The 57,671-nt window shown below is 56.2% G+C and carries 53 protein-coding genes (1 of these 53 running past the window's edge); 28 read left to right on the top strand and 25 right to left on the bottom strand.

The window, feature by feature from the left end; genetic code table 11:
* Window positions 1–254: 254 nt before the first annotated feature.
* From trxB to IFU29_RS07125, 7 genes are all read left to right on the top strand, one after another.
* Entirely contained in the window at window positions 255–1,220 is a 966-nt protein-coding gene (gene trxB / locus IFU29_RS07095) for a thioredoxin-disulfide reductase (protein WP_191933303.1), read from the top strand.
* A gap of 147 nt (window positions 1,221–1,367) precedes the next feature.
* Window positions 1,368–3,137: a heme ABC transporter permease/ATP-binding protein CydD gene (cydD, locus tag IFU29_RS07100; protein WP_191933304.1), complete on the top strand. Its 1,770-nt coding sequence runs from the start codon at window positions 1,368–1,370 to the stop codon at window positions 3,135–3,137.
* Window positions 3,134–4,867, top strand: coding sequence for a heme ABC transporter ATP-binding protein/permease CydC (gene cydC, locus IFU29_RS07105; protein ID WP_191933305.1), 1,734 nt, complete (start codon window positions 3,134–3,136; stop codon window positions 4,865–4,867). The genes cydD and cydC overlap by 4 nt, the downstream gene beginning before the upstream one ends.
* Window positions 4,868–4,898: 31 nt before the next feature.
* Window positions 4,899–5,591 carry a leucyl/phenylalanyl-tRNA--protein transferase gene (aat, locus tag IFU29_RS07110; RefSeq protein WP_191933306.1) on the top strand — a complete coding sequence of 231 codons (693 nt, stop codon included), beginning with the start codon at window positions 4,899–4,901 and terminating at the stop codon, window positions 5,589–5,591.
* 360 nt (window positions 5,592–5,951) lie between these two features.
* Entirely contained in the window at window positions 5,952–6,170 is a 219-nt protein-coding gene (gene infA, locus IFU29_RS07115) for a translation initiation factor IF-1 (RefSeq protein ID WP_002211347.1), read from the top strand.
* A 191-nt stretch (window positions 6,171–6,361) separates the two neighbouring features.
* Entirely contained in the window at window positions 6,362–9,136 is a 2,775-nt protein-coding gene (locus IFU29_RS07120) for an autotransporter family protein (RefSeq protein ID WP_191933307.1), read from the top strand.
* Window positions 9,137–9,143: 7 nt separating this feature from the next.
* Window positions 9,144–9,971: an alpha/beta fold hydrolase gene (locus tag IFU29_RS07125; RefSeq protein ID WP_191933308.1), complete on the top strand. Its 828-nt coding sequence runs from the start codon at window positions 9,144–9,146 to the stop codon at window positions 9,969–9,971.
* Between the two features lie 57 nt (window positions 9,972–10,028).
* On the opposite strand, the gene clpA is transcribed toward IFU29_RS07125, so the two are convergent.
* Together clpA and clpS are read right to left on the bottom strand one after the other, a co-directional pair.
* Complete coding sequence (clpA, locus tag IFU29_RS07130; RefSeq protein ID WP_191933309.1) at window positions 10,029–12,305, bottom strand: ATP-dependent Clp protease ATP-binding subunit ClpA; 2,277 nt, start codon at window positions 12,303–12,305, stop codon at window positions 10,029–10,031.
* A 28-nt stretch (window positions 12,306–12,333) separates the two neighbouring features.
* Window positions 12,334–12,654, bottom strand: coding sequence for an ATP-dependent Clp protease adapter ClpS (gene clpS, locus IFU29_RS07135; RefSeq protein WP_062746725.1), 321 nt, complete (start codon window positions 12,652–12,654; stop codon window positions 12,334–12,336).
* 321 nt (window positions 12,655–12,975) lie between these two features.
* Between clpS and cspD the strand changes: the two genes are divergently transcribed.
* On the top strand, window positions 12,976–13,203 hold the full coding sequence (gene cspD / locus IFU29_RS07140; RefSeq protein WP_133841057.1) for a cold shock-like protein CspD: 228 nt from the start codon (window positions 12,976–12,978) through the stop codon (window positions 13,201–13,203).
* A 154-nt stretch (window positions 13,204–13,357) separates the two neighbouring features.
* Here cspD and IFU29_RS07145 read toward each other — a convergent pair whose 3' ends face one another.
* Window positions 13,358–15,025 carry an ATP-dependent nuclease gene (locus IFU29_RS07145; protein WP_191933310.1) on the bottom strand — a complete coding sequence of 556 codons (1,668 nt, stop codon included), beginning with the start codon at window positions 15,023–15,025 and terminating at the stop codon, window positions 13,358–13,360.
* 200 nt (window positions 15,026–15,225) lie between these two features.
* On the opposite strand from IFU29_RS07145, the gene hcp reads away from it, so the two are divergent.
* The 4 genes from hcp (at window position 15,226) to ltaE (ending at window position 20,782) form a co-directional block, all read left to right on the top strand.
* On the top strand, window positions 15,226–16,878 hold the full coding sequence (hcp, locus tag IFU29_RS07150) for a hydroxylamine reductase (protein ID WP_191933311.1): 1,653 nt from the start codon (window positions 15,226–15,228) through the stop codon (window positions 16,876–16,878).
* 3 nt (window positions 16,879–16,881) lie between these two features.
* A complete protein-coding gene (gene hcr, locus IFU29_RS07155; RefSeq protein WP_244633651.1) occupies window positions 16,882–17,862 on the top strand; it encodes an NADH oxidoreductase in 981 nt (326 codons plus the stop codon).
* 128 nt (window positions 17,863–17,990) lie between these two features.
* A complete protein-coding gene (gene poxB / locus IFU29_RS07160) occupies window positions 17,991–19,712 on the top strand; it encodes a ubiquinone-dependent pyruvate dehydrogenase (protein ID WP_191933312.1) in 1,722 nt (573 codons plus the stop codon).
* A gap of 65 nt (window positions 19,713–19,777) precedes the next feature.
* Complete coding sequence (gene ltaE / locus IFU29_RS07165) at window positions 19,778–20,782, top strand: low-specificity L-threonine aldolase (protein WP_191933313.1); 1,005 nt, start codon at window positions 19,778–19,780, stop codon at window positions 20,780–20,782.
* A 1-nt stretch (window position 20,783) separates the two neighbouring features.
* Here ltaE and IFU29_RS07170 read toward each other — a convergent pair whose 3' ends face one another.
* Window positions 20,784–21,626, bottom strand: coding sequence for an N-acetylmuramoyl-L-alanine amidase (locus tag IFU29_RS07170; protein ID WP_191933314.1), 843 nt, complete (start codon window positions 21,624–21,626; stop codon window positions 20,784–20,786).
* Entirely contained in the window at window positions 21,626–21,949 is a 324-nt protein-coding gene (locus IFU29_RS07175) for a heavy metal-binding domain-containing protein (protein WP_191933315.1), read from the bottom strand. Before IFU29_RS07175 ends, IFU29_RS07170 begins: the two co-directional genes overlap by 1 nt.
* 100 nt (window positions 21,950–22,049) lie before the next feature.
* Here IFU29_RS07175 and IFU29_RS07180 point away from each other — a divergent pair, with 100 nt between their 5' ends.
* The 6 genes from IFU29_RS07180 (at window position 22,050) to IFU29_RS07205 (ending at window position 26,528) form a co-directional block, all read left to right on the top strand.
* Window positions 22,050–22,580, top strand: coding sequence for a lipoprotein (locus tag IFU29_RS07180; protein WP_191933316.1), 531 nt, complete (start codon window positions 22,050–22,052; stop codon window positions 22,578–22,580).
* A gap of 213 nt (window positions 22,581–22,793) precedes the next feature.
* A complete protein-coding gene (gene artP, locus IFU29_RS07185; RefSeq protein WP_191933317.1) occupies window positions 22,794–23,522 on the top strand; it encodes an arginine ABC transporter ATP-binding protein ArtP in 729 nt (242 codons plus the stop codon).
* A gap of 15 nt (window positions 23,523–23,537) precedes the next feature.
* The gene (artJ, locus tag IFU29_RS07190; RefSeq protein WP_191933318.1) at window positions 23,538–24,269 is read left to right on the top strand and encodes an arginine ABC transporter substrate-binding protein; all 732 of its coding nucleotides are present in this window, start codon (window positions 23,538–23,540) and stop codon (window positions 24,267–24,269) included.
* A gap of 3 nt (window positions 24,270–24,272) precedes the next feature.
* Window positions 24,273–24,989 carry an arginine ABC transporter permease ArtQ gene (gene artQ, locus IFU29_RS07195; RefSeq protein WP_191933319.1) on the top strand — a complete coding sequence of 239 codons (717 nt, stop codon included), beginning with the start codon at window positions 24,273–24,275 and terminating at the stop codon, window positions 24,987–24,989.
* Window positions 24,989–25,657 (top strand): arginine ABC transporter permease ArtM, encoded by a 669-nt coding sequence (gene artM, locus IFU29_RS07200; protein ID WP_191933320.1) that lies wholly within the window; start codon window positions 24,989–24,991, stop codon window positions 25,655–25,657. Before artQ ends, artM begins: the two co-directional genes overlap by 1 nt.
* A gap of 139 nt (window positions 25,658–25,796) precedes the next feature.
* Window positions 25,797–26,528, top strand: a complete 732-nt coding sequence (locus IFU29_RS07205; RefSeq protein ID WP_191933321.1) for an arginine ABC transporter substrate-binding protein — start codon at window positions 25,797–25,799, stop codon at window positions 26,526–26,528.
* A gap of 131 nt (window positions 26,529–26,659) precedes the next feature.
* Here the strand turns inward: IFU29_RS07205 and rlmC are convergent, their stop codons facing one another.
* Both rlmC and IFU29_RS07215 read right to left on the bottom strand, forming a co-directional pair.
* Window positions 26,660–27,787 (bottom strand): 23S rRNA (uracil(747)-C(5))-methyltransferase RlmC, encoded by a 1,128-nt coding sequence (gene rlmC, locus IFU29_RS07210; protein WP_191933322.1) that lies wholly within the window; start codon window positions 27,785–27,787, stop codon window positions 26,660–26,662.
* A gap of 55 nt (window positions 27,788–27,842) precedes the next feature.
* Window positions 27,843–28,304: a YbjO family protein gene (locus IFU29_RS07215; RefSeq protein ID WP_191933323.1), complete on the bottom strand. Its 462-nt coding sequence runs from the start codon at window positions 28,302–28,304 to the stop codon at window positions 27,843–27,845.
* Window positions 28,305–29,072: 768 nt separating this feature from the next.
* Here IFU29_RS07215 and IFU29_RS07220 point away from each other — a divergent pair.
* Window positions 29,073–30,176, top strand: coding sequence for an amidohydrolase (locus IFU29_RS07220; protein WP_191933324.1), 1,104 nt, complete (start codon window positions 29,073–29,075; stop codon window positions 30,174–30,176).
* A 168-nt stretch (window positions 30,177–30,344) separates the two neighbouring features.
* Here IFU29_RS07220 and potI read toward each other — a convergent pair whose 3' ends face one another.
* From potI to IFU29_RS07265, 9 genes are all read right to left on the bottom strand, one after another.
* Entirely contained in the window at window positions 30,345–31,190 is an 846-nt protein-coding gene (gene potI, locus IFU29_RS07225; protein WP_191933325.1) for a putrescine ABC transporter permease PotI, read from the bottom strand.
* On the bottom strand, window positions 31,187–32,149 hold the full coding sequence (potH, locus tag IFU29_RS07230) for a putrescine ABC transporter permease PotH (protein WP_118664369.1): 963 nt from the start codon (window positions 32,147–32,149) through the stop codon (window positions 31,187–31,189). Before potH ends, potI begins: the two co-directional genes overlap by 4 nt.
* A gap of 3 nt (window positions 32,150–32,152) precedes the next feature.
* Window positions 32,153–33,286, bottom strand: coding sequence for a putrescine ABC transporter ATP-binding subunit PotG (gene potG / locus IFU29_RS07235; RefSeq protein WP_191933656.1), 1,134 nt, complete (start codon window positions 33,284–33,286; stop codon window positions 32,153–32,155).
* Window positions 33,287–33,405: 119 nt separating this feature from the next.
* Window positions 33,406–34,512: a spermidine/putrescine ABC transporter substrate-binding protein PotF gene (potF, locus tag IFU29_RS07240; RefSeq protein ID WP_191933326.1), complete on the bottom strand. Its 1,107-nt coding sequence runs from the start codon at window positions 34,510–34,512 to the stop codon at window positions 33,406–33,408.
* Window positions 34,513–34,969: 457 nt separating this feature from the next.
* On the bottom strand, window positions 34,970–35,449 hold the full coding sequence (locus IFU29_RS07245; protein WP_191933327.1) for a YbjN domain-containing protein: 480 nt from the start codon (window positions 35,447–35,449) through the stop codon (window positions 34,970–34,972).
* Window positions 35,450–35,590: 141 nt separating this feature from the next.
* A complete protein-coding gene (locus IFU29_RS07250) occupies window positions 35,591–36,166 on the bottom strand; it encodes a YceI family protein (RefSeq protein ID WP_191933328.1) in 576 nt (191 codons plus the stop codon).
* A gap of 113 nt (window positions 36,167–36,279) precedes the next feature.
* Window positions 36,280–37,182: a 30S ribosomal protein S6--L-glutamate ligase gene (rimK, locus tag IFU29_RS07255; RefSeq protein WP_191933329.1), complete on the bottom strand. Its 903-nt coding sequence runs from the start codon at window positions 37,180–37,182 to the stop codon at window positions 36,280–36,282.
* A gap of 23 nt (window positions 37,183–37,205) precedes the next feature.
* Window positions 37,206–37,928, bottom strand: coding sequence for an oxygen-insensitive NADPH nitroreductase (nfsA, locus tag IFU29_RS07260; protein WP_191933330.1), 723 nt, complete (start codon window positions 37,926–37,928; stop codon window positions 37,206–37,208).
* The gene (locus IFU29_RS07265) at window positions 37,912–38,199 is read right to left on the bottom strand and encodes a YbjC family protein (RefSeq protein ID WP_191933331.1); all 288 of its coding nucleotides are present in this window, start codon (window positions 38,197–38,199) and stop codon (window positions 37,912–37,914) included. Before IFU29_RS07265 ends, nfsA begins: the two co-directional genes overlap by 17 nt.
* 203 nt (window positions 38,200–38,402) lie before the next feature.
* Here IFU29_RS07265 and IFU29_RS07270 point away from each other — a divergent pair, with 203 nt between their 5' ends.
* Entirely contained in the window at window positions 38,403–38,666 is a 264-nt protein-coding gene (locus IFU29_RS07270; protein ID WP_191933332.1) for a GrxA family glutaredoxin, read from the top strand.
* A 186-nt stretch (window positions 38,667–38,852) separates the two neighbouring features.
* Here the strand turns inward: IFU29_RS07270 and ybjM are convergent, their stop codons facing one another.
* Window positions 38,853–39,233: an inner membrane protein YbjM gene (ybjM, locus tag IFU29_RS07275; protein ID WP_191933333.1), complete on the bottom strand. Its 381-nt coding sequence runs from the start codon at window positions 39,231–39,233 to the stop codon at window positions 38,853–38,855.
* Between the two features lie 309 nt (window positions 39,234–39,542).
* Between ybjM and IFU29_RS07280 the strand changes: the two genes are divergently transcribed.
* From IFU29_RS07280 to IFU29_RS07295, 4 genes are all read left to right on the top strand, one after another.
* Window positions 39,543–41,231, top strand: a complete 1,689-nt coding sequence (locus tag IFU29_RS07280; RefSeq protein WP_191933334.1) for an aspartate:alanine antiporter — start codon at window positions 39,543–39,545, stop codon at window positions 41,229–41,231.
* Window positions 41,232–41,453: 222 nt separating this feature from the next.
* Entirely contained in the window at window positions 41,454–42,191 is a 738-nt protein-coding gene (locus IFU29_RS07285; RefSeq protein ID WP_191933335.1) for a phosphatase PAP2 family protein, read from the top strand.
* 2 nt (window positions 42,192–42,193) lie between these two features.
* Window positions 42,194–42,799, top strand: coding sequence for an undecaprenyl-diphosphate phosphatase (ybjG, locus tag IFU29_RS07290; protein ID WP_191933657.1), 606 nt, complete (start codon window positions 42,194–42,196; stop codon window positions 42,797–42,799).
* Window positions 42,800–43,361: 562 nt separating this feature from the next.
* A complete protein-coding gene (locus IFU29_RS07295; RefSeq protein WP_191933336.1) occupies window positions 43,362–44,645 on the top strand; it encodes an HAAAP family serine/threonine permease in 1,284 nt (427 codons plus the stop codon).
* 40 nt (window positions 44,646–44,685) lie between these two features.
* Here IFU29_RS07295 and IFU29_RS07300 read toward each other — a convergent pair whose 3' ends face one another.
* Window positions 44,686–45,891, bottom strand: a complete 1,206-nt coding sequence (locus IFU29_RS07300) for a serine hydrolase (protein WP_191933337.1) — start codon at window positions 45,889–45,891, stop codon at window positions 44,686–44,688.
* A gap of 273 nt (window positions 45,892–46,164) precedes the next feature.
* Between IFU29_RS07300 and IFU29_RS07305 the strand changes: the two genes are divergently transcribed.
* Window positions 46,165–46,821, top strand: a complete 657-nt coding sequence (locus IFU29_RS07305; protein WP_191933658.1) for an HAD family hydrolase — start codon at window positions 46,165–46,167, stop codon at window positions 46,819–46,821.
* Between the two features lie 38 nt (window positions 46,822–46,859).
* Here IFU29_RS07305 and IFU29_RS07310 read toward each other — a convergent pair whose 3' ends face one another.
* On the bottom strand, window positions 46,860–47,972 hold the full coding sequence (locus IFU29_RS07310; protein WP_191933338.1) for a PQQ-dependent sugar dehydrogenase: 1,113 nt from the start codon (window positions 47,970–47,972) through the stop codon (window positions 46,860–46,862).
* A gap of 136 nt (window positions 47,973–48,108) precedes the next feature.
* Here IFU29_RS07310 and IFU29_RS07315 point away from each other — a divergent pair, with 136 nt between their 5' ends.
* Window positions 48,109–48,837, top strand: a complete 729-nt coding sequence (locus IFU29_RS07315; protein ID WP_191933339.1) for a DUF3053 domain-containing protein — start codon at window positions 48,109–48,111, stop codon at window positions 48,835–48,837.
* A 48-nt stretch (window positions 48,838–48,885) separates the two neighbouring features.
* On the opposite strand, the gene IFU29_RS07320 is transcribed toward IFU29_RS07315, so the two are convergent.
* The 6 genes from IFU29_RS07320 to IFU29_RS07345 all read right to left on the bottom strand — a co-directional run bounded on the left by IFU29_RS07320 (window position 48,886) and on the right by IFU29_RS07345 (window position 55,890).
* Window positions 48,886–49,551 (bottom strand): DUF3313 domain-containing protein, encoded by a 666-nt coding sequence (locus IFU29_RS07320; RefSeq protein ID WP_191933340.1) that lies wholly within the window; start codon window positions 49,549–49,551, stop codon window positions 48,886–48,888.
* A 97-nt stretch (window positions 49,552–49,648) separates the two neighbouring features.
* Window positions 49,649–50,554 (bottom strand): glutathione ABC transporter permease GsiD, encoded by a 906-nt coding sequence (gene gsiD / locus IFU29_RS07325; protein ID WP_191933341.1) that lies wholly within the window; start codon window positions 50,552–50,554, stop codon window positions 49,649–49,651.
* Between the two features lie 9 nt (window positions 50,555–50,563).
* The gene (gene gsiC, locus IFU29_RS07330) at window positions 50,564–51,484 is read right to left on the bottom strand and encodes a glutathione ABC transporter permease GsiC (RefSeq protein WP_191933342.1); all 921 of its coding nucleotides are present in this window, start codon (window positions 51,482–51,484) and stop codon (window positions 50,564–50,566) included.
* Between the two features lie 42 nt (window positions 51,485–51,526).
* Complete coding sequence (gene gsiB, locus IFU29_RS07335) at window positions 51,527–53,065, bottom strand: glutathione ABC transporter substrate-binding protein GsiB (RefSeq protein WP_191933343.1); 1,539 nt, start codon at window positions 53,063–53,065, stop codon at window positions 51,527–51,529.
* Between the two features lie 33 nt (window positions 53,066–53,098).
* Window positions 53,099–54,949: a glutathione ABC transporter ATP-binding protein GsiA gene (gene gsiA / locus IFU29_RS07340; RefSeq protein ID WP_191933344.1), complete on the bottom strand. Its 1,851-nt coding sequence runs from the start codon at window positions 54,947–54,949 to the stop codon at window positions 53,099–53,101.
* Complete coding sequence (locus IFU29_RS07345; RefSeq protein ID WP_191933345.1) at window positions 54,949–55,890, bottom strand: isoaspartyl peptidase/L-asparaginase family protein; 942 nt, start codon at window positions 55,888–55,890, stop codon at window positions 54,949–54,951. Before IFU29_RS07345 ends, gsiA begins: the two co-directional genes overlap by 1 nt.
* 262 nt (window positions 55,891–56,152) lie before the next feature.
* Between IFU29_RS07345 and moeA the strand changes: the two genes are divergently transcribed.
* Together moeA and moeB are read left to right on the top strand one after the other, a co-directional pair.
* The gene (gene moeA, locus IFU29_RS07350; RefSeq protein WP_191933346.1) at window positions 56,153–57,388 is read left to right on the top strand and encodes a molybdopterin molybdotransferase MoeA; all 1,236 of its coding nucleotides are present in this window, start codon (window positions 56,153–56,155) and stop codon (window positions 57,386–57,388) included.
* A gap of 1 nt (window position 57,389) precedes the next feature.
* A protein-coding gene (moeB, locus tag IFU29_RS07355) for a molybdopterin-synthase adenylyltransferase MoeB (protein ID WP_191933347.1) crosses the window boundary here: on the top strand, window positions 57,390–57,671 show its beginning. It continues 489 nt past the right edge of the window; the window shows 282 of its 771 coding nt (coding positions 1–282); the start codon lies at window positions 57,390–57,392; the stop codon falls past the right edge of the window.

A 57,671-nucleotide genomic window follows, 5' to 3' on the forward strand; every position in this document is an offset into this window, starting at 1 on the left:
AAAGCAAAACAAACAAAATCAGTACAACATGCCAAACCAGAGCCTGTCTCTCTGTTTTTCAATGACAAATTTACCGTTAAAAAGGCCAATACATAGCAAGAAGTGCTTTTTTAAGTACGCCAGCCCCCCATGCAGCCAGACGATTGGTAAAACCTTTTTCATTAATTGTTAACAAAATCGCAGAATGCTTTTTTTGCCCCGCCAAATTCCCTACAATCCGGGTATAGGTTTCCCAGTTAATTAATGAGGGTTTCATGGGTATGGCTAAACACAGTAAATTACTGATTCTGGGCTCGGGTCCGGCAGGCTATACCGCTGCCGTCTACGCAGCCCGCGCTAACCTGAACCCGGTGTTGATCACCGGCCTGGAGAAAGGGGGTCAGCTGACCACCACCACCGACGTCGAAAACTGGCCTGGCGATGCCAATGAGCTGACCGGCCCGCTGCTGATGGAACGCATGCACGAACATGCGGTGAAATTTAATACTGAGATCATCTTTGATCATATCCACAGCGTTGATTTACAAAATCGTCCATTCCGTCTGACCGGCGACGAAGGTGAATACACGGCTGATGCACTGATCATTGCGACCGGGGCATCGGCCCGCTATCTGGGCCTGCCTTCTGAAGAGGCATTTAAAGGTCGCGGCGTGTCAGCCTGTGCAACCTGTGATGGTTTCTTCTATCGCAATCAGAAAGTTGCGGTAATTGGTGGCGGTAATACCGCGGTGGAAGAAGCGCTTTATCTGGCGAATATCGCCGCTGAAGTCCATCTTATTCACCGCCGTGACAGCTTCCGTGCGGAAAAAATTCTGATTGACCGCCTGAACGAAAAGGTCAGAAACGGCAACATTGTCCTGCACACTGACCATACCCTGGATGAAGTGCTGGGCGATCAGATGGGGGTCAGTTCCCTGCGTCTGCGCTCGACGAAAGACGATGCAACGAAAACGCTGGAGGTGGCGGGTCTGTTTGTCGCCATCGGCCACAGTCCGAATACCGCTATCTTTAACGGTCAGCTGGCACTGGAAAATGGCTATATCAAAGTCCAGTCCGGTATTCAGGGCAATGCAACGCAAACCAGTATCCCTGGCGTATTCGCGGCGGGTGACGTTATGGATCATATTTACCGCCAGGCAATCACTTCTGCCGGGACGGGCTGTATGGCCGCGCTGGACGCTGAACGTTATCTGGATGGTTTAGTTAAAAACAATCAGTAAGTTGTTAAAATTCTGAGCTAATCTTGCCTTAGGCGACGAGCAATTGTCGCCTTTTTACCCTTCTCATTGTACCATTGCCACGCTTAACACCTATCTTCCTGAGGGCTTTGCCTCACTACTGTTTACGTCAGGGCAATACGGCAACAGATGAATAAAACACGACAACAACACCTCACCCGCTGGCTGAAAAGTCAGAGTGTGCATGGCCATCGCTGGCTGCGCCTCTCCTTCATGTTGGGTACATTAAGCGCCCTGCTCATCCTGGCCCAGGCCTGGTTCCTTGCCTCGTTACTGCAGGCGTTGCTGGTGGACCACCAGCCCAGGGAAACGCTGCTGACCTCTTTTGCCCTGCTGCTGGCCTGTTTCGCTGGCCGTGCTTTGCTGGCATGGCTACGCGAAAAAGTCGGCTTTAAAACCGGACAGGTGATTCGCCAGACGTTAAGGAGCCAGGTACTGGATCGCTTATCTGATCTGGGCCCGGCATGGATACAGGGTAAACCGGCCGGAAGCTGGGCCACGCTGCTGCTGGAGCAGATTGAAGAGATGCAGGATTACTACGCCCGCTATCTGCCACAGATGATGCTGGCTGGTGTGATCCCATTACTGGTGCTCATTATGCTGTTCCCGGTAAACTGGGCGGCCTCCCTTATCCTGCTGGCTACTGCGCCCCTTATTCCCCTGTTTATGGCGATGGTCGGCATGGGTGCGGCAGATGCAAACCGCCGAAATTTCCAGGCACTGGCACGTCTCAGCGGCCAGTTTCTCGACCGCCTGCGCGGGCTGGAGACCCTGCGTCTGTTCCACCGTGCCCGGGCTGAAACGGAAACCATTGCAGAAGCTTCCGATCAGTTTCGTCAGCGCACGATGGAAGTGCTGCGCATGGCGTTTCTTTCTTCCGCCGTGCTGGAATTCTTCGCCTCGATCTCTATAGCTCTGATCGCAGTCTACTTTGGTTTCTCTTATCTCGGCGTCTTCGACTTTGGCCATTACAGTGCTCCGGTCACGCTATTTGCCGGATTCCTCGTCCTGATCCTCGCCCCTGAATTTTATCAGCCGCTGCGTGACCTCGGGACTTACTATCATGCCAAAGCGCAGGCCATTGGTGCCGCAGACGCTCTGCAAACGTTCCTTGAAGAGAGTGAAGCGGCCTCCGTGGAACGGGGCACACTGACTCCTGACCTGAGCCACGGCTTCAGTCTGGTGGCACAGGACCTGGTAATAATGACGGCCGATGGCACCCCGCTGGCCGGGCCACTGAATTTCACACTGCACCCCGGACAGCGTATCGCGCTGGTTGGACAAAGCGGTGCAGGCAAAACCTCACTGATGAATGTCTTGCTGGGCTATCTGCCCTATCGCGGATCTCTGAAGGTGAATGACGTTGAGGTGCGCGATATCGATCTGCCGCACTGGCAGCAGCAGATTGCCTGGGTAGGGCAAAACCCCCACCTCCCTGCCAGCACCTTACGGCAGAATATTTTGCTGAGTGGTCACCACGATGACGCCCGCCTGCAAGAGGTGCTGGCCCTGGCTGGGGTCAGTGAATTCCTGCCCGCCCTGCCCGCGGGCCTGGATCATGAAACCGGTGATCGCTCCGCACGCCTTTCCGTCGGCCAGGCGCAGCGTGTGGCCGTTGCACGCGCCCTGATGAAACCCTGCCAGCTGCTGCTGCTCGATGAACCGGATGCCAGCCTGGATGCGCAAAGTGAACAGCATGTGAACCACGCGCTGCTTCAGGCATCGCACACTCAGAGCACACTGCTGATCACCCACCAGCTGGACCGTCTGGATCAGTGGGATGAAATCTGGCTGATGCGTGATGGCGAAATTGTCCAGACCGGAAGCCACGAGATCCTGGCCCATGAGCCGGGCCCCTTTGCCGACCTGTTGGCCCAGCGAGGAGGATCGCTCGAATGAAAACCCTGCTGCCGTTTTTAAAACTGTATCGCCGTCATATTATCCGGCTGCTGGCCGGTATCGTGCTGGCGGTACTGACGCTACTGGCCAGCATTGGCCTGCTCACGCTCTCCGGCTGGTTCCTTGCCGCTACCTCCCTAGCTGGTGTGGCAGGCATTTACAGCTTCAATTATATGCTTCCTGCCGCAGGCGTGCGCGGCGCGGCCATCAGCCGCACGGTGGCACGTTATTTAGAGCGTCTGGTCAGCCATGACACGACCTTCCGCGTGCTTCAACATTTGCGCGTGTTTACCTTCAGTAAGCTCATGCCCCTCTCGCCAGCCGGTATCGCCCGCTTTCGCGAAGGAGAGTTGCTCAACCGTCTGGTGGCAGATGTCGATACGCTGGATCACCTCTATCTGCGGGTGATCTCACCGCTGGCCGGTGCGCTGGCAGTGATCGTAGTGGTGACCACTGGCCTGAGCTGGCTCGATAGCGGGCTGGCGCTGACGCTGGGTGCGCTAATGCTGTTGACGCTTATCGCGATCCCGCCGGTATTTTACCGTGCCGGGCTGCCAGTAGGTGCTGATTTAACCCGGTTGCGCGGGGAGTACCGCAGCGGCCTGACACGCTGGTTACAGGGGCAGGCTGAATTAAGCCTGTACGGTGCCGCGCGCTCGTTCCGCAGCGCGATGGAGGCAACCGAACAGGGATGGCTGGCCGCACAACAGCGCCAGGCCAGTCTCACCGGTCTTTCTCAGGGGCTTGTCATGCTGATGGGAGGGATAGCCGTGACCCTGCTGCTGTGGTTAAGCGCCAGCGGCATTGGCGGCGACCCGTATCCCGGGGCCTATATTGCGCTGTTTGTATTCTGTGCGCTGGCGGCCTTTGAGGCGCTGGGGCCGGTCGGCACCGCCTTCCAGCATCTGGGCCATGTGATTGCGTCAGCACAGCGCGTTTCGCAAATTATCGAACAACGTCCAGCCGTCAACTTCTCCTGTCAAGGCGACCAGCCACAGCGTGCCGGTGCCGCGCTTGGCCTGAAGGATGTCAGTTTCCGTTACGGCGATGAGGGCACATTCGCTATCGCAGGAGTGACACTGGATATTCGCGCTGGCGAACACATTGCCCTGCTCGGTCGTACAGGCTGTGGTAAGTCAACACTGTTGCAGCTCCTCACCCGAGCCTGGGACCCGCAGCAAGGTGCCATTTTGCTCAATGACCAGCCGCTGGCTGACTGGAGTGAAGCCGAGCTGCGCGCCCGCACCAGCGTGGTCACTCAGCGTGTCCATCTGTTCAGCGCCAGCCTGCGGGACAACCTGATCCTTGCGGCACCCGGCAGTAGCGATGAGGCACTGTGTGACGCGTTGCTGCAGGTGGGTCTGGAAAAACTGCTGGATAACGATCAGGGCCTCAATGCCTGGCTCGGCGAAGGCGGCCGACAGCTTTCCGGTGGTGAACTACGTCGGCTGGGACTGGCCCGCGCACTGCTGCATGGCGGAGATCTGATGCTGCTGGATGAGCCGACGGAAGGGCTGGATGCGGAAACCGAGCAGCAGATCCTGACCCTGCTGCGGGATGTTGCCCAAGGGAAAACGCTGATTATGGTGACCCACAGACTGCGCGGGCTGGCACACTTTGACCGTATTTGTGTTATGGACAACGGACAAATCATTGAACAGGGAAATCATCAGGAATTAGTCTCAAAACAGGGGCGTTACTGGACATTTCTGCAGCGCTTTGCGCTATAGTCATTAGCTCTCATGCTGCTGAGAACACCCTATGCGCCTGATCCAACTTTCCCGTGAATCGCTGAATTTCCCGCCGCCAGAAATGGCGCTGCGGGAACCTAACGGCCTGCTTGCCATGGGCGGGGATCTGAGCCCGCAGCGCCTGCTTAATGCTTATCACCGGGGTATTTTCCCCTGGTTCTCCCCTGGGGATCCGATCCTATGGTGGTCACCCGACCCCCGCGCCGTGCTGCTGCCGGAACGTTTCCATCTTAGTCGCAGTATGAAACGCTTCCATCAAAAATCGCCCTATCAGGTCACCCTGAACCAGAGATTTCAGCAGGTCATCGAAGGCTGTGCCTGCGATCGCGAGGAAGGCACCTGGATCACACATGAAGTGAAACGCGCCTGGCAAAAGCTGCACGAACTGGGCCATGCTCAGTCAGTTGAAGTGTGGCGTGAAGGGGAACTGGCTGGCGGGATGTATGGGCTGGCGCTGGGGCAAATTTTTTGCGGTGAATCGATGTTCAGCCGAGGTGAAAATGCGTCGAAGACCGCACTGCTGGTCTTCAGTGATTATTTCCGCCAGCGGGGTGGTCGGTTGATTGACTGTCAGGTGCTCAATCCGCACACGCTCTCCCTGGGCGCAGAGGAAATCTCCCGGGCGGCCTATCTTCAGTCTGTCTCCTCACTGGCGCACCTGCCGCTTTCAGCAGACTGCTGGCTGCCCCGACGGCTTTTTTAATGGATTCGTTCGATGTTTTCCACGCAACACCGTGAGAACAGTGATATAATATGCGCGTTTGGTATGTCGTCCGCCTTTCACCGGTACAAGATGGTGATGCGGAATACCAGGCTGGGAATCTCAACGCACCTTTTCAGAACTGTTTTAATCGTGCGACAAAGCATATATTTTAACAGATTCTTAGCCCGCTGTTCCCCCACGCTGACGTCTCTGACTCCAGATTTATTCGTAATCCGTCTGCGCAAGGTGCGCGTGAGAGGGATTGATGTGGATGAATTCATCCGCAATTCTTTACTTAATACGTGAAATTCGGCATTATCTTGCCGGTTCAAAACTAAGGTAGTCCACCTAGAGGATTCGATGGCCAAAGAAGACAATATTGAAATGCAGGGTACCGTACTTGATACGTTACCTAACACCATGTTCCGCGTTGAATTGGAAAACGGTCACGTGGTTACCGCTCATATCTCCGGTAAAATGCGCAAAAACTACATCCGCATCCTGACGGGCGACAAAGTCACTGTAGAGCTGACCCCGTACGACCTGAGCAAAGGCCGCATTGTCTTCCGTAGTCGCTAAGTAACGCATTCTGTCGTGCTGCCGCGTTGATCGCCCGCAGCACCCTTAATCCAAACCGGACTCATTCAGTCCGGTTTTTTTATGTATTTTTTTTGACGACTAAAGTGCCTTTCCCTTCTGCCGATAAATCAGAATAATCCTAAAAAACGACTGAATAAATCAGTCTGGCTTACTCTGATGGTGGCAAATCAATGAACAAAGCGTTGTACTCTTTCCCGTTAAAGCCGCTGGTTATCGCGCTGGCTGCTGCTCAAAGTTTTCTCTCTCTGGCAAATGCAACACCGCAACAAATGTCTCAAACAATTGATGCCACTTATGCCAGCAACATCCCCTTAAACATTACCACCGAGACGTTGTTCATCAATAATGATGGCAGCATTTATACCGCCTCGGATGCGGTGACTAACACGCTGAATACCCTGCTGGTCGATAACATGGGTACGATCGTCTCGCAAGATTCCTATGCACTGAACAACCAGTCGACGATCGATACTCTGCGCAATTCTGGCACCATCAGGATGGGAGAGAGTGGCAACGCGGGAGTGGGGAAAAGCGCCATTATCAACAGAAACGGGGCCACTATAGGTACCCTGCTCAATAGTGGCGTTATCTCGACTGGCTTCAGTAATGACCCCATGATGTCGCAAACGCTGTCGGGTATCAGCAATGCCGGCACCCTCGGTAAGTTGATCAATGATGAAAGAGGTTATATTTCAGGTAGTCGTGCTGGCATTTTGAACAGCGGTCTCATCACAGAGCTGAACAATGCGGGTATTATCACCACCACAAATAACGGGTTTATGAACAAGGCCACTGATGCCATCATCAACAATCGCATCATTGGCAGCATTATTAACAGTGGGACGATTGCGGGTAATATCAGGAATAACACGATTAATGTCCTGTCGATTTCGGGTGGCAGCCTTCAGCGGGGCATCCTGACCGGTAGCCAAAATTTGATGGGGATGTCATTTGGCTCACCGTTTGCGTCCCCTGTAGGTACCATCCTGAGTAACGCTGCCGACGTGCGTTTACAGCAGGGGATGCTGCACCTGAATGACAACGCCGAATTGGGTGGCAGCCATACACTGACCAACAATGCCGACGTATTAATTACTCAGCCACTGACCATTAATGGCAACTACCATCAGACCGCGGAGGCGATCCTCAATATCGGCGTTACGGACACGACCGCGACGACAGGCACCCAGCTCGACACCCACTACGGTCGCCTGAATGTTAGCGGCAATGCTCTGATTGACGCCGGGTCGACAGTGCGTTTGAGCAACACGGGCAGCAGCTATGGATTTGCCAGTGGTCAGCGCTATCTGGTGATCAGTGCAGGCAATGCCACCTACAACGAAAACAGCCTGACTTATGTTGCAGATAACTATAACGGTAAGGTCTCTGCCAGAGTGATCGACAACGGCAACAGCAACGATCTCGCGCTCTATCTTGATGATGCGGTTACCCCACCGATCACACCACCGGTCACGCCGCCCGTGACACCACCGGTCACGCCGCCTGTAACACCACCGGTCACGCCGCCTGTAACACCACCGGTCACGCCGCCTGTAACACCACCGGTCACGCCGCCTGTAACACCGCCGGTCACGCCGCCTGTAACACCGCCGGTCACGCCGCCCGTGACACCACCGGTCACGCCGCCCGTGACACCACCGGTCACGCCGCCCGTGACACCACCGGTCACGCCGCCTGTAACACCGCCTGTAACACCGCCGGTCACGCCGCCTGTAACACCGCCGGTCACGCCGCCTGTAACACCGCCGGTCACGCCGCCTGTGACGCCTGATAACCCTGTTGCTGCGCAACCACTCCCGAACACGGGTAACGCGATCGCTTCAATCAACGGTCTTTCGGGGTATAGCGGTTTTTCTGCTGGTTTACTTGACCTGTTTAACGCCTCAAAAACCATCGATACGCAGGCAGAAGCCAATCGCGTTGGCGAGCAGCTGACCCCGTCACAAAACAGCATGGCATCAGCGGCCACCTCTGCGGCATCGATGGATGCGCTGGGAGTGATAGGGGGGCATCTGGATGGCCTGCGCCTCACCCCCGGGGCCAGCGCGCGCGGGATTGCCACCGGAGACGACAGCCTCGAGTGGGCGGCGTGGGGCAAACCGTTTTACGGGAGTGCGCGCCAGGGGAGAGTCGATGACGTTAGCGGTTATCGTGCACACTATGCCGGCCTGGTACTGGGCACAGATCGTCAGTTCCTTGATAGCTGGCGTGCCGGTGTGGCACTTAGCTACAGCCGTACTTCAGTCAAAGGCGCGGATAACCTGAAGGGCAGTAACAGCGATGTGGACGCGTGGGGCGGTATCCTTTATGCCACCTACAGCGGTGATCCCTGGTTTGTTAACCTCAGCACCAGCCTGACGCGTCAGGTCTATGACAGTCAGCGTTCCGTTAACTTTAGCGGCTTTAGCGACAGTGCCAGTGGCCACTTCCACGGACAGCAGGTCGCCGTGAAGTCTGAAGCAGGCTACCCCTTCCTGCTGGGAGAAAACACGACGGTAACCCCGCTGGCGAGCCTGAGCTACAGCTACCTGCATCAGCAAGGCTATCAGGAAAACAGCGGCAGCGGCAGCGCCCTGACGATAGACAGCGCACACAGCCAGTCGGTGGAGAGCAGTCTGGGCGCGAAACTCGCGCACAGCTGGTCAACCAGTGCCGGCGATCTGTCTCCGTTTGTACAAGTCATGTGGACGCACCAGTACGATCGCAGCCGTATGACCACCACCTCAGGGTTCAGCGCGGACAGTCTGGGCGAAACTCGCTTTACTTCCCAGGGGGCCAGCCCGGCGGCTGACAGCGCGGACACCAGTGTGGGTCTCGCCCTGTCTCAGGCTGATGACCTGACGCTGGAAGCCCGTTATGATTTGCAGACAGCGCCACACTTCCAGGGCCAGACCATCAGCCTGCAAGTCCGTAAGCTGTTTTGATTAGCCGATGAAACTCACGCTAAGTCTGGTGCCGGTGTGTTGCAGCCTGTTACTTGCAGGCTGTATGGCAGAGAACCGGGTTGCTACCGCCGACGCCATTGCGCGTCAGGCGGATTTAAAACCGGCCGACATCCCTGCCGGCCCTTTTGTCCTGCGCGGGTGGAAACGGATTTACGATCCCCATCAGCCGGTTCATCTGTATATCGAAGGGGACGGATTTGCCTGGGTGACGCCCGGCCAGCCCTCGCGCGACCCTACCCCGCTGAACCCGGTTGCACTCAAGCTGGCCGCTGCGGATAACGCGGTTAACGTGGCCTATCTGGCACGCCCCTGTCAGTACGTCCCCATGGGCCGCAACCCTGCCTGCAATCAGAGCTGGTGGACTGACCGTCGTTTCGCTCCGGCGGCGGTCGCCGCAATGAATAATGCCATCAGCCAGGTCATGCGCTCAGCCCCCGGACAGCCGCTGATACTGGTGGGATATTCCGGCGGGGGAGCCATCGCGGCCCTGGTGGCCGCACGGCGGAGTGATGTGCAGTCGCTGCGCACCGTGGCTGGCAATCTGGATATGGACGAAGTGAATCGCCTTCATCATGCCAGTCCGATGCCGCTGTCGTTGAATGCAAAATCGGTTGCGCCTGCACTGGCTGGCTTGCCGCAAATCCATTACTCCGGCAGTGCCGATCGCATCATTCTTCAGCGTGTGACTGAGGGCTACGTCAGTGCCAGCCATTCGCCCTGTGTAAAGTGGATCAGCGTGCCCGGAATGACCCATGGAGGGGATTGGGACAGACTCTGGCCCACGCTGTTAATGCAGCCGCCAGACTGCGAATAGATAAAAAAAGCCTGATGGGTAACCATCAGGCTTTTTTATTAACGCAGGGCGGGCTGATTAGTGCACTGTGCCTTCTGCTTTGCGCTTTTCAGCACTCAGGAAGTGGTAAGTGAGCTGGTTTTTATCTTTATCCAGCGCCACAGAGACTGATCCCCCATCAACCAGTGAACCAAACAGCAGCTCATTAGCCAGTGGTTTTTTCAGGCTCTCCTGCACGGTACGGGCCATTGGACGTGCGCCCATTGCCTTGTCGTAGCCTTTTTCTGCCAGCCAGTCCCGGGCCTCGTCGCTGACCTCCAGCGAGACGCCTTTTGCATCCAGCTGCGCCTGGAGTTCGACAATAAACTTGTCGACGACCTGGTGGATCACCACCTGATCCAGATGTTTGAACCAGATAATGTTATCCAGGCGGTTACGGAATTCTGGCGTAAAGATCTTTTTGATCTCTTCCATGGCATCCGTACTGTTGTCCTGCTGGATCAGCCCGATAGATTTACGCTCCGTTTCACGTACCCCGGCGTTAGTGGTCATCACCACCACGACGTTACGGAAGTCCGCTTTACGGCCGTTATTGTCGGTCAGCATACCGTTATCCATCACCTGCAACAGCAGGTTGAAGACATCCGGATGTGCTTTTTCGATTTCATCCAGCAGTACGACCGCATGCGGATGTTTGATCACCGCATCGGTTAACAGCCCACCCTGGTCAAAGCCTACATAGCCCGGAGGCGCGCCAATCAGGCGGCTGACCGTATGGCGTTCCATGTACTCAGACATATCAAAGCGCAGCAGCTCAATACCCAGCGCCTTAGCCAGCTGAACGGTGACCTCGGTTTTACCCACACCGGTCGGGCCAGCGAACAGGAAGGAACCGACCGGTTTACGATCCTGCCCCAGGCCTGCACGGCTCATTTTGATCGCTTCAGTCAACACCTCAATGGCGTTGTCCTGACCGAATACCAGCATCTTCAGACGATCGCCCAGCGTTTTCAGAGAGTCGCGGTCCGATGCCGATACGCTCTTCTCAGGAATACGCGCAATGCGTGCCACCACCGTTTCAATATCTGAAACGTTAACGGTTTTCTTGCGCTTACTGACCGGCATCAGTCGAGAACGGGCACCGGCTTCGTCAATGACGTCAATAGCCTTATCAGGCAGATGACGGTCGTTGATGTATTTCACCGCCAGTTCCACTGCCGCACGAACCGCTTTCGCCGTGTAACGCACGTCGTGGTGGGCTTCGTACTTCGGCTTCAGACCATTGATGATCTGGACAGTTTCCTCGACGGTTGGCTCGGTAATATCAATTTTCTGGAATCGGCGTGCCAGCGCACGATCTTTTTCGAAAATATTGCTGAATTCCTGATAGGTGGTGGATCCCATTACGCGGATCTTGCCACCCGACAGCAGCGGTTTGATCAGGTTTGCAGCATCCACCTGGCCACCCGATGCCGCACCGGCTCCGATGATGGTATGGATCTCGTCGATAAACAGAATGCTGCTGGTGTCCTGCTCAAGCTGTTTCAGCAAAGCTTTAAAGCGTTTTTCAAAATCGCCGCGGTATTTGGTGCCGGCCAGCAGTGAACCAATGTCCAGGGAATAAATGGTGCAGTCCTTCATGACTTCGGGAACATCACCCTGCACAATGCGCCAGGCAAGGCCTTCCGCAATCGCCGTTTTACCCACACCTGACTCCCCCACCAACAGCGGGTTGTTCTTGCGACGGCGGCACAGTACCTGAACAGCACGTTCCAGCTCTTTATCACGGCCGATCAGCGGATCGATACCGCCTACGCGGGCAAGCTGGTTAAGGTTGGTGGTGAAGTTTTCCATACGTTCCTCCCCGCCTGCCTGCTCTTCATTGACCGGATTTTCCGCACCCGAAGCCGGACCCGGTTCATCTTTGCGCGTACCGTGAGAAATATAGTTCACCACATCCAGGCGGCTGACTTCATGTTTACGCAGCAGATAAGCCGCCTGCGATTCCTGTTCGCTAAAGATGGCGACCAGAACATTTGCGCCCGCCACTTCGCTGCGGCCGGATGATTGCACGTGGAAGACGGCACGCTGCAGTACGCGCTGGAAACTGAGCGTCGGCTGTGTGTCGCGCTCTTCCTCACTGACCGGCAAGACCGGGGTGGTTTGTTCAATGAAGGCTTCGAGTTCCTGGCGTAAAGCCACGATATCCACCGTACAGGCTTCCAGTGCCTCTCTGGCCGACGGGTTACTGAGCAGAGCCAGTAACAAATGCTCGACGGTCATAAACTCATGTCGGTGCTCGCGCGCTCTGGCGAAAGCCATATTTAAACTGAGTTCCAGTTCTTGATTGAGCATAGGCACCTCCCCCATTAGATCGCCTTATTCAGGCTTTTTCCAGCGTACAAAGCAACGGATGCTCATTTTCCCTGGCATATTTGTTCACGTGCGCGACCTTGGTCTCTGCGACTTCCGCAGTAAATACACCACAAATCGCCTTTCCCTGGTAGTGAACTGCGAGCATCAGTTGCGTTGCACGTTCAACATCATAAGAAAAGAACTTTTGCAGAACGTCAATAACAAATTCCATAGGCGTATAATCGTCATTGTTCAGAATAACTTTATACATCGAGGGTGGCTTGAGCTCCTCGCGGACTTTGTCGTCTGCAAGTTTTTCAAAATTCAGCCAATCGTTAGTCTTTCCCATACCTGTCCAGAGTGATCAACATGACTTACTTACGCCACACTACCATTATTCAGGTTAGGAATAACATGAACATAATGTTGTGCCGCGCGGTTGAAATGGTGTACTGAAATCATCAATCGCGACCTTCATCACAAAATTTGCAATAGCGTTAACTGCTTCAAATTTTGATAATTTCATCCCCGTCTCTGCGTCCCGTTTGCTTGACCGTGGAAGTGAATTCTCTACAGTACAAGCACAGGCTGGATGCGATTTGACCAGCCCTCAGGTCAAAAGCCTGAACACCTCACTCAATTTTGAATGTCTTGCGAGGGATGTAGAAGCATGGAGACGGGTACTGTTAAGTGGTTTAATAACGCCAAAGGCTTCGGTTTCATCTGTCCGGTGGGCGGCGGCGAAGATATTTTCGCACACTACTCAACGATTAAGATGGACGGCTACAGAACACTGAAAGCCGGGCAACAAGTCCAGTTTGATCTGCATCAGGGGCCCAAAGGCAATCATGCCAGCCTCATCGTCCCTGTGGAAGAGGCCATCGCCATCAGTGCGTAACCCCCTTCCTTCATTCTGTACAACCCTACGATAAAATGCCAGCCAGCAATGCTGGCATTTTTATGCTTCACCCTGACTACTAACCTATATGGGTCGCTATACGCCTTTTTCAAGGCTCTGAATACCGCCCCCCTAAAAACGACGGCGTCAGCGACTAATCCGCATTGCCCCGCGCCAACTGCTGAACCCGTGAGAACATGCTGCGCAGCAGTTCAGGCACGGACTCCGTTCCGCGCGAGGCGGCCTCTGAGGCCACCGCAATCGCCAGCTCTGGCTTGGACGCATGCTGGATAGCTTTAGCAATAATGCGCCGCAGGTTCAGCGGTGCACCCGCAGGCAGCCGGGCCATACGATGATAAACTGCTGCGAATCCCTGCTTGTACAGGAAATGCTCCATATCCAGTGCGGGTAATTGCGTCATGTAATGATCTTCGCCTCGATCCCCCTGCTCCAGCATACTGCGGGCGGTGGCGGCATACTTCCGGCCCGCATCGTCACCGTCGGTGAGGACATGCCACGCGATGCCCATGCGCCGGGCAAATTTTAACAGCGGCCGTAAGCCTGACTGGGCAAACTCAATCACCTTTATCCCTTCTGCGGCAAAGTGGTAGCCGCACTGCCTGGCCAGCTCGTTCATCACCCAGACTTCCGTCTCGCCTTCAACCAGCAGCCAGCAGCGGGCAAACAGCGACGACGGGCGGTTAAAACGGATATGGAAAGCAATACGGCGGCTGTCTTCGGCGCTCATGCCTGACGGACCAATGCGCCACGCAGCCACGCGTCCGGGCTCACGTACCAGACGGCATACCTGTTCTACCGGTACCTGTGACAGCAGTTCGCCAGAGTTGGTGGTCACCATTTTTTGCAGTGGAAGCAGGGACAGCAGTTCCCAGGCAACGGACAGCATGATGGGGTGCAGCCGGGTCTCCGGATCCTCCAGCACCAGCAGCGGACGAGCCTGGGCATCCAGCTCCCGGGCATCGCGCGCCTGTACCAGCAGCGCAAACAGACGCAGCAGGATCAGCCGACGGCTGCGGTCGCCTCCGGCAATCAGATGGTTCATCTCCCCCAGGTGACGCCAGCCGCTCCCGGACTCACGCTGCAGGTGAGAAAGCCGGCTACCCGGCAGTGAGGCCTGCGGTGACTGAAAGGAAAAATAGTGTTCCACCAGCTGCCGGAGCGTGTTGACGCCTTCGCGCAGAGCGCTGTCCGACAGATTTTGCGAGCTGGCCCCCCCGTCGCGCAGCAGATCTTCCATGATACTGGTCAGTTCGGCAAACGGTGCGGCGGGCAAGGCCGCTGCCGCGTCATGAGGCTGACGGCGGCTGAAACGCGCATCGCGCAGGCGCAGTACCGGGTGCAGGCGGATAAGCGTTTTGATCGCCGTCAGCGCGCGCTCATCCGCAAGCAGCGGCTGACTGTGGGCATTAACAAACTGCCGGTGGGTGATCACCTCCCCGGTGTCCGGCTGGTGTCCCGCCATTTTCAGCGTCAGACGCCGGAACCCGTCTTCTCCGCGCCACCACAGTGGGGAAAAAACCTGATAGTGAGGGGCATCTGCCTCCCCCGCTTCACGTTCACAGAAGGTAAAAACCACCTGCAGATCCCGTTCGCGGCGTGCTGCATCGCCCTGTGTGAAATGAAAGTCATTGGGCCTGAAGGCATAAAGATCGGGTTGAGGTGCCAGCAGGAGAGTCAGTGCATCCAGCAGGCTGGATTTCCCCCAGGCATTTTCGCCGATCAGGACATTGGTTCCTTCCAGCGGCAGCGACAGCTGACTGATGCCACGAAAGCCGGTAACGGCCATATTTTCCAGAATCATCTTCGCCCCTGTTATCCCTGTTTTAATCAGAATGGTCGGCCAGTGCCTGTCGGTCAAGCTGCGGGGAAAAATCGTTTTTTAGGCCGTCCCCTTTGCGCCAGATCAAACCCTGGTGGGTTAACGGCACGAGCCCCTTGTATCCGTCGCCGGGATCTCTTACATAAGATGTATATTAAATACATCTTATAAAAGGTGAGATCATGTTCTGTATTCAATGTGAGCAAACTATGCGTACACCGGCCGGTGACGGCTGTGCCTACGCGCAGGGGATGTGCGGTAAAACAGCGGAGACCTCTGATTTACAGGACCTGCTGGTCGCAGTCCTTCAGGGGCTGTCAGCCTGGGCGCTGCAGGCACGCAGTCTGGGGATTATCGACCATGAAGTGGACAGCTTTGCCCCACGCGCGTTTTTCTCCACGCTGACGAACGTCAACTTTGATTCACTGCGTATTGTAGATTATGCGGTTGAGGCCATTGCGCTTCGCGATCGCCTGCAGCTGCGCTGCGTAGACGCGGGCGGCAGCCTGGTACTGGACCATCCGCTGGCCTCACTTTCTATGACCAGCCGCGAACCAGCTGGATTGCAGCAGCAGGCCGCGCAGTTTGCGTTGAATGCTGCCGGCGTCAGCGCCGACATTCTCGGGCTGCGCCTGCTCTGCCTCTACGGGCTGAAAGGGGCCGCAGCGTATATGGAGCATGCCCACGTCCACGGTCGCTTCGACACGGGTATCTACGCTGAATATCATCAGATTATGGCCTGGCTGGGAACGCAGCCATCAGAGATGGCTGATCTGGTCAGTTGCGCCATGCAGATTGGCAAAATGAACTTCACCATCATGGGCATGCTTGATGAAGCGCAAACCACCGCCTATGGCGATCCGCAGCCCGTCACCGTCAACGTCCGGCCGGTGGCCGGTAAAGCCATTCTGATTTCCGGCCACGACCTGAAAGATCTGCAGATCCTGCTGGAGCAGACCGCTGGCCGCGGGATTAACATTTTCACTCACGGCGAAATGCTTCCGGCACACGGTTATCCCGCGTTAAAAAAATATCCGCATCTGGCAGGCAATTACGGTAGCGGCTGGCAGAACCAGCAAACGGAATTTGCCCGTTTCCCTGGCCCCATAGTGATGACCTCCAACTGTATTATCGATCCGCTGGTGGGCGATTATCAGCATCGTATCTGGACGCGCAGTATTGTCGGCTGGCCCGGCGTAAACCACCTGGAGGAGGATGATTTCTCGGCGGTGATTGACCAGGCGGAATCCATGCCGGGGTTCCCATGGAGTGAAATCCCCCATGAAATCACCGTCGGTTTCGGCCGTAAAGTGCTGATGGAGGCCTGCGACAGCGTCATTGACCTGGTCAGCCGGAAAAAGCTGCGCCATGTGTTTCTGGTGGGCGGCTGCGATGGCAGCCGCGACCAGCGCAGCTATTACACCGATATGGCGCTGGCGATCCCCGATGACTGTCTGATCCTGACGCTGGCCTGCGGGAAATACCGCTTTAACAAACTCGATTTTGGCCAAATTGAGGGGCTGCCCCGCCTGCTGGACGTTGGCCAGTGTAACGACAGTTATGCGGCCATTATGCTGGCGGTAAAACTGGCGGAGAAACTGAACTGCGACGTGAACGACCTGCCGTTATCACTGCTGCTGTCCTGGTTTGAGCAGAAAGCTATCGTGGTACTGCTCACGCTGCTCTCTCTTGGGGTAAAAAATATCCGTACCGGCCCAACAGCACCCGCGTTCCTCACCGACAATCTGATGGCGCTGCTGCAGAAAGAGTTCGGCATGATCCCGGTCAGCAGTGTGGAAAACGATCTGGCTGACATCCTTGGCAACGCGGAGTAACGAATGAAATCACCGATTCTCTACTCCTGGCGTATGCAGGTGCATCATGTGCAACAGGAAACGCCGGACGTCTGGACACTGGCGTTAATTAATCACGATTTTTATCGCTGGCAGGCGGGTCAGTTTGCACTGGTCAAAATCGGCAACAGCGATGAAATGCGCGCCTATACGCTGTCATCCACCCCCGGACAAAGCGCATTAATCACGCTGACGGTACGGCGCATTGAAAAGGGAAAAGGGTCGGACTGGCTGACCCGGCAGGTGCGCCCGGGCAATGATATCTGGCTGTCCGATCCACAGGGAGATTTCAGCTGTCAGCGCCACCCCGCCAGCCACTACCTGTTTCTCGCTGCGGGCTGCGGCATCACGCCGGTGATGTCGATGTGCCGCTGGCTGCAGGCGCAACGCCCCGGCTGCAGCGTACAGCTGATTTACAGCGTCCGTTCGCCACAGGATGTGATTTTTGCCCGGGAACTCAGTGCTATGCGGCCGTGGCTGACCCTGACCCTGTATGCAGAAAATGCCGCCACGGCAGAGATGTTGCCCGGCCGACTTGACCGTGGCCGCCTGGCGGCACTGGTACCCGATATTGCCCGACGTACGGTGATGATCTGCGGTCCGCAGGCATATATGAATGCACTCGCGCAGGATGCGCAGGCGCTGGGGGCAAAAAAAATCCTGACCGAACAGTTTACGCCGGTGAGCGAAGCGCCTGTGGGATCGGCTCAGTTCACCCTGCGCAGCCCGGCGATGATGCAGGGGGGCGCTTTCCCCGCCGGGTGGTCGCTGCTGGCGGCAATGGAGCAGCATAAACAGCCAGTGGCAGCGGCCTGCCGTTCGGGCGTCTGTGGCTGCTGTAAAATCCGCGTTGCCGAAGGAGACTACCGCACCACCAGCGTGCAGACCCTGAGTGACAGTGAAATTGACGCAGGCTATGTACTGGCCTGCAGCTGTTACCCTCGCAGTGATATTGTCCTCGCCTGATGTCCTGCTGCCGTGTGAAACAAACGGTTTCACACGGGATTACCCCGTTTTCTGCATCCTAAACTAAGCTTGTCTCAGCCAATTTGACCTTTCTGTTAAAGGACATCCCCACCACTGAGGAGAGAAGCATGAAGCAAACTGTTGCCGCCCTGGTAGCGAAAACACTGGAAAGTGCAGGCGTAAAACGTATCTGGGGGGTTACTGGTGACTCGCTCAACGGCCTGAGCGACAGTCTCAACCGCATGGACACCATCCGCTGGATGCCAACCCGCCATGAAGAGGTCGCCGCCTTTGCGGCGGGTGCTGAGGCGCACCTCACCGGCGAGCTGGCGGTATGTGCCGGCTCCTGTGGCCCCGGTAATCTGCATCTGATTAACGGCCTGTTCGACTGCCACCGTAACCACGTGCCGGTACTGGCCATCGCCGCCCATATTCCTTCGGCAGAGATCGGCAGTAATTACTTCCAGGAAACCCATCCTCAGGAGCTGTTCCGCGAGTGCAGTCACTACTGCGAACTGGTTTCCAACCCCGAGCAGCTGCCGCAGGTGCTCGGCATTGCCATGCGCAAAGCGATCCTGAACAAAGGCGTTTCTGTGGTGGTGTTGCCGGGAGATATTGCCCTCCAGCTGGCCCCGGAAGGGGCGACGGCGGACTGGTACCCCCCTCATCTGCCGCAGGTGCAGCCGGTCAGTGACGAACTGACTAAGCTGGCGTCGGTTCTCAATGCGTCAGGCAATATTACCCTGCTGTGCGGCAGTGGCTGTGCCGGCGCCCACAGTGAGGTCGTGGCGCTGGCAGAAACCCTGAAGGCCCCCATCGTTCATGCCCTGCGCGGTAAAGAGCACATCGAATATGATAACCCTTACGATGTGGGCATGACCGGGCTGATCGGCTTCTCCTCCGGTTACCACGCCATGATGAATGCCGATACGCTGCTGGTGCTGGGCAGCCAGTTCCCTTATCGTGCGTTTTATCCGGCCGATGCAAAAATCATTCAGATTGATATCAACCCAGGCAGCCTGGGCAGCCACTGTCATCTGGATATGGCACTGGTCGGGGATATTAAATCGACGCTCAGTGCCCTGCTGCCGCAGCTGACGGTTAAGACGGAGCGCGGCTTTCTGGACAAGGCGCTGGCGCACTATGCCAAAGCGCGGAAAGAGCTCGACGACCTGGCCACGGCCAACGACAAGCAGCCTATTCATCCGCAGTACCTGGCGCAGCAGATCAGCCGCTACGCCAGCGAGGATGCGATCTTCACCTGTGATGTCGGCACCCCAACCGTGTGGGCCGCCCGCTATCTGAAAATGAACGGCAAGCGCCGCCTGCTCGGCTCCTTCAGCCACGGCTCTATGGCCAATGCTATGCCGCAGGCGATTGGTGCCCAGGCGATCGATCCCAACCGCCAGGTGATTGCCCTGTGCGGGGACGGTGGCTTCAGCATGCTGATGGGTGACTTCCTCTCGCTGGCGCAGTTAAAACTGCCGGTGAAAATCGTAGTGTTCAACAACAGCGTGCTGGGCTTTGTGGCCATGGAGATGAAATCCGGCGGTTATCTGACCGATGGCACCGACCTGGAAAATCCCAACTTCGCCGCCATTGCCAACGCCTGTGGGGTGAAAGGCATCCGCGTTGAGCAGGCATCCCAGCTGGATGAGGCGCTGCAGGAGGCCCTGGCGCACGACGGTCCGGTGCTGGTAGACGTGGTCACCGCCAAGGAGGAGCTGGCCATGCCGCCGCAGATCAAACTGGAACAGGCCAAAGGCTTCAGCCTGTACATGATGCGCGCCATCATTAACGGGCGCGGTGATGAACTGGTTGATCTGGCTAAAACCAACTGGCTACGGTAAAAGAGTGAAAGGCTCTTTTTGACGGACGCTGCGGCGTCCGTTTTACCGTTGACAGGAGAACAAGCGTGATTGACCTGCGTAGTGATACCGTGACACGCCCCACTCAGGCCATGCTGAGTGCGATGATGTCAGCCGAAACCGGAGACGATGTTTACGGCGACGACCCCACAGTCAACAAACTGGAAGCGGAAGTTGCCCGCCTGAGCGGTAAACCCGCCGCCCTGTTTCTTCCCAGTGCAACCCAGGCCAACCTGGTCGCCCTGCTCTGCCACTGTCAGCGCGGCGAGGAATATATCGTCGGCCAGCTGGCACATAACTACAAATACGAAGCAGGTGGCGCTGCGGTGCTGGGGGGGATTCAGCCTCAGCCGATCCTCCCGGCCGCTGACGGCACGCTACCGCTGGACGTTGTGGCACAGTTTATCAAGCCGGATGATATACATTTCGCCATCACCCGCCTGTTAAGCCTGGAAAATACGCATAACGGCAAGGTTCTGCCGCTGGCGTATTTACAGCAGGCATGGGCGTTTACCCGTGAACGTCATCTGGCGCTACATATTGACGGTGCGCGCATTTTCAACGCGGCCGTCGCGCTGGACGTACCGCTGGAGGCCCTCGCCCGCTATGGTGATACGCTGACGATCTGCCTGTCGAAAGGGCTGGGTGCTCCGGTTGGAGCCATGCTGTGCGGCAGTGAGGCCTTTATTCTGCGGGCCCGACGCTGGCGTAAGATGACTGGGGGCGGAATGCGCCAGGCGGGAATACTGGCGGCTGCGGGGCTGTATGCCCTGGAACATCACGTTGCGCGCTTAAAAGATGACCATGATAATGCCGCCTGGCTGGCGGCTGCGCTGCGGGATATTGGGGTTGACGTTACCCGCCAGGATACCAACATGGTGTTCCTGCGCCTGCCAGAGGCACAGGTTGCCACGCTGGGCCCCTGGATGCGGGAACACGGTATTCTTGTCAGCTCCGGTCCGGTGACGCGGCTGGTGACGCATCTGGACACTGACCGCCCTGCCCTGGAGCAGCTGGTCAGCCAGTGGCAGGCATTTTTAGCCTCGTCGTAAACTATCCGGCACCGTATTTTTCCACCAGCGCGGCGGCGATCGCTTCAGTTTCGGCATCGGCAATGCCGCTGTAGTCGGCAGGACGAAAGTGCATCTGAAACGCCGCGATCAGCGCCTGCTGCTGATACGGTTTCATCTGCGGCGTTACCTCGTAACCGTAGCTGGACAGCAGGCTCAACAGGCGGGCCTTATCCACCCGCTGCGCCGGTGGCCGTCCAGCCAGCCAGAAGTTCACCCGCGCAGCATCCGGCCAGGCACCAATCCCCTGACGGGCAAACGCTTCCCAGGGAAATTTCGGCCCGGGATCCTGTTTGCGCATCGGAGCAATATCGCTGTGCGCAACCACGTCCTGCGGCAGAATACCGTAACGCCTGATAATATCGCGCATTAGCGGAAGCAGCGCATCCATCTGCGACTGCGGGAAAGGCTGCCAGACGATCGTGCGGCCTTCGCGATGCCAGCCCTGATTCTCCAGTTCAATGCCGATTGAGGTGTCATTCAGCCGGGTGGCCCCGCGCCAGTAACTCTCTCCGGCGTGCCACGCCAGCATGGACTCCGGCACCAGACGCCACACCAGCGGCTGACCATCATATTTCGGCGGTTTTGCCGGCAGGAGATAGTGGGCACTGACGCTGCGATCGGTGAGCGTATTGAGCGAACGCGGAAAATCCCCGGCGGTGTAGTGGATAACCAGCACTTTCACGCGCGGCCGTGCGCCCCAGGCTTCCTGCCGCGTATCCACGGTATACCCCTGTTGCGGCAGCAGCCCTTTTGGCGTAATCGAGGTATAAATAAAGACAGCCAGCAGCACCAGCAGCGGCCGGATAACAGCAACCGGACGCATCAGTGACGCAGTTTAACGGCAGTACCGCTGACGCTCACCATCAGCATGCTGCTGTCTTTCCCTACCGTTTCATAATCGATGTCGATACCCACTACCGCATCCGCCCCGAGGGCTTTGGCCTGCGCTTCCAGTTCAGAAAAAGCAATCTCACGGGCTTTACGCAGCTCTTTCTCATACGCCCCGGACCGGCCGCCGACGATATCGCGGATGCCGGCAAAAAAGTCGCGAAAAATATTGGCACCGAGGATAGCTTCTCCGGTCACAACGCCGCAATATTCAGTAATGGGCTGGCCTTCCAGCGTCGGGGTAGTCGAAAATTTCATACAGCTCTCCATGTGTCATGTACGCTTCGTTCTTATCACTAAACTGAGCGGCTATACTTAATGATAAAGCACACCCGCTGATAACAATAAGGAAATCAAAATGAAATACCAGCCCTTTGCTGTCGTGGTACCCCTGGCACTGTTGCTGAGTGCCTGTACTACCGTTGAACCCGCTTACAAGGATATTGGTACCCGGGTAGGGCCCTGTGCCAGCGGCGGCCCGGACAGCGTAGCGCAACAGTTCTACGATCTGCGCGATCAGCAGCCCTCTCAGGGCGTACCGGATGCACAACTGCTGGCGAAATACCGGCCTCTGCTCAGTAACAAACTCTATCAGTCGCTGATTAAAGCGCAGAGTGAACCGAATAAAAACGCACAGCTGACGGGGGATATCTTCTCCAGCCAGAGCCAGGGGGCGACGGAAGCCAGCGTGGCGGATGCCTCGACCATTCCGAATACCGACGCACGCAATATCCCTCTGCGCGTGACCCTGCAGCGTGGCGATGTCCGCTGGCAGGATGAAGTTCATATGGTCCGTGAAGGGACCTGCTGGACGGTCAACGATGTGCGTTATCTCGGTAATAATCCCCATCTGCCCGGGGGATCGCTGGGTCAGCTGCTGCAAAAATAAGCACTTTGTGCGTGCCGCCCGTCAGCGGCACGATCTTGCGCACACATTTGCATAACAGTATCGATACAACGAAGCCAAAACCGTTACATCACGCTATGTTGTGCTACTATTCAATCACCCTGCCCGCATAAATAAATTTTAACGCACAATGATTGCATAACTATGCTGTCGACGTTAAGATTCGCGGCATCAATTGCTATTCACTTTTTGCGCATGAGTATTCAACTAAACGGTATAAACTGCTATTACGGTGCCCACCAGGCACTGTTCGACATTCAGCTGGCTTGCCCTCAGGGTGAGACGCTGGTTCTTCTGGGCCCGAGTGGTGCCGGGAAGAGCTCACTCCTGCGCGTGTTAAACCTGCTGGAGATGCCGCGTTCCGGTACGCTGGAGATCGCCGGTAATCGCTTTGACTTCACCCGCCCGCCGGGCGACGCCGCCATACGCGAACTGCGTCAGAACGTGGGAATGGTCTTTCAGCAATACAATCTCTGGCCTCACCTGACCGTCGTTCAGAATCTGATCGAAGCACCCTGCCGCGTGCTGGGTCTCAGCAAGGCACAGGCCCATGATCGTGCGGCCAGGCTGCTCGAGCGCCTGCGCCTTACCGCTTTTGCTGACCGCTATCCGCTTCACCTCTCTGGCGGTCAGCAACAGCGCGTGGCAATTGCCCGTGCGCTGATGATGGAACCGGCCGTGCTGCTGTTCGACGAACCGACTGCGGCGCTGGACCCTGAAATCACCGCCCAGATCGTTAGCATTATTCGGGAACTGGCACAGACCCAAATTACGCAGGTAATTGTCACCCATGAAGTTGAGGTGGCGCGTAAGACGGCCAGCCGCGTGGTGTATATGGAGAACGGGTACATCGTCGAACAGGGCGATGCCAGCCGCTTTACACACCCGCAAACCGAGGCGTTTGCCCACTATCTATCGCATTAATTGCAGGACATAACGATGAAAAAAATTGTCATTGCCGCGCTGTTAGCCGGCTTCAGCCTGAGCGCCAGCGCGACCCAGACCCTTCGTTTTGCCACCGAGGCGTCATACCCTCCTTTTGAGTTCGTGGATTCAGATAATAAGATCCAGGGCTTCGACGTCGATCTGGCCAACGCGCTGTGCCGCGAGATCGGTGCTGAGTGTACTTTCACTAACCAGGCGTTTGACAGCCTGATCCCCAGCCTGAAATTCCGGCGTTTCGATGCGGTAATGGCAGGGATGGACATCACGCCTGAGCGCGAAAAGCAGGTGCTGTTTACCCAACCGTATTACGAAAACTCCGCCCTGTTTATCACGCAGAAAGATAAAGTGGCCAGCGTCGATGCCCTGAAAGGCAAACGTGTCGGCGTGCAGAACGGCACCACGCACCAGAAATACCTCAACGAGAAGTTGAAAGACATTAAGGTTGTCCCTTACGACAGCTATCAGAATGCGATCCTTGACCTGAAAAATGGTCGTATCGATGCCGTATTCGGCGATACCGCCGTGGTAAACGAATGGCTGAAGCAGAACCCGAACCTCGCCCCGATGGGTGATAAAGTGACGGATAAAGCCTACTTTGGCACCGGTCTGGGCATTGCGATCCGTCAGGGCAATACCGAACTGCAGGGTAAATTCAACGCGGCGCTGGATAAGGTGAAAGCCAACGGCACCTATAAAACAATCTACAGCAAGTGGTTTGCGCAGTAATTAATGAACGAACTTTATACGCTTGCCAGCGCCGCCGGAATGACCGTCGGCCTGGCCGTTTGTGCACTGGTCGCCGGGTTAGTCCTGGCGATGGTTTTCGCTGTCTGGGAGTCAGCGCGCTGGCGTCCGCTCGCCTGGCTCGGCACCGGACTGGTCACGCTGTTTCGCGGCCTGCCGGAAATTCTCGTGGTGCTGTTTGTCTACTTTGGCGCTTCGCAGCTGCTGCTCACACTCTCAGATGGCTTTACCGTCAATCTGGGTATCGTGCAGATCCCGATCCAGGTCGCCATTGAGAATTTTGACGTCAGCCCGTTCCTGTGTGGTGTGATCGCGCTGGCCGTGCTCTACGCCTCCTATGCTTCACAAACCCTGCGCGGCGCGCTGAAGGCCGTACCGTCAGGCCAGTGGGAGTCCGGGCAGGCTCTGGGTATGAAAAAAACCGCCATCTTCTTCCGGCTGATTATGCCGCAGATGTGGCGCCACGCGCTGCCGGGTCTGGGCAACCAGTGGCTGGTGTTGCTGAAAGATACCGCGCTGGTGTCGCTGATTAGCGTGAACGATATTATGTTACAGACAAAAAGTATCGCCACCCGTACCCAGGAGCCGTTTACCTGGTACGTGATTGCGGCCGGGATTTATTTGCTGATCACCCTGGTCAGCCAGGCAGTCCTGAAGCGGATTGAGCGGCGAACCACCCGCTTTGAACGGGGAGACTGCTGATGCTGAGTTATTTCCCCGAGCTCCTGAAAGGACTGAATACCAGCCTGCTGCTGACGGTGACGTCCCTGCTGCTGGCGCTGGTTCTGGCACTGCTGTTTACTGTGATCCTGGCGCTGAAAGTGCCGGTGCTGAACCTGGTGACGCGGGGCTATATCACCCTGTTTACCGGAACGCCACTGCTGGTGCAGATCTTCCTGATCTATTACGGCCCGGGGCAGTTCCCGGCGATCCAGAATATACACTGGCTATGGGCCCTGCTTTCTGAACCCTGGCTCTGTGCGCTACTGGCGCTGTCCCTGAACAGCGCGGCTTATACCACGCTGCTCTTTCACGGTGCCGTGCGTGCCATTCCCGCCGGGCAATGGCAGTCCTGTGCGGCATTAGGCATGAATCACCGCGATCAGCTGCGTATTTTGCTGCCTTACGCCTTTAAACGCGCACTCTCTTCCTATTCCAACGAAGTGGTGCTGGTGTTTAAAAGTACATCGCTGGCCTACACCATCACGCTGATGGAGGTGATGGGGCACGGCCAGTTGCTGTATGGCCGTACGTATGACATTGGGGTATTCGCCGCAGCCGGAGTGATTTACCTGTGCGTCAACGGGCTGCTGACCCTGATGATGCGTCTGATTGAGCGCCACGCCCTGGCGTTTGAACGGCGTAACTGAAACGGGCGAATACAGACAGGTGAGGCGCAGCCTCACCTGCAACGCAGAAAAAAGCCCTCACAGCCCTTTAATCAGCCGATAGACCGGCCTGTTTGTCATGGATACTGGTCTGGACAATGAGACCGCAAGGAATAAACCGATGAAAAAACTCGTTCTAGCAGCCCTGCTCGCCAGCGTTGCCTTTGGAACCCAGGCCGCAGAGAAGATCCGTTTCGCCTCCTCCGCGACCTATCCTCCTTTTGAATCCCTGAACAGCGATAACCAGATTGTCGGCTTTGATATCGACCTGGCCAACGCGCTGTGTAAGCAGATGCAGGCGGAGTGCAGCTTCACCAATAACCCTTTTGACAGCCTGGTGCCTGCGCTGAAGTTCCGCCGCTATGATGCCGTGATCTCCGGAATGGACATCACCGAAGAGCGCAGTAAGCAGGTCAGCTTTACGCAGCCGTATTACGCCAACTCAGCGATAATTATTGCCAAAAAGGGCCGTTTCACCAGCCTTGAAGAGCTGAAAGGAAAACGCGTCGGGATGGAAAACGGCACGACCCACCAGAAATATCTGCAGGATAAGCATCCTGAGATCACGGCGGTGGCTTATGACAGCTATCAGAACGCCATCCTCGATCTGAAAAATAACCGTCTGGATGGTATCCTCGGCGATACAGCCGTCGTCGGTGCCTGGCTGAAGACCAACCCTGACCTCAGCTCCGTCGGGGAACACATCACTGACAGCAGCTACTTTGGTACGGGTCTCGGCATTGCCGTGCGTAAAGATAACGAGGCGTTACTGAATAAGCTGAACACCGCTCTGGACGCGCTGAAAGCCGACGGGACGGTGGAGAAACTTAATAAGCAGTGGTTCCCTGAATAATCGGACGAGCTGGCCGCAGTAGCAGGCCAGCCCTTCCTGGCAGAGGTCGCCCGGTTGCACCGGTCTAACCCTGTCAGGGTTTTTCATCTGCGGTAATGAAAATTTTTCTGGTCGCACTGCCCCTAAGCCGTTTACACCCGCTGTAACAGCGTCAGCACCTCGTAATGCGCGGTGTGTGGAAACATATCGAACATCTGCACCCTGACAATACGGTAAGCCGGCAGACGGCCTATATCCGTAGCCATCGTCTCTGCGTTGCAGCTGGAGTAAAGTATCCACGGCGGCGCCATCTTATCCAGATAGTCACACAGCTCCGCCCCCATTCCCCGACGCGGAGGATTGACCAGCACCAGACCGGGCACGCTGCCCTCTCCGGTGGCAAAAGCGGTCGAGTCCAGCGCCGCAAAGCTGACTTTTTCCAGTCCCATCTGCGCGGCAGAACGCCGGGCACAGGCGATCGCCTCCTGACTTATCTCAATGCCGGTTAGCGTCATTTCAGGCGTGGCACAGTGCAGGCCAAAACCACCGACGCCGCAGAACAGATCCCACATCGTACTCACCTGCAGTGCGCCGACCCACTCACGGGCCGTCGCGTACAGCGCAGCAGCCACTTCCGGGTTGGTCTGGAAGAAGCTCTTGGGCAGGATCGACAACGGAACATCGTTGAGCTGCTCGGCCAGCACCTGGTTTTCAGTCAGCGGGATCTCCTCCTCCCCCTCAAGGATAGCCATAGCCACAGGCTGTATATTGGCAGAGATCGCCACCAGCTGCGGCAGCGCACGCTGCAGTTCAGGCAGCGCAGCGCGCAGCTGTGCCAGCTTAGCGGTCGATCGCAGTACAAAGCGCAACATCAGCTGGCCGGTATGATGACTTTCCGTTAGCAGGATAAATTTCAGTTCACCGCGCCGGCGCGCCACGTTGTAAGGCGTTAATCCGGCGCGGGCAATAAACGGACGCAGTTCAGCAAATACGCTGGCAAAGCTGTCGGGATAAAGCGGGCAGTCGGCCAGATCCACTGGCGTACCATCGCGGTGCAGCATACCCAGCAGCGGACGTTCCACGCTGCCGCTGACCACCATTTTGGCTTTATTGCGAAATTTTTGCTGCGCCGACACCGCCGGAGGCAGCCACTGCCCGACCGGATGGGCTTGCAGAAGCTGCTGCAGGTGGGACTGTTTTTGGGCAAGTTGCCGGGGATAAGGCGTCTCCAGCCACTGGCAGGAGCGGCAGCGGCCGGCGTCGTAAAGCGCGCAATACATGATGAAAGCCTGATAAGGGAAGCGAAATGCAGGAAGACAGTATAGCAGCGAGGGGTTACCGATAAAACTGCCGGCTGCTCTGCGGCACGAACAGCAGCAGCAGGATAAGCATATCAGGAAGTTTCTGCCCCAGCAGAGACTGAATGACCTGGCGGCCACTGTCCCGATTGATACTGAATATCTCCGGATAGATCCAGCCCATCGACGCAATAAACATATAAACTACCACCACCAGCTGCGCCAGCAAAAATCCCCAGCGTCCCCAGCTACGCCCGCGCATCAGCGCTATCGCACAGCGCAGTTCAATAAAAAAAATCAGCTGGCTGGCAATAAAAATCAGCGTGGAATCCCAGGCCTGTGCGCTGCGGTGAATAAAATTCATCAGTTCCAGAAATCCCAGCTCGTTGAATAGCAGCATCACGCCCAGACAGCGGGTGGCAATAATGGCAATACCGGCAATCCACACCGGGACCGGGACAGGCCCCGCATCGCGCAACAGGATCTTATCCTCTCTCAACAGTGCTGACTTTTTTCTCTCCCGCTTTGCCGGAGGTATGCCCTGAAGGCGAACAGCTGACCCGTTTTGGTGTTTTACAATTGCGCTCACCAGAATATTCCCACTAGAAAGAGAAAAAGTGTCTTTTAAATTCACTGTGCCAATAAATAATAGCCTGATAACGGGATGACGTTCGCCAGATTAACCGACGACACGACTTGTTATCTTAAAGATTAATTTCTTTAATACATCCTGGCATGATATCTGCCGTACTCATCCGGCATATCACTGTTTATCGGCAGTCACCCCCCTTATTTTTAGCCTGGGTAACAGAATAATTCCACTGCCGGGAGCGAAAAGCACCCGCAGGCTATTTTGCCTGATTGTTGATAGCCGTGAGGAAGTTAATCGCTGTGCCTGCAAATAAAATTAGCGCATCCGCTGAAGAGCACGCAACCGGCTCATCGGCCTGCCGCTAAGGGTTGTCAGCCAGATGTATTTTTCCGGTGAGGGTTTGCACAATAGCGCTAAGCAGCCTGACGCCTGTCGCAAAATAAATCTCAGCTTAGGATGATGAATAATCCCTTCCCGGGTGTTGCGGCGGCGCTGCGTAAAGATTCCCTCTTTTTAATGGGATCCCGGTACAGTTAAGGCAATACCTGCCTGGCGTCTCTGACGTAGCGACGACATAATGGCCGCTGCGGATATTGCCCCGCATGATGAATGCCTCAGTGGCGATGTGAGTAATGAGAGTCATTGCGTAACACAAGCTGAACGGAGTGAAATAACGTGTCAAAAGTATTAGAACATTACCACTACCTTCATGAGATCCCGGAGCTGGGTTTCCAGGAGTTTAAAACCTCGGCCTACATCAGCCAGCAGCTCAGGGCCGCCGGATACGTCGTACAGGATAATTTTAATGCCACTACCGGTATCGTGGCGGTACTGGACAGCGGTGTGCCGGGACCGACCCTGGCATTACGCGCGGATATGGATGCACTGGGGCATATCATTGACGGCGTCCCCTGCGCACGCCACACCTGCGGCCACGATGGTCACTCCTCCGTTGTCCTGACGGCCGCACAGGAGCTGATGGCCGAACAGGCCATTAAAAAAGGCCGTCTCAAACTGATTTTCCAGCCGGCCGAAGAACTGGGTACCGGTGCACTGGCGATGATTGCCGGCGGCGCGATCGATGATGTGGATATGATCCTCGGTTTCCACGTGCGTCCGGCGCAGGAGTGTGCCGTTGGCACGGCGATCCCAGCCGTTTACTATTCGGCCTGCGTCACCGTTGAGGCGATTATTCGCGGCCAGACTGCGCACGGTGCCCGCCCGCATCTCGGCGTCAACGCCCTGGATGCCGGGGTCAGTGCGGTACAGGCGGTCAACGCCATCCATATGGCAGCGGACAGCATGTGGAGCGTCAAAGCGACACGCTTCCTCTGCGATGCGGGCGTGACCAATTCCATCCCGGATGAAGCGCGGGTGGTGTTCGATCTGCGGACGGCAAAAAATGAGGATATGCTGGTGCTGCAGGACCGCGTCCGACGTGCCATCGAGCACAGCGTGGCGGCCTATGGTGCGCAGGCAGAAGTGCAGGTTCTTAAGGCGATGCCTGCAGCAGAAATTGATGACGAGATGAGCGCGCTGATTGCCGGGGCGATTGTTGACGTGCTGGGTAAGGAGGCACTGATGGCTCCCCGTGCCACGCCGGGCAGTGAAGATTTCTTCCACTATCCGGTCGAGCGCCCCTCGGTAAAAGCGGGATTCTGGGGGCTGGGCACCGGATTACTTCCCGGCCTGCATCATCCGGATATGCACTTTGATCTGAATTCACTGCCGGTGGGGATAAACATTTTTAAAGCCTGCGTCAAGAAGGTGCTGGGGTAGTCCCTCCTCCCGCACCCCCTGGCTGAGGGGAAAAACAGGCTGACCAGAACAAAAGGTCAGCCATCACAGCGTCCCCGCAGGGTGCAACCTTTTGTGTAGGCCGTCCCCTGCAGAGAAGATGCACAGCACGGGGTGCAGTCCTTTATCGCGCTCCGCTTACTGCCGCCATTAATGCCCGCTGCGCGCCCGCTGAATATCCTTCAGCCGCTGCTTCTCATTCCCCGCCATCAGCCGCCAGGCAATAAACCCGACAATCCCGACCACCAGCAGGATCAGCGTTGCCAGCGCGTTGATCTCCGGATTTATCCCACGGCGAACAGTGGCAAAAATCTGCATCGGTAAGGTATTAGCCCCCGGCCCGGTCACAAAGTTGGAGATCACCAGGTCATCCAGCGACAGGGTAAAGGCCAGCAGCCAGCCGGTGACAATCGCCGGAGCGATCATCGGGACGGTGATGACAAAGAACACCTTCAGCGGCGTGGCCCCTAAATCCATCGCGGCTTCTTCGATGGAGCGATCCAGCTCGCGGAGGCGAGAATTGATCACCACCGCAACGTAGGCAGTACAGAAAGTCACATGTGCCAGCCAGATGGTCAGCATTCCACGCTCTGCAGGCCAGCCAAAGGCATTGCTCATCGCCACAAACAGCAGCAGTAGTGACAGCCCGGTGATCACATCCGGCATCACCAGCGGCGCGGTGAGGATAAAGGCAAAACCGGTGGAGCCCTTAAAGCGCCCGAAGCGCACAATCACCATGGCCGCAATCGTTCCCAGGATCACCGCCGCCGTGGCCGACAACCCGGCCAGAGAGAGACTGAGGGTGACGGCGCGGATCATCGCATCATCATTAAACAGCACGTGATACCAGTGCAGGGAGAAGCTCTCCCACGCCGCCAGTTGAGATGAGTTAAAGGAGTACACCACCAGCAGCAGCATCGGCGCGTAAAGAAACACAAAACAGACCACGAGAATGGCCGTACGCCATTTTGAGCGAATAACCGGTAACTGACTCACGCTTTTTCCCCCATCTCTTTGTTCTGATGTTTATGGAACCAGATAATGGGCAGGATCAGGATCAGCAGAATAATCACCGCCAGCGCCGAAGCCACCGGCCAGTCGTGGTTATTAAAGAACTCCATCCACACCACGCGCCCGATCATAATACTGTCAGGGCCGCCCAGCAGTTCAGGGATCACGTACTCCCCCACCGCCGGAATAAACACCAGCATCGATCCGGCAATAATCCCGCCTTTGGTCAGTGGCACAATGACACTCCAGAAGGTTTTTAGCGGGCGGGCACCCAGATCGAGCGACGCTTCCACCAGTGAGTAATCAATCCGCGTCAGGGCGGTGTAGATCGGCAGCACCATAAACGGCAGATAGCAGTACACAATCCCGATATAAACGGCAAGGTCGGTGTAAAGAATGGTGAGTGGGTGATCGGTGATCCCCGTCCACATCAGAAACCGGTTCAGTAAGCCGTTATTATTGAGGATGCCCATCCAGGCGTACACCCGCACCAGGAACGAGGTCCACGAGGGCAGGATCACCAGCAACAGAAGAATATTGCGCGTTGAGGGCGATGCATGCGCTACGGCCCAGGCCAGCGGATAACCAATCAGCAGGCAGACAATGGTGGCAATCCCGGCCACCTTCAGCGAGTGCAGATAGGCGAGGATATACAGCGGATCGTCGGTCAGCGTCAGGTAATTGCCGAAGTTCAGCGCCATGGTCAGCTGGCCGTCGGCCCAACTTAACAGGTCGGTATACGGCGGGCTGGCACGGGCGATATCAGCAAAGCTGATCTTCAGAACAATCAGAAACGGCAGTAGAAACAGCAGTGCCAGCCAGAGGTAAGGCAGGCCGATGATCAGCTTACGTCCGTGTGCCGTTTGCAGGCGCGTCAGCAGCCCTTTAAAGCCGGTTTGCTGGCCGCTAGGCGGTTTGGTCTTACGTTCAGAATATGGGTTCATGATTTACACCGTTAAGACCACACAGCTATCGGCATCCCAGCAGAGACGCACTTCGTCACCCCAGGTCGGGGTATCCTTACGAAAGCGATAGGCATTTTGCAACTGGGCGCTGATCATCTGTCCGCTGCGCAGGCGAACGTGATAAATCGACAGGTCACCGAGGTAGGCGATATGCACGACTTCCCCGACGGCAAAGTTACAGCCATCCGCCGGAACGGCTTCGCACAGCATGACTTTTTCCGGACGCAGCGCTACGGAAACGGGTACGCCGTCGACCACCGAGACATCCGAGGCGACTTTCAGCGGATGGATCAGCCCCGGGCAGTCAATAATCAGACCATCGTCCTGACGGTCACGCAGCAGGCCTTCGAACAGATTAACCGACCCGATGAATTCAGCGCTGAAGCGCGTGGTCGGGTGCTCATAAATCTCTTCCGGCTCGCCCATCTGCACGAATTTGCCCCGGTTCATGATCGCAATACGGCCTGCCATCGTCATCGCTTCTTCCTGATCGTGGGTCACCATGACGCAGGTCGCCCCGACGCGCTCAAGGATATCCACCACTTCATGCTGCATCCGGTCACGCAGTTTTTTGTCCAGCGCCCCCATCGGTTCGTCGAGCAGCAGCAGCTTCGGGCGTTTGGCCAGGCTGCGGGCCAGCGCCACGCGCTGACGCTGACCGCCGGAAAGCTGGTGCGGTTTGCGTCTGGCATATTCCTGCATATGAACCAGAGCAAGCATTTCCGCCACGCGTTCAGCAATCACCTCTTTGGCTAAGCGATCCTGCTTCAGACCGAACGCAATGTTCTGCTCTACCGTCATATGGGGAAACAGCGCGTAGGACTGGAACATCATATTGATCGGACGCTGATAGGGCGGCACATGGGAGAGATCCAGACCATCCAGCACAATCTGCCCCTGGCTAGGGGACTCGAAGCCAGCCAGCATGCGCAGCAGCGTTGACTTACCGCAGCCAGACGGGCCAAGCAGGGCAAAGATCTCGCCTTTATAAATGGTGAGGTTCACATCATCCACCGCGTGCTGACCGTCAAAAGATTTGGTCAGGTTGCGGATTTCCAGCAGCGGCGTTAACGCCTTATCTGCTTTGCCTTCAGGACGGGGGATTGCGTCGTTCACGACCATGATACTCCGGCGCTAAAAGGGGGGGAACGGTGCGGTGCCCCACCCCTAAAAATGACAAAACAGAGGCCGGTTACCGCGCCTCTGCTGCTTAACAAATGTAAAACGAGGGTGCGTTACTTACCGCTTTTAACTTTAGTCCATGCACGCGTACGCACACGGTCAAGTTTTGGCTCCTGCACCTTCAGGGTAAACAGTTTTGCCATGGTGTCTGGTGTCGGATAGATCCCCGGGTTGTCACGGATGGCCGGGTCGACAAACGGCAGAGACGCTTTTACGCCACTGGCGTAAAACACCGTATTGGAGATCTGGGCCATCACTTTTGGCTCCATCAGATAGTTAATAAACTGATAGGCCTCATCGACGTTTTTCGCATCTTTAGGAATCGCCAGCATATCGAAGAACGCCAGCGCCCCCTGTTTGGGAATGCTGTAGGCAATATTCACGCCGTTCTTAGCTTCGACTGCACGATTTTTTGCCTGCAGGATATCCCCGGCCCAGCCAATGGCCACGCAGGTGTTTCCGTTCGCCAGATCGTTGATGTACTGAGAGGAGTGGAAGTAGCGAATGCTGGGGCGCAGTTTCAACAGCAGGTCAGTCGCGGCGGTATAATCTTTCGGATCGCTACTGTTAGGATCTTTGCCCAGATAGTTCAGCACGGTGGCAAAGATTTCTTCCGGTGCATCCAGGAAGGATACGCCACAGCTTTTCAGCTTTTCCAGGTTTTCCGGCTTCAGTACCAGATCCCAGCTGTCAACAGGGGCATCTTTGCCCAGCGCCGCTTTCACTTTTTCAACGTTGTAACCGATGCCCGTGGTGGCCCACAGGTATGGAATGGCGTACTTATTACCCGGATCGTGCTGCTCGAGCTTTTTCATCAGCTCCGGGTCAAGGTTTTTGTAGTTTGGCAGCTTGCTTCTGTCCAGCGGCTGGAACACGCCTGACTGGAGCTGGCGTGCCAGAAAGCTGGAGGAAGGCACCACGACATCGTAGCCGGTATTACCCGCCATCATTTTGCCTTCCAGCACTTCGTTGGAGTCGAAGACGTCATACACCACTTTAATACCGGTTTGCTTTTCAAAATCCGCGACGGTATTCGGCGCAATATAATCAGACCAGTTATAAACGTGCAGCGTCTTATCTGCAGCCAGTGAACCCGCAGAGACCGCCATCAGCGCACCCGCGACCACAGCTGACAACCATTTTTTACGTTGGTTGAACATTTTCCATCCTCCTGAACAGAGATAAACTAATGCCGGGCAGGCGAACCGGTGAACACCTGCCTGTTAATACAGGTTAGTACCTTCAAAGAAGCAGAGTGAATCAATATTCATTCTGTTGTTAATACTAAAAACCTATATATCTGGGGACGTTGCACGCATGATGCAGCCACGCAAGAATAGCCGCACTATCAGGTCCAGGCCAGCCCTCAGGGTAAAAAACGCCTTTTATCGATTTTTTATGCACGTTTCCTCTCTGTGATATGCCATTCATGGCATAAACAGCGACTAATATCTGGCATTAAAGGGCAAAATGCAGAATAAAACATCGTTCACACGGAGTAAGAAAGGCTGCTAAAAACTGCGGTTGAGGCGAAGAATGTGCTGGAAAGCGCTGACAGGATCAAAACAGGCGGAGTATGTCTCCGCCTGATGGGTAAACTGAAGGTCAAAGATGGGATTAATGCAGGACGGAATGCCCATCGGCAATGGGGGTACGATCGTCATCTTCACCGGGCATCAGCAGATGATTGGCAAAGGCTTCCATCACAATCATGGAGATCTGCTCTTCGCTCTGCTTCATAAAGTGAACAAACTGGCCGTAGGTCAGTCCGGCGGTCACCGTGACCGACTGGCAGACAATCAGCTTCGGCAGATTATCATCCTGAATGTCGAGAAACGCCTTCACCGTCAGAGAACTGGCGTTGATCTGCGACAGGTCTGCCAGCAGCGGGATCAGCGCCGTGGGTTTCACCTCGGCCAGCGCAGAAAACAGGATCACGTTGTCCACCAGATCAAGCTTGGCGTCAAACACCCCGTCAAAATTCTGCATATGCGGCAGATGAAGGGCCTGGCATGAATCACACTCAAACCAGGTAATGCTTTGCTGATCCAGCCAACGTCGCAATACGTCGAGATCCGGAACGACGAGTGAATCCATATTCTTTATCTCTTGCCGCAATAAAATTGCGACCTAGCTTACGTAAAAACGCTGCTAAAAACCATAAATACGACAGAAATATGACGCCAGGCGCTGCCTTTTAAAGATTAACCCAGGGATAGCATCGCCGGCCGCAGGGTTTCAGGGGGGCGCGGAATGCGCGGCAATGGTCAGGTCAATCGCCACCCGGTCATCCACTACGCCGACCAGACGGTCTACCCTGAAGGCACTGCGGGAGATGGCCGTAGAGGCATGCAGCGCCAGGCTTTGCGCACCAGGAGCCAGCACGCCATGATTATCCAGCGTGGCCTCCATCACCACCGGGCGACGCACATCTTTCACTGAAAGCAAACCAAAAATTCTGAACTGCCCCTGACCCAACGCGACCACCCGACTGCTGGTAAAAAGTATCCAGGGGTAGTGCGCCGCATCAAAAAACAGCGCCCCTTTAAGCTGGCTGGTCAGCAGAATATTGGACGCCACCAGCGTGGCCACCGGGATTTTCACCTCAATATGGTCCTGCCAGTCGGCGGCGGGATCGAGCGTTACGGTCCCCGTTACCCCCTGCAGGCGGGCCTGAGAAAAAGCATGACCAAATGCGCGCCAGGAGAGGCCTATAGCCGTTTTATCCGTTGAAATAGCATAGGTTGCAGGGGCCGCATACAGCGCCGTACTCATCAGCAATAAAAAACTCAGTAAATACACAGGGCGAGTCATCGGTAAACCTCCGTTTAGCAGTCATAGCGTAAACACCTGACCACGCCATTCTATTCACCGATTTATCCGCATGATGGCTACAGCGCCGGATTGCCCGACGCTAACGATGCCCTTTATCCACCGGTTTTCAGACAAAAACCGGGCTGGGCCTGCTCTTCAATCCATCCAATCATCTTAGCGGCTATATTCAGCCCAGTGGTCTTTTCAATCCCCTCCAGTCCGGGAGACGCATTCACTTCCATCACCAGCGGACCACGGTGAGCGCGCAGGATATCCACACCAGCCACATCCAGCCCCAGCGTCGCGGCAGCTTTGATCGCTATTGCCCGTTCAGCAGCGCTGATCGTTACCCGCCGGGCCCGGCCGCCGCGATGCAGATTCGAGCGGAAATCGCCCTCTTTCGCCTCGCGTTCAATCGCCCCGACCACCTCTCCGCCAATCACCAGACAGCGCACGTCACAGCCGCGGGCTTCTTTGATGAACTCCTGCACAAGGATGTGGGCATTGAGGCCGCGAAAGGCATCTATAACGCTTTCCGCAGCCTGACGAGTTTCCGCCAGCACCACGCCAATGCCCTGCGTCCCCTCAACCAGCTTGACCACCAGCGGTGCGCCCCCCACCATCTCGATCAAATCCCGGGTATCATCCGGTGAATGAGCAAAACCCGTCACCGGCATGGCAATCCCCGCCCTTGCCAGCAGCTGCAGTGAGCGCAGTTTGTCCCGCGCCCGGGCAATCGCCAGCGATTCATTGAGCGGATAACTGCCGCACATTTCGAACTGGCGCAGGACTGCCGTCGCGTAAAACGTGGTGGCGGATCCTATACGCGGGATCACCGCATCGAAGTGCGCCAGCTGACGCCCCTGATAATGAATCGCCGATGAGCCCGGATTGATATTCATATAGCAGGAGAGCGGATCAATGACCTCAACGCTGTGCCCGCGTGCCCGCGCGGCCTCCAGCAAACGCTTACACGAGTAAAGCGAACCATCACGGGAAAGAATGGCAATTTTCACCAGAAGCCTCCGGGGCGAAAGGGTTAGCGCGTTGCCCAGCCCTGCTGATGCAGGTAGTCAAGGATAAACGGGCGGCTCTCTTTAATGATGGTTTTCTGGATATGCTCACTCCAGCTTTCCGAGCGGCGATTGCTGTCGCGTGACTCATAATAAGCCACCAGCTCACGGTCATATTCCGCCAGCAGCACAGGGTCGAGCGGCTGATAGTGGTTTTCGTGCATCAGCATGGCCGCTGGCATACGCGGTTTGGTGTCCGGGTCCTGCTCAGGACTGCCCAGACACAGGCCAAACAGCGGCAGGACAAATTTCGGCAGGCCAAGCAGTTCAGTGACTTCCGCAATGTTGTTACGGATACCGCCAATATAGCAGCCACCAAAGCCCAGCGACTCTGCAGCCACCATTGCATTCTGCGCCATCAGTGCCGTATCGACACAGCCCAGCAGCAGCTGCTCTGCCAGCCCCAGCTGCGCATCAGGGCAGATTTGCTGATTACGGTTAAAGTCGGCGCAGAAGACCCAAAATTCTGCCGCCTGAGCCACATATTTCTGTCCACCGCTGAGGGTCACCAGCGCGTTACGCATCTCCGGATCGGTAATGCGGATAATGGAAGAGCACTGCAAAAAACTGGACGTAGAGGCCGACTGGGCAGCATCCAGGATCGCTGCGCGCTGCTCTGCGGTCATCGCCTGGTCGCTGAAGGCACGAATCGAACGGTGCGAACACATTAGCTTAATGGTCGGCGTCATGGGGATCTCCTGGTTTGGGCTTGTCACGCGAAGATCGCGTGTTAAAAAGGTCGGGTGCCATGACCCTTGCCGTCCGCCACATCATGACCGTGGCGGCAGGCAGCATCAGAGCAATCCCGGCAAAAATCATTACTGTTGCGGCAAGTTTACCGGTTAATGGCGACGGCAAGGGTAGCATTTCATGTAACGTCAGGTAAGAGAGGATGAGCAGCACTATGCCAAGGACTTCAAGAACCAGCACTGCCCGGGGAAGTTGAGTAAATGCACGCATAATGGCTCTCCTGCTGACGGCATTATTCTGACCGGGTGAGGATATTAAAGCGCAGAATGTGCGTTTGTGCATAGGTGCAGCGAATCAGACTAACAGGTAATTCCTTCTTCCTTTCAGCCTGGGATGCGGGCATCATAAGCGCCAATAAGCCATGATATGTGACATGTATCACATAAAAGTTCTGACCCTTTGAGGAGAAACCTATGTTTGCAGTGATTTTTGGACGTCCTGCCTGCCCGTACTGTGTTCGCGCGAAAGAGCTGGCTGAAAAACTGACGGAAGAACGTGATGACTTTAATTTCCGCTATGTGGATATTCACGCTGAAGGGATCAGCAAGGCTGACTTAGAGAAGACCGTGGGCAAGCCGGTTGAAACCGTGCCGCAGATCTTCCTCGACCAGACGCACATCGGTGGCTGCACAGAATTCGAAGCCTACGCGAAAGAAAACCTGGGTCTGTTCCAGTAACACCCACTGTTTGATATAGCACCGCACGTAAGCTGTCCCTGGTCGCCCCGGTCACCGATCGCGGTAAGCTGCCGGGGAGCTTTCGTTTTCCCTGCAACCTGATAACCGGGATAGGGGCATGGCGCGTAACAGGCTCCCTGAGCGACGGTAGCCGATCGCTTATCGACCAGCCGCATTATGCGCCCGCTATAACTGCCTTTTCCTGTCCTGTTGCTGATGCATCTCCATTAGCGTTCGCCACAACATCACCGTTAATGTCCCCGACCCGCACCAGAATACGGCGCTGGCAATAAAGGCGATCTCCTGACCCAGTCCCAAACGGTTAAACCCGTCTGACTGCATCAGCAGCAGACAGGGCGGTGACGCCAGGGCAATGGCAACGGCCATCGCCGTCAGCGGGGCGTCACGGGAAGTTAAGGCGGCCAGCGCTCCGGGTAAGACAAACAGCAACAGCCCCAGTTGGGCATGGCCGCTGTACCCTGCGGGTAGCGGAAAACGTACGGCAATGTAGATTGCACCATAGAGTACGCTGCAAGCGATAAGGCCTGACCAACGGATACCTTTCATCCACACGAGAATTTTCTCCGGGTAATTATCAACCCAATTCAATTCATTTCGACGAATCAATGAGTCAGCCCACTGACGCTGAGTAACCGCTTTTTATCCTGAATATTTGCCGAAAACAAAACCCGTAACAAATAAGCCTGCCAGGTGCTGGCTGTCATCCACCATAGCGACTAAAATGAGTCGCGCTTTATCTGGCAGTCGGCTAAGACCTCTCTTAACAGGCAACAGGCATGGCTACCGTTACGCAGTGAAATTTAGCGCATAAACCCCTTCCCATCAATAGGTTACTGGTAAACAAGAAGTTAAACCGTGAATATAAACGTCGCAGATTTGTTAAGTGGAAATTACATTCTGTTATTATTTGTCGTACTGGCGCTGGGGTTATGTTTAGGCAAACTTCGGTTAGGTTCTGTTCAACTCGGTAATTCTATTGGCGTTTTAGTTGTTTCTTTACTGCTCGGCCAGCAGCATTTCTCGATTAATACCGACGCCCTCAATTTAGGCTTTATGTTATTTATTTTTTGCGTTGGCGTGGAAGCCGGTCCCAATTTTTTCTCTATTTTCTTCCGCGACGGGAAAAATTATCTGATGCTGGCCATTGTGATGGTCACCAGCGCGATGATCCTTGCACTGGGCCTGGGGAAACTGTTCGGCTGGGATATCGGCCTGACGGCCGGGATGCTGGCGGGTTCAATGACCTCCACCCCGGTACTGGTTGGCGCGGGGGATACTCTGCGCCAGACGCTGACTGACGGCCAGAGCCTGAGTCAGGCACAGGATCACCTGAGCCTGGGCTACGCACTGACCTACCTGATTGGTCTGGTCAGCCTGATTTTTGGCGCACGCTATCTGCCAAAACTGCAGCATCAGGATCTGCCCACCAGCGCCCAACAGATTGCCCGCGAGCGCGGTCTGGATCCTGACAGCCAGCGGAAAGTCTATCTGCCTGTGATCCGCGCCTACCGCGTTGGGCCGGAACTGGTGGCGTGGATTGACGGTAAAAATCTGCGTGAGCTGGGGATATACCGCCAGACGGGCTGCTATATTGAGCGTATTCGACGCAACGGTATCCTGGCCAACCCGGATGGTGACGCAGTGCTTCAGCCGGGAGATGAAATTTCTCTGGTGGGCTATCCTGACGCACACTCCCGCCTCGACCCCAGCTTTCGTAACGGTAAAGAAGTCTTCGATCGTGACCTGCTGGATATGCGCATCGTCAATGAAGAGATCGTGGTTAAAAATAACAATGCGGTGAATAAACGCCTGAGCCAGCTGAAGCTGACCGATCACGGCTGCTTTCTGAACCGGGTGATCCGCAGCCAGATTGAGATGCCGATCGACGACAGCATTATTCTCAATAAAGGCGATGTGCTGCATATCAGCGGTGAGGCAAGGCGCGTGAAGGCGGTGGCAGACCGCATCGGCTTTATCTCCATTCACAGCCAGATGACCGATCTGCTGGCTTTCTGCGCTTTCTTTATTATCGGCCTGATGATCGGCATGATCACCTTCCAGTTCAGCAGCTTTAACTTTGGCATTGGTAACGCTGCCGGGCTGCTGTTTGCCGGGATTATGCTGGGCTTCCTGCGCGCCAACCACCCGACATTTGGCTATATCCCCCAGGGCGCACTGACCATGGTGAAAGAGTTTGGTCTGATGGTCTTTATGGCGGGCGTAGGGCTGAGCGCCGGTAGCGGTATCACTAAAGGGCTGGGTGAAACCGGTCTGCTGATGCTGGGAGCCGGTCTGGTCGTCAGCCTGGTGCCGGTGATTATCTGTTTCCTGTTCGGAGCCTGGGTGCTGAAAATGAACCGCGCCCTGCTGTTCGGAGCCATTATGGGCGCACGTACCTGTGCGCCAGCCATGGAGATCATCAGTGATACCGCGCGCAGTAATATCCCGGCACTCGGCTATGCAGGAACCTATGCTATTGCTAACGTTTTGCTGACACTGGCCGGGACGCTGATTGTGATAATCTGGCCGATCCTTGGTGGGTAAAAAAAATTAATCGATTTCAGAGAACTTTTGTTGTGGGCTGAAGTCTTAATTAGTGCCACTGCTTTTCTTTGAAATCCCCTGATTGTGGAGCCCGTTAATCGTATGATTATCGGGTTTTTTTCTTTTGTGCTCCCCCTGCTGATCTCCCCTTCTCCTTAATGTTTCCTTAAGCCCTCCCCGGCAAACTGACAGCCTGGTCCTTCGTCAGACAGTTAAATTTTCATGAAATCGTCATTAATCCTCAACAAAAGCCAAACGAGCCATGCAATTAAGAGCGAAACTCTTTACCCCTTACCTGCTGGCTTTTACCTTAAGCAATTCGTGCTGTTAATTCTCAGTGCGATGCTGTTTATCTGGCTGTCGCGCAGTGAACGCTGGGATATGGCGATAACGCGGATGTGGTTCGATCCGCTGACCGGACAGTTTCCGTGGAAAGATAATGTCTGGCTGGATGCGATCAACCATCGTCTGCTGAAGCAGGGCGTTATCGTCATGGGCGTTCTGCTGCTGCTGGCCGGGTTTATCCGCCGTCAGCCGCGCTGGGTACTGGTGGCGCTGCTGATGGGCATTGGCCCGCTGGTGGTGGGCGTGCTGAAAGCCACCAGTGCCCACTCCTGCCCGTGGGACCTGGTGGAATTTGGTGGGAAGGCGGTCTCCTACCCGCTGTTCGGTGCGGTGCCGCTCAACAGCGGGCCCGGGCACTGCTTCCCGGGCGGCCATGCCTCCAGCGGGTTTAGCGCACTGGCGCTGTTTTTTCTGTTTTACCCGCGCCAGCCGCGCCTGGCCTGGGTCTGCTGGTGGTCCGCCCTGGCCCTCGGCATGGTCATGGGTTTTGGCCAGATTATGCGCGGCGCCCACTTTCTCTCTCACAATTTGTGGGCGGCATGGTGGGTCTGGCTGACGCAGTGTGTGATTTTTGGGTGCGTAACGTACCTGCTGAAAAGAACGAGGAAATTCTGATGATGGAAGAGTTAAACCGGGTGCTGTTTCTCTGGGTTAACGCCAGTACTGATTCGCCTGAATGGCTGATTGCCCTGGCGACGTTTATTGCCCGCGATCTTATTGCCATTGTGCCCCTGCTGATTGTCGGGCTATGGCTGTGGGGACCACGCAGCCAGCTCACCTCACAGCGCGTGCTGGTGGTGAAAACAGGTGTGGCTCTGCTCTATGCTCTGGCCATCTCCTGGTGCCTTGCCCATCTGTTCCCCCATCCACGGCCTTTTGCCATCGGTCTTGGTAATCAGTTCCTGTCGCACGCGCCTGATGATTCTTACCCCAGCGATCACGGCACGGTTATCTTTACCTTTGCCATCGCCTTTATTTGCTGGCACCGGATGTGGTCAGGTGCCATTTTACTGGTCACCGGCGTAGCCATTGCCTGGTCGCGCGTCTACCTTGGCATACACTGGCCGCTGGATATGCTGGGTGGCATGCTGGTCGGGCTGCTCTCGTGCCTGTTTGCGCAAATTTTCTGGCAGTTCTGCGGCGGCGCGTTGCTGCCCCGACTCTCTTCGCTTTATCGCACCGTCTTTGCCTTTCCCATCAGTAAAGGTTGGGTTCGCGATTAATGTTTATTTAGGGCCTGATTATTCAGGCCCTTTTTGCATTGATGCAGATCATCGTACCTTCTTTTAAAACACGAAAACTTTGCTGTTATTTCAGACAGCGGGGCGTTATTTATTGCGCAACACGCGCTTTAATCACGCCCGTTATTTTCCCTGTTGCGCAATAGCCCCCTGCAGGAAAAAATCCCTGCCACCCCAAAAACACAACCCACTGATAAATAGTATTATTTAATAAAAAACGCCACTATTATAACCAGAATAGCTCACTACTTACCCAGTTAAAAAACAAAAAAAGCAGTGTAAATAGCTGTTTAAACACCATTTAGCTGGTGATTAACGCCCTGAAAAAACAGCCTTGCAGACATTCACACTAAAAAAGGTGATGAAAGTGTGATTACGATCACCGGTAACCACAAAGACAGTGCTTTCATCTATTTTTTCTGGTGGTAGAGTGTGCGCCATTAAATCAAAGTAATTAATTAAAGCCGTAATCAGAAGCGAATTCTGTAGAGGCGAATGAAATACGATTTAGTTAATTGTTTTTACCTTTTAACCTGGAGAAATCATGGACACATCCCAAACGGCGGTGTTGAGCCCCGAAGCAACACAGGATGCCAGCGCGTGGCGTAAAACTGACACCATGTGGATGCTCGGCCTGTACGGCACAGCTATCGGTGCCGGCGTGCTGTTTCTGCCGATCAATGCCGGGATTGGCGGGCTGATCCCGCTGGTTATCATGGCGATACTGGCCTTCCCGATGACCTTTTTTGCTCACCGTGGCCTGTGCCGTTTTGTGCTCTCCGGCCGTCAGCCGGGTGAAGATATCACGGAGGTAGTTGAAGAGCATTTTGGCGTCGGGGCCGGTAAACTTATTACCCTGCTCTACTTCTTTGCCATCTACCCGATCCTGCTGGTCTACAGCGTGGCGATCACCAATACCGTAGAAAGCTTTATGACCCATCAGCTGCACCTGCAGGCACCGCCACGCGCCCTGCTGGCGCTGATTCTGATTGTCGGGTTGATGACTATTGTGCGTTTTGGCAAAGAGATTATCGTCAAAACCATGAGCGTGCTGGTGTATCCGTTTGTCCTGGTGCTGATGGTGCTGGCGCTCTATCTGATCCCGCACTGGAGCAGCGCGATTTTTGATAATGTCAGCATGAGCGGAACAGGAAAAGGGCTGATGATGACCCTGTGGCTGGCTATCCCGGTCATGGTTTTTTCCTTCAACCATTCACCGATTATCTCTGCCTTTGCCGTTGCCAAGCGCGAAGAGTATGGCGATCAGGCAGAGCCTAAATGCTCACGGATACTGGCACGCAGCCATGTGATGATGGTGCTCACCGTCATGTTCTTTGTGTTCAGTTGCGTACTCAGCCTGTCGCCAGCCAACCTGGCGGAAGCCAAAGCGCAGAACATCTCTATCCTGTCTTACCTGGCCAACCATTTTGACACCCCGCTGATGGCGTGGCTGGCCCCCGTCATTGCAATGGTGGCCATTACGAAATCCTTCCTGGGTCACTACCTCGGCGCGCGTGAAGGCTTTAACGGCACCGTAAACAAAATGCTGCGCAGCCGTGGGAAATCCATTGCCGAACATAAACTGAATCGCTTTACGGCATTGTTTATGCTGGTGACCACCTGGATTGTCGCCACGCTGGACCCAAGTATTCTGGGTCTGATTGAAAGCCTGGGCGGCCCGATCATTGCCGTCCTGCTGTTCCTGATGCCGATGTATGCCATCAACAAAGTGCCGGCAATGCGCAAATACAGCGGTAAACTGAGTAATGTCTTTGTGGTGCTGGTTGGCCTGGTGGCGATTTCAGCCGTCGCTTACGACCTGTTCTGACGGGGTGGGCCGACCGGTAAACGGGTCGGCCCCTTACTGATTAAGCGAACCAGCTGCCAAACCAGCCGTTCATTTTCATCATGATGTAGTCCCAGATACGCCCAAAGAAGCCCGCCTCTTTCACCTCATCTAATACCACCAGCGGCCGCTGCGCGATGGATTTTCCATCCAGCTGGAAGTCGATGGTCCCCACCACCTGATTTTTTGCCAGCGGTGCCGTCAGCTGCGGCTGGGCAAGCGTAAAACTGGCCTTGAGATTTTTCAGCTGTCCTTTGGGCAGGGTGATCGCCGCATCCTTCGCCACGCCCAGATTGACCTCTTTTCGCTCACCAAACCAGACACGCTGGGTGGCAAACGCATTCCCTGCCTTAATCGGTGTCACCGTTTCATAAAAACGGAAGCCCCATGTCAGCAGTTTTTCACTTTCTTTAAAGCGAATAGCATCAGTGGCGGCTCCCAGCACTACCGATATCAGCCGCTGATCGCCGTCAACGGCAGAGGCCACAAGGTTGTTTCCCGCACCGGACGTGTGGCCGGTCTTGATGCCGTCGACCTGGAGGTTGGTGCTCCACAGCAGCCGGTTACGGTTGTACTGACGGATCTTGTTAAAAGTGAATTCTTTCTCCTTATGCAGCGCATACTCCTCCGGCACGTCGCGGATCAGCGCCTGCCCAATCAGCGCCATGTCGCGTGCGGTACTGTACTGCCCGGAAGAATCCAGCCCGTGCACCGTTTTGAAGTGGGTGTTTTTCAGCCCCAACGCCTGCACATAATTGTTCATCAGGCCCACAAAGGAGTCCTGGCTCCCTGCCACATGGTCGGCAAGTGCAATGCTGGCATCATTACCTGACTGTATAACAATGCCTTTGTTCAGTTCAGATACCGGGATGCGGTCTCCCGGCTTAAGAAACATCAGCGACGATCCCTGCAAAATCGGATTGCCCGTGGCCCAGGCGTCCTTCCCGACGGTGACCATATCGTCTTTGCTGATCTTACCCGCTTTCAGCGCCTGGCCGGTCACGTAGCTGGCCATCATTTTGGTCAGACTGGCCGGATCAAGACGTTCATCGGCATTGGACTCGGCCAGCACTTTTCCACTGTGATAGTCCATCAGCACCCAGGCTTTCGCCGCGATCTGCGGGGCCGCGGGTGCCTGCTCAGCCCGCGCAGGTGACAGCGACAGCAACAGCAAAGTGGTGGGGGTAGCCAGTGCAAAAACACGGGAAGAGAAAGACGTATTTTTCATGGGGTGACCGCTTATCCATTTGAAAGGCAATTATAAAAGTGAAACCAGGTGTTTAACTGCCCTACACTAAGGCGTTATATCCTGAAAATGAACAACTTAACCGTAAAGTTTCTTAGAGTTTATTCAATCTGGCAGAATTTGCCCGACTCTCTGGCTGATTTTTCGTCATTTTTAACGGGATTAAAACGGGCGAAAATCCGAATTTGCCGCGAACAGTTAAGCCTGTCACAAAATTCCGCTACTCTGAGACGCCACTGCCCGAGGAGTTTGATGATGGATTTAGCGCTGTTCGATCTCGACGAGACACTGATTTGCGAAGACAGTACCGGTCTGTGGCTGCGCTGGCTGGTTGCGCAGGGGTTTGCCCCCGACGGACTGATCGATGAGGAGCGGGCCCTGATGGAGCAGTACTATCAGGGTTCTCTGTCGATGGAAGAGTATATGCACACCACACTGTCACCGCTGAATGGCATGGCGGCCTCGACGGTATCTGGTTGGATCCGCCGGTTTATTCATCGCGATATTCTGCCCCGTGTCTACCCTGCCGCCCGGGAGCGCATGGCCTGGCACCGGCAGCGGGGGGACACCATTCTGGTTATCTCCGCCAGCGGCGAACATCTGGTCGCACCGATAGCTGAACAGCTGGGGGCATGTGGGGCACTGGCGATAGGCGTAGAAGTTATCGATGACCGCTACAGTGGACAGATCTACGGCACGCTGACCTATAAAGAAGGGAAAGTGACCCGGCTAAAAGAGTGGCAGGCCGCTCAGCAGACCGCCCCTTTTTCCCACATCTGGGCATACAGTGATTCGATAAATGATCTGGCCATGCTGGAACATGCGGATCACGCCTGTGTGATTAATCCCGCGGCAGCGCTGAATCAGCTGGCACTGCAGCGCGGCTGGGAAATTTGCCGCTGGGCCAGATAGCCTTCAGGGCTGACCGTAGCAGGTCAGCCCTGCTGACATCAGGGTTGCAGACCCACCCTGAGCAGCTTGCCGTTGCGCTCATCGGTCAGGACATACAGCCAGCCGTCCGGCCCGCTGCGCACGTCACGAATGCGTTCGCCGCGATCGGTCAGCAAGCGCGCCTGCTCTTCAACCCGATCGCCGTTCACCCGCAGCTGGATCAGGTTCTTTTCTTTCAGCGCGCCGATAAACAGACTGTCTTTCCACTGGGGAAAACGGCTGCCGCTGTAGAATGCCATGCCGCTGATTGCCGGGGAGACCTTCCAGTATAAAACTGGCTGTTCCGTGCCCGCCACCCGTCCTCCTTTCGAACCGGGTACCTTATCACCGCTGTAATCAATGCCCCAGGTCGCCAGCGGCCAGCCGTAATTCTTACCCTTGCGCGGAATGTTGATTTCATCGCCGCCGCGCGGCCCGTGTTCACTTTCCCAGATTTCACCGCTGGCGGGGTTCATAGCCAGCCCCTGTGGGTTACGCATTCCCCAGCTCCAGATCTCTGAACGCGCTCCCGCTTTATGTGCCAGTGGATTATCGGCCGGTACGGAACCATCGGCATTCAGGCGAATAATTTTTCCCTGAAGTGCTGACAGATCCTGCGCTTTTTCCGCCTGGAAATTATCACCAAAGGCGATAAACAGGTGGCCGGTACGGTCAAAGGCCATCCTGGTGCCCAGATTCGCCCCGGTTGACACGCCCTGCTGACGCAGGACTTCACGGAAATCGGTTAAGCGAAGATAATCATCACTCAGGCGGGCATAGCCTACCGCAGCCCCGGCGCGACCATCATGCCCGCCTACGGTATAGCTAAGCCAGACACGGCGGCTGCTGGTAAAGTCCGGGGCCAGCACCACATCCAGTAATCCCCCCTGGCGCTGTGCCCAGACGTCAGGCACGCCAGCGATCGCAGGCGACAGGCCCTTCCCCGCCTGCCAGCGCCGCAGCTGGCCGGATCGCTCGGTGATCAGCAGTCCCTGATCTTCGGGTAAAAAGGCCAGTGACCACGGATGGTCAAGCCTGTCCTGCAGTACCTCTACCTGAACCTTATTCGCCAGCACTGAAGGACTGAGTAATAACGCCGGAAGGAACGCGAATGCCGCCAGGTAATGCCTCATCGTAATTGCTCCTTGTAACCATTTGTTAAATAAATTTAGCTAAGTTGTCAGTAATTGCCGAATTATCTGGCGCACTGCGCTATATTTCTCCGGCTGTGACCTGCAATACTTTCATTCAATACGACAAGGGATAGTTATGATGACTTCACGATTAACACAGACAGGCTTCGCACGTGTTCTGCTGTTGCCTTTTATCATGCTGGCTTTACTGCTGACACTGAGCGGTTGTGGCGACAAAGAGCCTGAGCAGCGCAAGGCTTTTATTGAGTTCCTGCAAACCCGCGTGCTGGCGAAATCTCAACTGGCTGTTCCGCAGCTGACCGACGATGAGAAGAAGGCCTTCGGTCCTTATGCCAGTGACTATGCGATCCTGACCGATTATCACCAGGGAATGAGTGAGATATTTAACGCGTCGCTGGTGCCTGTTTTTTCCAGCCTGAACCACGTGGGTTCGGTCACCACGCTGATAGCTAAACGCGATGAAATGAGCAAAATGGCCGCTGACAGTAAGGCATGGGAGCCTGCGCTTGCCAAACAACGCGCGGACGCTGATGCGAAACACCAGGCGCTGAAGCAGCCGGAAGATTTGAAAGCGGTCTACGATCAGGTGTATACCAAACTGGTAGCACAGCCTGATGACGTGGCCCGCCAGATCGCCACGTTGGTGCCGGAAACGCTGTCTCTGGTGGTCAGTCAGGTCGATCTGCTTAAACAGCAGGGTGATAAGGTGAAGATTATCGGTAACAGCGTCCAGTTCACCGACCAGAAGGCACTGGATCAGTACAACGCCATTCAGCAAAAATTACAGCCGTTGGTGACTGAGCTGTCGAATACGGTGAGTAAATTAGAAAATATGATGCGTTAACGGTTAAACGGTGGCGACCGCAACAGCGGTCGCCACTGACCCAATGCCTTATTCTGCGGGCAGTGCGACCACGTCACGAACCATCTCGTCAATAGCACTTTTCAGCTCGGCCTGGTTAATCGGCGCGCTGCTGTTTGCCACCGTTTTACCATAAGCTTTACGCACCACTTCCATCACCGGTTTCCCTGTTTTCGCATCCAGAAGCTCGGCCTCGAGGAACAGCACGCTGTTCTGCGTCCGGTGGCCGGATGCGGCCATGGTGCTGGCTACCACTGCGGCCACCGGAACCACTTCATAAAATTTCATGTCCTGATTTTCCGCGTTCACTGCCGTGATGGCGGTTTTCATCACCAGCGTACCGGGTTCCGGCTGACTCACCAGCGGCTTGCGCTGCGCAACCGCGGTTTTGAGCTGGTTATCGAGGTACATTCGAATCTGGTCAAGTGTTGCCTGGCTGACCCGGTTATTGGGCTTTGCGGCAGGATAGTAAACGACCGGGGTGTAATAGATCCCGCGATAGTCGGACAGCTTGTAGTCCGGCGAAATCCAGCGCAGCGTTTGATGGCCGCTGGGCGATTCGGACGGTTTCAGTTTTGAGTAATCCGATAAGAAACCGGAATATTGAGTGGTATTAGCCACTTTAGACGAACAGCCCGCCAGCACTAAACACAACGTTGCCAGCCCGGCGACCAGAGGTAAACGTGCAGAATGCATTGCCATATCCTTACAGGGTGAAGGTTATTCAAGCATAGAGCGCCTGTCATCAATCACCAGACAATGTGCACAATATTTGTTCTGGCTGCACTGATGGCTAGGTTTTTAGCTTCGGATCCAGCGCATCACGCAGGCCATCTCCCAGCAAATTAAAAGCCAGCACGGTGAGGAAGATTGCCAGACTGGGGAAAATCGCCACATGCGGAGCCATCACCATATCAGCCTGCGCCTCATTGAGCATGGCCCCCCACTCCGGCGTCGGGGGCTGTGCCCCCAGCCCAAGGAACGACAGACTGGCCGCAGAAATAATGGATGTACCAATACGCATGGTGAAATACACCACGATCGATGACAGCGTTCCGGGCAGGATGTGGCGCAGGATAATCGTCAGATCCGATGCCCCGATGCTGCGCGCCGACTCAATATAGGTCAGATGCTTCAGGACCAGCGTATTCCCCCGCACCAGCCGGGCAAAAGCCGGAATACTGAAGATCGCCACAGCGAGAATCACGTTCGACATGCCGTTGCCCATCACCGCCACAACGGCTATCGCCAGCAGGATCCCGGGAAACGCAAACAGCACGTCACAAATGCGCATGATGATGCGATCCCACCAGCCTTCGTAATAGCCCGCCAGCAGTCCCAGCAATGTGCCAATCGCCGCACCGACTGCCACGGAGAAAAATCCCGCCACCAGAGAGAGCCGGCTGCCCAGCAGCACGCGGCTGAAAATATCCCGCCCGAGCGCATCGACCCCAAACCAGTGGATCAGCGACGGCCCTTCATTCAGCCGGTCGTAATCAAAAAAGTTTTCCGCATCAAACGGCGCAAGCAGCGGAGCAAACAGCGCCGTCAGGATCAGCAGCAGCACAAAAACAGCGGCGATCATCGCCACGTGCTGGCGGCGGAATCGTCGCCAGAACTCCCGCCACGGCGTACGGACGCGATGGGGGCTGACACCCGGCAGCGCAGAAAGAACGGCGTTACGTCGCCAGTTGATCATCGTGCATCCTTACTTATAGCGAATGGCGGGGTTGATAGCCGCATACAGCATATCAACGACCAGGTTAATCAAGATAAATTCCAGCGAAAATAGCAGCACCTCGGCCTGGATCACCGGGTAGTCGCGCATGGCCACCGAATCCACCAGCAGTCGCCCCAGACCCGGCCAGTTGAAGACCACTTCCACCACGATCGACCCGCCGAGCAGGAAGCCAAACTGCAACCCCATCATGGTCACCACCGGGATCATCGCGTTTCTCAGTCCGTGTTTAATCACCACCACCGATTCACGCACGCCTTTGGCACGCGCGGTACGCATGTAATCTTCCTGCATCACCTCAACGAACGAAGCACGGGTAAAGCGTGCCATGACGGCCGCCACGGCCGCCCCCAGCGTAATGGAGGGTAAAATGTAGTGCTGCCAGCTATCGGCACCGACCGTCGGCAGCCAGCCCAGCTCAACGGAGAAGACCTGCATCAGCAGAATACCCAGCGCAAATGCCGGGAACGAAATCCCCGATACGGCCAGCGTCATGCCCAGCCGGTCGGGCCAGCGGTTGCGCCACACGGCAGAGGCAATACCAATCGCCATACCAAAAATAACCGACCACACCATGCTGGTCAGCGTCAGCCACAGGGTGGGCAGAAAACGCTGGGCGATCTCCTCAGCGACCGGGCGCTTTGACACCATGGAGATACCAAAATCGCCGCGCACAACGTGGGTAATGTAGTGCCAGAACTGCTGCGGTAATGGCAGATCCAGGCCCAGTTGCTGGCGGACCATTGCCACTACCTCGGCATCGGCTTCGCGTCCGGCAACCAGCCGTGCCGGATCGCCCGGCAGCAGGTGGACAAAGAGGAAGACCAGCACCGCGACAATCAGCAGCGTCGGGATCAGACCCAATAAACGTTTTAAAAAGTAATTAAGCATCTTGCACCCTGCGCCCCCCTTTTCGGGAGGCGCGCCAGTCGGTTACTTCAGGTCGGCATCGTCAAAGCTGAACGAGGTATCCGGCATCACATAAAATCCGGTCAGATTTTTGGTATTGGCTGACACCAGCTTTTCCACCACCAGCGGAGCCCAGGGCTGATCTTTCCAGATACGATCCTGAGCGTCTTTGTACAACGCAGCTTTTTTCTCGCCGTCGGTGGTATTCAGCGCATCAGCCAGGTCTTTATCAACCTGCGGATTGCTGTAGAAGGCGGTATTAAAGATGGTCGGTGGCCAGGACTGCGTAGCAAACAGCGGCGTCAGCGCCCAGTTGGCTTCCCCTGTCGACGCAGACCAGCCGGTGTAAAACATTCTCACACCGCTCTCTTTCTGGCCTTTATCTTCCACCTGCGCCGCGCGCTGGCCGGCATCCATGGCTGTCAGTTCAACTTTGATACCGACCTGCGCCAGCTGCTGCTGGGTGAACTGCAACACTTTTTGTGCCGTACTGTGGTTGTGAGAAGACCACAGCGCCGTGGTAAAGCCGTTGGGATAGCCCGCCTCTTTCAGCAGCTCACGCGCTTTGGCCGGGTTGTATTCCGGGGTCGGGTAGCTTTGTGAATACTGGATCGACGGCGGCACGATCCCCGTTGCCGGGGTGGCATAGCCGGCAAAGGCCACTTTCGCCAGGGCCTGTCGGTTGATGGCGTAATTAATTGCTTCACGCACCTTCGGATTATCAAACGGCTTTTGCGTCACGTTAAAGCTGATGTAACGCTGCATGATGGACGGTGAGGTGACCAGATCCAGCTTGCTGTTTTTTTCCAGTAGCCTGGCCTGCTCAAACGGGATCGGGAAAGCAAAGTTCGCTTCCCCGGTTTGCAGCATAGCGGAACGGGTATTGTTATCCACCACCGGACGCCAGGTGATACTGTCCAGTTTTGGATAACCCGTTTTCCAGTAGCCGGCGAACTTTTTCACCTTCACAAACTCGGTCTGATTCCAGGTCACAAACTCGTACGGACCGGTGCCGACCGGGTGGAAGCCGATGTCCTTGCCGTATTTTTTCAGTGCAGCCGGCGAGATCATCGCCGCTGCCGGGCTGGCCAGGGTATTAATAAAGGCCGAGAACGGCTGCTTAAGGGTAATTTTTACCGTACTGTCGTCCACTACGTCCGTCGTGGCGATGGTTTTGAACAGGTTATAACGTTTGAGATGGTTATCCGGATTGCTGGCACGGTCGAGGTTAGCCTTGACCGCGGCCGCGTTAAACGGCGTACCATCCTGGAACTTCACGCCTTCTCTCAGCTTAATAGTGTAAATCAATCCGTCCGGGCTGGCCTGATAGCTTTCCGCCAGCACATTTTCCAGCTTCATGGCTTTATCAAAGCCAAACAGCCCCTGATAGAAGGACTTTGCCACCGCCTGCGACAGCGTATCGTTGGCATCGTACGGATCGAGCGTGGTGAAATTGGAGGCAACAGCAATGGTTACGTCTTTCGCCGCCCAGGCGGGCAGTGCGACGGCGCTACCGAGCAGGCCAGCGGTTAACAGCAACTTACGCGTGTATTGATTCATCATCTTACGTCATCCCTTGTTGTCGTTATGCAGAATTCAGGTGCGGTGAATGGCATGGCGCGCCACGTAGTGCCCGGCGCTCACCTCCACCAGTGGGGCCACCTCCGGCTCGTCGCCGACAGCACGTATCGGGCTGGGTATTTCATCAACTAACAGTGCCCGTTCACGCCGGCGGTGTGCCGGATTGGCTACGGGCACCGCCGCCATCAGCTTGCGGGTGTAAGGATGCTGGGGATGTTCGAATACCGCCTGCCGGGGCCCGATCTCCACAATCTGCCCGAGGAACATCACCGCCACGCGATGGCTGATGCGCTCCACCACCGCCATATCGTGGGAAATAAACAGAAACGCAATGCCGAACTCGCGCTGCAGATCGAGCATCAGATTGATAATCTGCGCCTGAACAGATACATCCAGCGCAGAGACCGCCTCATCCGCGATCACCACCTTCGGGTTAAGCGCCAGTGCCCGGGCAATGCAGATGCGCTGACGCTGCCCACCGGAGAACTCATGTGGGTAGCGCTGGGCATGTTCCGGCAGCAGGCCGACGCGCTCCAGCAGAGTGGCGACGCGCTGCGCGGCTTCCTCGCCGCGGGCAATACCATGCACCAGCAGCGGTTCCATAATGGAAAAGCCCACCGTCAGGCGCGGGTCGAGCGAGGCGTAGGGGTCCTGAAAGATAAACTGGATATCCCGCCGCAGGTGCGACAGCGCGCTGCCAGCCAGCGTCTCAATGCGCTGACCGTTAAAGGTAATACTGCCTCCCTGGCTCTCGACCAGTCTCAGCAAAGAGCGGCCGGTGGTCGACTTACCGCAGCCGGACTCCCCCACCAGCGCCAGCGTTTCGCCGGGCCGGAGATCGAAGCTCACCTTCTCCACGGCATGCACCCGCCGGTGTACGCGGTTCAGCAACCCGCTACGGATATCAAACCGGGTGACCAAATCGCGTACCTGCAAAATGGGTTCCGCCTGCGGGTCTACTGTATCCTGGGGCTGTTCATCCACCGGTTCGCCGTCACGCAGCAGCGGGAATTTCGCCGGCCAGTGTCGTCCGGTCATCGCGCCCAGTTTGGGTACTGCAGCCAGCAACGCACGGGTATAGGGTTGCCCGGGTGCGGAAAAAATGGCATCAACGCTGCCGGTTTCCACCACGTCACCGCGATACATCACCTGCACACGATCGGCCATTTCGGCCACCACCCCCATATCGTGAGTGATAAAAATCACCCCCATCTGCATCTCTTTTTGCAGCACGCGGATCAGCTGCAGGATCTGCGCCTGAATAGTGACATCGAGCGCCGTCGTCGGCTCATCGGCAATCAGCAGGGCAGGACGGCAGGAGAGCGCCATGGCAATCATCACCCGCTGACGCATTCCACCGGAGAGCTGATGTGGGTAGCGTCCCAGCACGTTTTTAGCCTCCGGTATCCGCACCAGATCAAGCATTCGCTGTGCCTCAGCCAGCGCCCCGGCATGGCTTTTTCCCTGATGCAGGCGGATGGATTCAGCAATCTGCTCCCCCACCGGAAACACCGGGTTAAGCGAGGTCATCGGCTCCTGAAAGATCATCGCCATATCGGCACCGCGAATGCGACGCAGCTGCGACTGTGACAGCGTGGCAAGGTTGACCTGCTGCTGATTACGGCGGCGCAGCCACATCTCACCGCTTTCGATAACCCCACCGCCCTGTTCCACCAGCCGCATCAGCGCCAGCGAGGTGACGGACTTCCCGGAGCCGGATTCTCCGACAATGGCCAGGGTTTCCCCCCGGCGGACGTCCAGCGACAGCTTATTCACCGCCTGAGTGTGCTGGCCTTCATGCTGAAAACTGACGCTGAGATTGCGCACCGACAGCACCACATCATCCTGATGGGAAAAGGCGCTCATCAGGGCTCCTCCCGATAGATGGCAACGACCGGAAGCTCGCCGGCCACCGCATAACCGCGATACATTCCTTCGCTGTTAAAGGGCAGGGCCAGATTGCCCTCAGTATCAATGGCGATCAGACCGCCGCTGCCGCCCAGCGCAGGAATTTTTTCGTGGACCAGCCTATCGCTGGCCTGCTGCAACGACAGCCCGCCATATTCCATCAGTGCGGCGATATCATAGGCGGCCAGCGTGCGCATAAAGACCTCTCCGGTGCCGGTGCAGGAGATCGCTACGCGATCGCTGGCGTAGCAGCCAGCCCCGGGCAGCGGCGAATCCCCTACCCGCCCGACCTGTTTATTGGTCATTCCCCCGGTCGAGGTAGCAGCAGCAAGGTTGCCTGCGCTATCCAATGCGACGGCACCCACAGTGCCAAATTTGCGGTCAGGGGGCAGGCCGCCGTCGTGATCCAGCAGCATTTGCTGTGTGCTCAGCGCGTGTTCAAGCTGGGCGCGGCGCTCCGGAGTGGAAAAAAAATCGTTGCTGACCATTTCCAGCCCCTGTTTTTCCGCAAACGATTCCGCACCCTGGCCAATAAACAGCACATGGGGGCTGTTTTCCAGCACCGAACGGGCTGCCAGAACCGGATGGCGTACCCGGCAGACTCCCGCGACGGCCCCGGCTTCGCGCGTGCGGCCATCCATCACGCAGGCATCCAGTTCGTGCGTACCTTCGTGGGTGAAAACCGCACCGACGCCGGCATTGAACAACGGACACGCCTCCAGCTGGCGCACCGCCTCGGTGACCACATCCAGCGCGCTGCTTCCCGCTGCCAGCAGTGCCTGCGCGCTGGCCACAATCTGCAGCAGCGCCTGACGGTAAAGCAGCTCTTTATCTGCATCCATGCTGGCACGCGCGATAGCTCCTGCACCACCGTGAATTGCAATCGTCGCTCTGGCCATGATTCATTTTCCCTGTGTAACAAATCAGCATGAAAAACACTGAGTTAGAATGTATTTGTCGAAAAATAGCAGTTTTTGACTATAGGCAGGCAATATAGGGATGTAAAGCGGAAAGTTCGCACCCTGATAATAACGAATGATTCTAAGATAGAGTCTGAAGTAAGGTCAGGAGGCAGTTACACGGGCAGACGTGACCCTGGGAGGGATTCGCGCCATAATAAGCCCATCAGATTTTGTACGTATCGTGGAGGACATAAGAAAAATGGATGCTTTTACTGCGGGATTGATCTCGCTTGATGACGCACTGCACACCCTGCTGGCTGGCATCACCCCAGTGCAGGAGCAGGAATCAGTGGCTCTGCCCGATGCCGCCGGGCGGATCACCGCCTGCGCGGTTACCTCCCCGATCGATGTTCCCTCGTTCGATAACTCCGCGATGGATGGCTATGCCCTGCGTCTGGCCGACCTCGCATCCGGGAATGCGCTACCCGTGGCAGGCAAATCCTTTGCCGGAGCCCCTTTCACCGGCAGCTGGCCTGCCGGGAGCTGCATTCGGATCATGACCGGCGCCGCACTGCCTGCGGGATGTGAAGCGGTGGTGATGCAGGAGCAGACCGAACCGGATGGCGAAGCTATCCGCGTTACGGCCCGCGTCAGCGCCGGGCAGAATATTCGCCGGGTGGGCGAAGATATTCGTCAGGGCAGCCGGGTGCTTGACGCCGGATGCCTGCTCGGTGCGGCAGAACTGCCGCTGCTGGCATCCCTGGGTATTGCGGAGGTGAGTGTAGTACGCAGGCTGCGCGTTGCCCTGTTCTCCACCGGTGACGAACTACAACCGGTGGGTCAGCCGCTGGCCCCGGGGCAGATCTATGATACAAACCGCTTCGCCGTCAGCCTGATGCTGAAAAAACTGGGCTGTGAGGTGTTCGACCTCGGCATTATCCGTGACAATCCTGACGCACTCCGGTCGGCTTTTATTCAGGCCGACCGCCTCGCCGATGTGGTGATCAGCAGCGGCGGGGTGTCGGTCGGTGAAGCCGACTACACGCGAAACATGCTGGAAGAGCTGGGTGAAGTCGGCTTCTGGAAGCTGGCGATGAAGCCCGGCAAACCTTTCGCCTTTGGTCGCCTGCCAGACAGCTGGTTCTGCGGCCTGCCCGGTAACCCGGTGTCGGCGGTCGTGACCTTCTATCAGCTGGTACAGCCGCTGCTGGCCAGGCTGTCCGGACAGGATGGGCCTGCCCTACCGCCCCGCCAGCGTGTGCGCTGTACCAGCGCGCTGAAAAAATCACCTGGCCGTCTCGATTTCCAGCGTGGGTGGGTACAACGCAATGCGCAGGGTGAGCTGGAAGTCAGCAGCACCGGGCACCAGGGATCACACATCTTCAGCTCTTTCCACCAGGCTAACTGCTTTATTGTTCTGGAGCAGGATCGCGGAAACGTAGCAGCCGGAGAATGGGTAGAGATAGAACCTTTCAATGCACTGCTGGCAGGCTGATATGTTACCGGAACTGAGCGACGAGGAGATGCTGCGCTACAATCGCCAGATTGTCCTGCGCGGCTTTGACTTTGAGGGCCAGGAGAGGCTGAAAGCGTCCCGCGCTCTGATCGTTGGGCTTGGTGGTCTGGGCTGTGCCGCCAGCCAGTATCTGGCCTCCGCCGGGGTGGGCCATCTGACGCTGCTCGATTTTGACCACGTATCAAGCTCCAACCTGCAGCGGCAGGTGCTGCACGGCGAAGCCCAGGTCGGCATGGCCAAAGTCGACTCCGCACGTGCGCGC

This window comes from Erwinia persicina (assembly GCF_014838825.1).
Taxonomy (GTDB): domain Bacteria; phylum Pseudomonadota; class Gammaproteobacteria; order Enterobacterales; family Enterobacteriaceae; genus Erwinia; species Erwinia persicina_A.

What these genes read in the sequence shown, in the direction of transcription:
- trxB (WP_191933303.1), top strand. Translation starts at nt 255, where the DNA reads ATGGGTATGGCTAAACACAGTAAATTACTGATTCTGGGCTCGGGTCCG.
- cydD (WP_191933304.1), top strand. Translation starts at nt 1,368, where the DNA reads ATGAATAAAACACGACAACAACACCTCACCCGCTGGCTGAAAAGTCAG.
- cydC (WP_191933305.1), top strand. Translation starts at nt 3,134, where the DNA reads ATGAAAACCCTGCTGCCGTTTTTAAAACTGTATCGCCGTCATATTATC.
- aat (WP_191933306.1), top strand. Translation starts at nt 4,899, where the DNA reads ATGCGCCTGATCCAACTTTCCCGTGAATCGCTGAATTTCCCGCCGCCA.
- infA (WP_002211347.1), top strand. Translation starts at nt 5,952, where the DNA reads ATGGCCAAAGAAGACAATATTGAAATGCAGGGTACCGTACTTGATACG.
- IFU29_RS07120 (WP_191933307.1), top strand. Translation starts at nt 6,362, where the DNA reads ATGAACAAAGCGTTGTACTCTTTCCCGTTAAAGCCGCTGGTTATCGCG.
- IFU29_RS07125 (WP_191933308.1), top strand. Translation starts at nt 9,144, where the DNA reads ATGAAACTCACGCTAAGTCTGGTGCCGGTGTGTTGCAGCCTGTTACTT.
- clpA (WP_191933309.1), bottom strand. Translation starts at nt 12,305, where the DNA reads ATGCTCAATCAAGAACTGGAACTCAGTTTAAATATGGCTTTCGCCAGA.
- clpS (WP_062746725.1), bottom strand. Translation starts at nt 12,654, where the DNA reads ATGGGAAAGACTAACGATTGGCTGAATTTTGAAAAACTTGCAGACGAC.
- cspD (WP_133841057.1), top strand. Translation starts at nt 12,976, where the DNA reads ATGGAGACGGGTACTGTTAAGTGGTTTAATAACGCCAAAGGCTTCGGT.
- IFU29_RS07145 (WP_191933310.1), bottom strand. Translation starts at nt 15,025, where the DNA reads ATGATTCTGGAAAATATGGCCGTTACCGGCTTTCGTGGCATCAGTCAG.
- hcp (WP_191933311.1), top strand. Translation starts at nt 15,226, where the DNA reads ATGTTCTGTATTCAATGTGAGCAAACTATGCGTACACCGGCCGGTGAC.
- hcr (WP_244633651.1), top strand. Translation starts at nt 16,882, where the DNA reads ATGAAATCACCGATTCTCTACTCCTGGCGTATGCAGGTGCATCATGTG.
- poxB (WP_191933312.1), top strand. Translation starts at nt 17,991, where the DNA reads ATGAAGCAAACTGTTGCCGCCCTGGTAGCGAAAACACTGGAAAGTGCA.
- IFU29_RS07170 (WP_191933314.1), bottom strand. Translation starts at nt 21,626, where the DNA reads ATGCGTCCGGTTGCTGTTATCCGGCCGCTGCTGGTGCTGCTGGCTGTC.
- IFU29_RS07175 (WP_191933315.1), bottom strand. Translation starts at nt 21,949, where the DNA reads ATGAAATTTTCGACTACCCCGACGCTGGAAGGCCAGCCCATTACTGAA.
- IFU29_RS07180 (WP_191933316.1), top strand. Translation starts at nt 22,050, where the DNA reads ATGAAATACCAGCCCTTTGCTGTCGTGGTACCCCTGGCACTGTTGCTG.
- artP (WP_191933317.1), top strand. Translation starts at nt 22,794, where the DNA reads ATGAGTATTCAACTAAACGGTATAAACTGCTATTACGGTGCCCACCAG.
- artJ (WP_191933318.1), top strand. Translation starts at nt 23,538, where the DNA reads ATGAAAAAAATTGTCATTGCCGCGCTGTTAGCCGGCTTCAGCCTGAGC.
- artQ (WP_191933319.1), top strand. Translation starts at nt 24,273, where the DNA reads ATGAACGAACTTTATACGCTTGCCAGCGCCGCCGGAATGACCGTCGGC.
- artM (WP_191933320.1), top strand. Translation starts at nt 24,989, where the DNA reads ATGCTGAGTTATTTCCCCGAGCTCCTGAAAGGACTGAATACCAGCCTG.
- IFU29_RS07205 (WP_191933321.1), top strand. Translation starts at nt 25,797, where the DNA reads ATGAAAAAACTCGTTCTAGCAGCCCTGCTCGCCAGCGTTGCCTTTGGA.
- rlmC (WP_191933322.1), bottom strand. Translation starts at nt 27,787, where the DNA reads ATGTATTGCGCGCTTTACGACGCCGGCCGCTGCCGCTCCTGCCAGTGG.
- potH (WP_118664369.1), bottom strand. Translation starts at nt 32,149, where the DNA reads ATGAACCCATATTCTGAACGTAAGACCAAACCGCCTAGCGGCCAGCAA.
- potF (WP_191933326.1), bottom strand. Translation starts at nt 34,512, where the DNA reads ATGTTCAACCAACGTAAAAAATGGTTGTCAGCTGTGGTCGCGGGTGCG.
- IFU29_RS07245 (WP_191933327.1), bottom strand. Translation starts at nt 35,449, where the DNA reads ATGGATTCACTCGTCGTTCCGGATCTCGACGTATTGCGACGTTGGCTG.
- IFU29_RS07250 (WP_191933328.1), bottom strand. Translation starts at nt 36,166, where the DNA reads ATGACTCGCCCTGTGTATTTACTGAGTTTTTTATTGCTGATGAGTACG.
- nfsA (WP_191933330.1), bottom strand. Translation starts at nt 37,928, where the DNA reads ATGACGCCGACCATTAAGCTAATGTGTTCGCACCGTTCGATTCGTGCC.
- IFU29_RS07265 (WP_191933331.1), bottom strand. Translation starts at nt 38,199, where the DNA reads ATGCGTGCATTTACTCAACTTCCCCGGGCAGTGCTGGTTCTTGAAGTC.
- IFU29_RS07270 (WP_191933332.1), top strand. Translation starts at nt 38,403, where the DNA reads ATGTTTGCAGTGATTTTTGGACGTCCTGCCTGCCCGTACTGTGTTCGC.
- ybjM (WP_191933333.1), bottom strand. Translation starts at nt 39,233, where the DNA reads ATGAAAGGTATCCGTTGGTCAGGCCTTATCGCTTGCAGCGTACTCTAT.
- IFU29_RS07285 (WP_191933335.1), top strand. Translation starts at nt 41,454, where the DNA reads ATGAAATCGTCATTAATCCTCAACAAAAGCCAAACGAGCCATGCAATT.
- ybjG (WP_191933657.1), top strand. Translation starts at nt 42,194, where the DNA reads ATGGAAGAGTTAAACCGGGTGCTGTTTCTCTGGGTTAACGCCAGTACT.
- IFU29_RS07295 (WP_191933336.1), top strand. Translation starts at nt 43,362, where the DNA reads ATGGACACATCCCAAACGGCGGTGTTGAGCCCCGAAGCAACACAGGAT.
- IFU29_RS07300 (WP_191933337.1), bottom strand. Translation starts at nt 45,891, where the DNA reads ATGAAAAATACGTCTTTCTCTTCCCGTGTTTTTGCACTGGCTACCCCC.
- IFU29_RS07305 (WP_191933658.1), top strand. Translation starts at nt 46,165, where the DNA reads ATGGATTTAGCGCTGTTCGATCTCGACGAGACACTGATTTGCGAAGAC.
- IFU29_RS07310 (WP_191933338.1), bottom strand. Translation starts at nt 47,972, where the DNA reads ATGAGGCATTACCTGGCGGCATTCGCGTTCCTTCCGGCGTTATTACTC.
- IFU29_RS07315 (WP_191933339.1), top strand. Translation starts at nt 48,109, where the DNA reads ATGATGACTTCACGATTAACACAGACAGGCTTCGCACGTGTTCTGCTG.
- IFU29_RS07320 (WP_191933340.1), bottom strand. Translation starts at nt 49,551, where the DNA reads ATGCATTCTGCACGTTTACCTCTGGTCGCCGGGCTGGCAACGTTGTGT.
- gsiD (WP_191933341.1), bottom strand. Translation starts at nt 50,554, where the DNA reads ATGATCAACTGGCGACGTAACGCCGTTCTTTCTGCGCTGCCGGGTGTC.
- gsiC (WP_191933342.1), bottom strand. Translation starts at nt 51,484, where the DNA reads ATGCTTAATTACTTTTTAAAACGTTTATTGGGTCTGATCCCGACGCTG.
- gsiB (WP_191933343.1), bottom strand. Translation starts at nt 53,065, where the DNA reads ATGATGAATCAATACACGCGTAAGTTGCTGTTAACCGCTGGCCTGCTC.
- gsiA (WP_191933344.1), bottom strand. Translation starts at nt 54,949, where the DNA reads ATGAGCGCCTTTTCCCATCAGGATGATGTGGTGCTGTCGGTGCGCAAT.
- IFU29_RS07345 (WP_191933345.1), bottom strand. Translation starts at nt 55,890, where the DNA reads ATGGCCAGAGCGACGATTGCAATTCACGGTGGTGCAGGAGCTATCGCG.
- moeA (WP_191933346.1), top strand. Translation starts at nt 56,153, where the DNA reads ATGGATGCTTTTACTGCGGGATTGATCTCGCTTGATGACGCACTGCAC.